Raw genomic sequence first — 56,951 nt, forward strand, 5'->3', positions numbered from 1 at the left:
CGACACGTATCGAGCGCATGGTGCTGACGGCACCCTTTATTGGTCTTTCAGGTCAGGCAGCATCGGAAGGTACGATCCGGGCGCTTGCCGGGATCGCCTGTTCGCTCGGTCTCGGCTCGTTCCCGCTGACGCGCAAGCTCAAGGAGAAGCCGTTCAGCGACAACCCTCTGACATCGGACGAGACCCGTTTCGAGCGCAATGTCGCTGTTGCCGCCGCACATCCGGAGCTGACGCTCGGCCCCCCGACAGCGCGCTGGCTGTACGACTCGCTGCTGACGATCGACCGCGTAACCGCTCCGAGCCATTTGTTCTCGATCACCATCCCGACGGTCGTCATCGCGCCGACGCGCGACGCCATCGTGCCCTATATCGCGCAGGAGCGGATCTCGCGCTATTTCCGCGCCGCCCAGTTCGTGCCGATCAATGGTGCGCGGCATGAGGTGCTGCAGGAACGCGACGTCTACCGCAAGGCGGCGCTTGCCGCCTTTCACGCCTTCATCCCCGGCAGTGACGCCGAGGCCGTCGAGGAAGTCGAAGGGTTTGGTACCTAGCCCGGTCTCTATCCAAGCGACCGCGACAAATGCCGGTGGATGCTATCGATTGAGAACCGCCATCGCCTGCTCGTAGACGGCGCGGCTGCCGGCCGCAATGATCGAGCCGCCATTTTCCGGACGCCCGCCATCCCAGGTCGTGATGATTCCGCCGGCATTCTCAATGACGGGGATGATGCCACCGACATCGTAGGGCTTCAGGCCGTTTTCGATCACAAGATCGACATGGCCGGCGGCCAGCAGCGCGTAGGCGTAGCAGTCCGTGCCATAGCGGAAGAGCCGCACCTGGCTCTCGATCTCACGGTATTTCTCCATCTCGACACCGGCAAACAGATGCGGCGAGGTGGTGAAGAGAATGGCGTTCGCCAGTGCGCCGCAATCGCGAACCTGCAGCCGCCGCTCCCCTTCCGGGCCGTTATAGATCGAACCGTTCGCATCTGCGAAATAGCTTTCGCCAGTAAAGGGCTGGTCGATCATGCCCATGACGGCCCGGCCGTTTCGCTGCAGACCGATCAGCGTTCCCCAGACCGGTACACCGGAGATGAACGCGCGCGTACCGTCGATCGGGTCGATCACCCAGACATATTCGCGGTCCAGGCCAACATTGCCGTGCTCTTCGCCGAGAATGCCGTGATCCGGGAAATGCTCCTCGATCAGCGCCCGAATGGCGACTTCCGCCGCCCTGTCGCCTTCGGTGACGGGGTCAAAGCCGCTCGATAGCTTGTTGGTCACGTCAAGTCCGGAACGGAACCGTGGCAGCGTTTCGGCCTTGGCGGCCTCCGCCAGGCGATTGAAGAACGAGCGATCAGGCAACATGGTGGAATCCATTGGTGGCGCGCGAGTGCCGCTTTTCATAGCCGAATTGCCGCCCGTTGCAAACGAGAGCGGCAGCTTTTAGCCGGCTGCACAATATTTTTGCACTGCAAAATTTTGATTGACAATTGTGCACCGCAATAGTAGCTTTTGCCCACAGTCTTTGACTGTAAATGCCCTCCTTGGGTGTTTCCTCCCTAGACTTAGACCGCCGCGAGGCGGTCTCTTTTTGATGTCTTGAAGGCCTATTCGGCAGCGAGGGCGGTGTCGGTCGCGAACTGCGCCACATAGACCGCCATCTGGCGCATGAAGGCGGTGATCGCTGCGGCAACCAAGGCGAAGTCGGAGCGCTTCTCCAGCGTAACTTCGTCGACATAGATCGAGCGGTTCACTTCAATCTGCAGCGCATGCAGTCCACGCGACGGGCGGCCATAATGCTCCGTGATAAACCCGCCGGCATATGGCTTGTTGCGGATTGCCGTGAAGCCCATCTCCTCCAAGATGGCGACAGCCGCACGCGACAGATCGGCCGAGGCACTGGTGCCGTAGCGATCGCCGATGATGAAATCCGGCCGCGCATTGGTGCCGGCGACGCGAACGTTGCCCGGCATGGAGTGGCAATCGATCAGCACGCCGAAGCCGAACTGGACATGCGTGCGGGCGATCAGCCGCCGCAACGCCGCGTGATATGGCTTATAGACGGCTTCGATTCGATCGAGCCCCTCCTGCACCGACAGCCGACGGGCATAGATCTCCATGTTCTCGGCAACGATGCGCGGAATGGTACCGAGCCCGCCTGCCACGCGCAGTGAATTGATGTTCGCGTAGGGCGGCAGCAGACCGTCGAACATGCGCGGATCGAGCTCGTAGGGCTCGCGGTTCACATCGAGATAGGCGCGCGGAAAGTTTGCAAGCAGGAGCGGCGCCCCAAGCGCGCTCGCATCGGCAAACAGCTCATCGACATAGTGATCCTCGGAGCGGCGGATGGAAATGCCCTCGAGCCTGGACTGAGCGATGAATTCGGGGGGATAGATGCGCCCGCTGTGCGGCGAGTTGTAGACGAATGGAATGGCGTGCGACGCAGGCTCCCGGACCTCGAAAAGTGCGTATTCAGGGATTTCGTGCACCCTTTTTTCCCTCTTTACCACATCAGGAGGCCATTGCTTCGACCATGTTGCCAGTTGCAGCACTCCAAGTCCATACTATCTCATGGGGATGACGGCCCGGATGGCCTCTTCACCGGTTGTTTACTGGGCGAACTCTAGTGTAAATGGCTGGAGCCCAACGCATAAATTATTGATTAGCGGTCTGGATAATGACTCAGAAGATACTTCTTGCAGAAGACGACAATGACATGCGCCGGTTCCTTGTGAAGGCGCTTGAAAAGGCAGGCTACAAGGTCCTCTCCTACGACAACGGCGCCAGCGCCTATGACAGGCTTCGTGAAGAACCCTTCTCGCTGCTCCTGACCGATATAGTCATGCCCGAAATGGACGGAATCGAACTGGCGCGCCGCGCCACCGAACTCGATCCGGACCTGAAAGTGATGTTCATCACCGGATTCGCAGCCGTCGCCCTCAACCCTGATTCGAAGGCACCGAAGGACGCGAAGGTTCTTTCCAAGCCTTTCCACCTGCGTGACCTCGTCGAGGAAGTGAATAAAATGCTTGCCGCATAAGGCTTCCGGCAAAGCATGTCACAAAACCGAAAAAAGCCTATTGACGGCAAAAAGGGTTTGTGGTCTATGCGCCGCCATCGGATGGGCGTGTAGCTCAGCGGGAGAGCACTACGTTGACATCGTAGGGGTCACAAGTTCGATCCTTGTCACGCCCACCATTCGAATTCAAAGGCTTAGCGGGAAACCGCTAAGCCTTTTTCGTTTCTGGGCCAGCCCAAACATTGATTGCACGCAGCCGACGCGCGGCAAGAGACGGATGGCCGTCTTCGCCTTTGCGTCGGCACCTACGGGTTATTGTAAAAGGACCCACTGTCGTAAGTGCAGGCGTAGTCGAGCGCGCATTGCTTGCCGGTCTTATCCCGGAAATTCGCGGTGGTGCGCGCGTAGCCCAAGCCGCATTTGGCGGGCGGATAGCGAAAGCTGCTGCCGCCGAAACCGGAACGGACGAAAACCTTCTTGTTCTGGCGGATGATCTGGGAAATCTGGCTGCACGTGTAAGCGCGGGCATCGACGTTCAGTGCTCCGGCAGACCATGCCGCGGACGGAAGCATCAACGCAGCGGCCAAGACCCCCGCACCGAAAGCCTTATTGAATGGCGTGCCCATCTCGCCCTGCCCGTAAGTGTGATCGAAGCTTGAATATACTCGTTTTCGGCGAAGCAACAAAACGGCGCTCCATTCCTTGCCAATGCGGAACGCCCGCCAAGGGGCGGGCGCTTCGTTCGGCTTTCGTGCACAACAGCAGCCCATGCTACATGCAGGCAGACGCGGACTTCATTGCCGCCTCGGCAAGCGCCCTCGTCTTGTGCGCGCCGCCGATAGCCATGGCGGTCTTGCCATCAGGACGCTTCGACACGACGCTGCATTTACTGTTGTTCGGAGAATGTTCTACGTAGTAGTGGCTGCTTGCGGCCAGCGCCGGTGCGACGCCGAAGGCCAGGATAGTTACGCTCAGAGCGATTTTCCTGATCATCGCATTCCTCCATCTTGAATCGGCCGGCAGTCTCGCTGCCAGACCAAAGCGTAGCTATCGCGCCCGATGAATTTGACGAAGCGGCATTTCATCGCATGCTCTCATGTCCGGACCAACGACCGCGCAGGAAGGCAGTCGATTGCCAAGTCCACAGGCCAAGCCTATCGACCAATTTCGAACACAGAAGAATGGCAAGCCGCTGCCGACATACTGCACCGCCGACATAAGCACTACGAGGTATAGAGATGAGACTGGCAACTTTGGCCGCCGCTTCGCTGCTCGCCGCAACACTGACAACCGCAGCGGACGCAGCCCCGCAGAACTTCCCCGGCGCTCCGGGGGCACTGACGCTCACCGGCAAATGCGCCAAGCTCGTCGTCGGCAAGGTCGACGCGACGAAGGGCTGCGAAGGCGAACTCGCGAGCGTGACGCTCGTAAATGGACAGGTCACCTTCATCTTCACCTCGGGCGGCAAGATGCTGGGCTTCCAGGGTGACGGCACGGCCATCAAGCCTGCTGCCAACGGCAATGCCCGAATGCCGCTCAACCTGGTGGTCACGGGCGTCGGCCAGAAGATGACAGGTCAGGTCAAAGTTGCCGGCACCTGCACGATGGGTAACCCCTACGGCGGCAAGCCGGTCGCCATCGAATGCTCGGCCGAGAGCAAGGACACCGCCTTTACCGGCAGCTTTCGCACCAACGGCAAGGCGCCGAAGCAGAAGTAGGCCGGCATACGCCGCGGGCTCGCCTCAGGCGCACCACGCGCCATTTGCGCCGGGTTTGCGGGCCAATCCCTCGTTGATCATCTGCGCGCCGATCGACCGACCATCGCGAGACACGACATGCGGGACGCCGCCCTTGCCAGGCTGCCCTGCCGGGTTCATCGCGAAGGATCCGGAGTTCAGGATATTCAGGAGCCGCAGCTTCGCGGCGAAGCCTAGCCGCTTCTCGTTGTCGCAACGGGCCGTCTCAATGCCGGGGCTCACGACGTCGGCAATGGCGATCTTCTCGCCCTTGTACCAGAACGTGCCTCCATCGGCGACGCAGTTGATGTGCTCGCCCTGGCCGCAATAGCCGAAGGCGGCCTTGCCGGTCTGCGCCTGCGCAGGGGAGGGGGAAACCGGCACCGCTTTTTCAAGGACGACAGGTGCCTTGGCCGGAATGGGCACGGCTGCAGGCGGCACCATGCGGGACACTGGCGCGATTGAAGCGGTCTGCCTCGGGCTCGGATCGCGTGCAGGTTCGCTTCGCGCGACCGGCGCTGCCCGAGAGACGATCGAGGCTGGCGCATGCGTGGCCAGCATCGGCTTCACGCTCTTCCAATTGTCGTAAGTCGCAATGCCCCCAACGGCGATGACGCCGATGATTGTCCAGGGGAGAGCGCTTCCGCCTCCCCTTGCCTTCGATCGTGCCGATGATTTGCGGCGGCGTGTCGCAGTCTTTGCCATCTATCCGATTCCCGTGAACACACGGATTATCGCCGGGCAATCCTTTCCGAAAGGTTGGCGACCACGTCATTTTAGTACAGACGTGATGATCCAACGCTCCTGCGAACGGGCGCGCAGTCGCAAAAGTACAAGATATCTAGAGCCGGGCGCCCGGGAACGTGGAGTCCGGCCTTGAGTGCGTCGGCGGGCTCCAACGAGACCTCAGTGAATTCGTGATCTCGATTCTTTCCAGATCGATCTGGATATCAGCGGCCGCGCGAAGCGCCTGCCATTCGATCTCGTGCTTCAGGCAAATGTCGTGCGGCACCAAAGTCGTCTTCATCTTTCCTCACCGGTTGTCGATAATACAGGGCAGCAGGCGTCGATAGGTCAGCGGATCGGCCTTGCGATCGTGGAATCCTCCTCGGCAGCAGGCTTCGGCCCGCCTTTCGAAAGATCGCCGCCGGTGCAGTGAGCGGGGATATGGACGTCATCGAAAACGCCATGCGGCAGCGTCAGGTCGACGTGATGCGGCGGCAGCACTTGTGCCTTTTGCATTCGGTTGGGGCGCGCACGCTTCATGCGGTCCGATTTTTCCGTGCGCGTGTCGGGAGTGTGGGTCGAGGGGTGCATCATCGGCCTCCTTTTTATTGCGCATGCCACTGGTGAACGAAGGACTAACGACCTCGGCGCCGAATAGTTCCGAGGAAAAGAACAAACCGCATCGCGCCGCCTTGACTGGCGTGGCAAGTTCACTACCTTCGACTTATCCCGAGGCCTCGGACATCGGCCGACGGGTCAACCTGGTGCCGGGCCCCTCTGGCGAGAGTTTTTACGGCGCTCTCGTGATGTCGGTACCGCCTGCAGCTTAAGCCGGCGGATTTTTCATTGATGAAAAAGCTCACCATGCCTCACGCGCATGCCCTTTGTGGTATGTCGCTTTTTTCCCGCACATCCTTGTTCGACAACCTTCGTGGCTGCGAGGTGCGGCCATGACCAACGGTTCCCCGCAAAAATCGACGCTCAGCTATTTCCGCTGGGCCTTCATCGTCACCTTCCTCGGCCTCGTCCTGGGCGCAGCCCTCGGCTGGCAGACGACGGGCACGATCGGCGGCATGGCGACCGTCTTCTTCATCTGCACGGTGCTCGCCGTGCTGGAGATTTCGCTCTCCTTCGACAACGCCATCGTCAATGCCAACAAGCTCAAGGAGATGACACCGGTCTGGCAGCATCGCTTCCTCACCTGGGGCATCGTCATCGCCGTCTTCGGCATGCGTATCGTCTTCCCGCTCGCAATCGTCGCGATCGCCGCCCAAATCGGCCCGTGGGAAGCTCTGGTGCTCGCTGCCCGCGACCCTGCGGAATACGCCCGCATCATGAACGACGCACACCTGCCGATCGCAGCCTTCGGCGGCACCTTCCTGATGATGGTTGGTCTCAACTACTTCTTCAATCATGAGAAGGACGTCCACTGGATATCAGGGCTTGAAAAGCTCATGGCCCGCTCGGCCACGATCAAGGGCATCGAGATTGCCTTCGTGCTGGCGCTGGTCCTGGTGTTCTCGTCGTTCCTCGGAGAAGAAGAGGCCACAACCTTCGTGCATTGCGCCATCTATGGTCTTCTGACCTTCCTGGCGGTCGAGGTGATCGGCGGCCTGCTCGATGCGTCGCAGCAGACGATGAGCGCCGCCGCCAAAGGCGGTCTCGGTGCCTTCATCTATCTCGAAGTGCTCGACGCCAGCTTCTCCTTCGACGGCGTCATCGGCGCCTTCGCGCTGACGCAGAACCTCTTCGTTATTGCGATTGGCCTCGGCATCGGCGCCATGTATGTGCGTTCGATGACAATCATGCTCGTCGAAAAGGGCACGCTCGCGGAGTACCGCTATCTCGAGCACGGCGCCTTCTACGCAATCCTGATCCTCTCGGTGATCATGTATGTGCAGACGATGTACCATATTCCCGAGGTCATTACCGGCCTTGGTGGTGCCGCCCTGATCGGCATCTCACTCTGGTCTTCCATCCGCCACAACAAGAAGGAACAGGCGGAAGAGCGCGCTGAGGCGCATAAGGAACTGCACGCCTGAGCTTGCAAGCCGCATTCACCGATGCGGCTTCATCAGAACAAAAATAAAGCCCGCGACCATCCGGTTGCGGGCTGTTTCGTATCCGGCGATCAGAGACCGCCAGCCGCGCCTAAGGCGCAGATAAGCTAGTGGTTGATTCTGCCGAACATGCTCGGGTCGATGCCGAGTTCGCGCAGATCGCGCGCCTTCGGGCGGCGGCCAGCTTCGATGGTGGCGCTCACAGCATTCGCAGCACCGATCATCGCAAAGGCGCGACCAAGGAAACCATCGCGAATGGACTTACGGAAGGACATTTTCTCTCTCGCTTTGCTTTATGATTGACCACTCATACATGTGAACGGAAGCGCGTCTTCACAAGCGACAGAAATTCAGCCCTGCCATGCAAGAACAAGCGATCGAGCGCAAAACGCGCCATGTGGTTGAGAACACGCGACAAAATGAATGGAGGCATCAAATTGACAGGCTCGTTCACAATCAGACGCGCGCGCCCATCGGACGCCGAAGCGCTTTGCGAATTTGCGGCCAGCAGTTTCGGGCGACCTACCGCAGCGACACGCCCGCATCGGATCTTGAGTCCTACATCCAGGCGAATTTCAGCGCCGAACAGCAGAATGCGGAGATTGGCGACCCCTCAGCCGCTGTTTTCCTCGCCATGCTTGATAATCGCGTCATCGGATATGCTCACCTCATGCTGGATACAGTCGACAGACGATCGGCCTTCCTCAATCGAATTTATGTCCACACCGATTGGAGGGGACGCGGATTGGCTATGGCCCTCCTCAAAACGGTGCTGCACGACGCGCATCAACGTGGCGCAACTCGCCTGGAGCTGACCGTCTACCAGCGAAACGCACGAGCCATTGCGTTTTATGAGAGGGCCGGCTTTGTCGTGACGGGCAATACGATCTTCGCGGTCGGTCAGGATTTGCAGAGCGACCTGGTGATGGAAATGAAGTTGGCCGAGCGGCCTAACAGCTGAACGGCGCGGCCAGCACACGTGACTGCCGAACAGCAGAAACTCCGCATTGGATGCGCCGCAGAAGCACCCGTGCCGTCCGCAGCAACCACCAATAACACCTTATCGTCACCAGACGAAAAGGCCGGCGATGTTTCCATCGCCGGCCGCAGTTGTGGGGTTCGGGCAGTCTTTTTCTTTAGTCCTCGTTCGCCGCAAGCTGCGACAGAACCTCGCCGCGTCCACGCAGGCGCAGGATCAGCGGGATGATGAAGGCGGCCGCAGCAACGATGAGCAGGCCGGCCGCAATCGGCGACATCACCAGAGTCGTCACGTCGCCCTGACTGATCGCAAGCGCGCGGCGCAACTGTTGCTCGGCCAGCGGGCCAAGGATGAGGCCGACAACAGCAGGCGCGATCGGATAGCCGAAGAGCCGCATGATGTAGCCGAGGATGCCGAAGGCGAGCAGCATGCCCAGTTCGAAGACCGACGGGTTGGCGCCGATCGTGCCGAGTGTCGCAAACAGCAGGATGCCGGCATAAAGCCACGGCTTCGGGATCGTCAGCAGGCGCACCCAGAGGCCGATCAGCGGGAGGTTGAGCACAAGCAGCATCGCGTTGGCGATCAGCAGGCTGGCGATCAGGCCCCAGACGATCTGCGGGTTGTTCGCAAACAGCAGCGGGCCGGGCTGCAGGCCGTATTGCTGGAAGCCGGCGAGCATGATCGCGGCCGTCGCCGTCGTCGGCAGGCCGAGCGTCAACAGCGGCACCAGGGTCCCTGCCGCCGACGCATTGTTCGCGGCCTCCGGACCAGCCACGCCTTCGATCGCGCCGTGACCGAACTCCTCGGGGTTCTTCGCCAAGCGCTTTTCCGTGGCATAGGAAAGGAAGGTCCCGATCTCGGCACCGCCGGCAGGCATCGCGCCGATCGGGAAGCCAATCAGCGTGCCGCGCAGCCACGCCTTCCAGGAGCGGCCCCAGTCCTGCGCCGTCATCCACAGCGAGCCTTTGACCGCCTCGACCTTCTCCTCGATGCTGTTGCCCTGGGCGGCGATATAGAGTGTCTCGCCGATCGCAAACATCGCGACCGCAAGCGTCGTCACCTCGACGCCATCGAGCAGATCGGGGACGCCGAAGGAAAGACGCGCCTGTCCCGTCTGCTGGTCGATGCCGACCATGGCAAGGGCAAAGCCGATGAACAGCGATGTAAGCCCGCGCAGCGCCGAATCCCCGAAGGCCGACGAGACGGTCACGAAGGCGAGTACCATCAGCGCAAAATATTCACGCGGCCCGAAAATCAGGGCCAGCTTGACGATGTAGGGAGCGATGAAGGCAAGGCCGAGCGTCGCGATCAGGCCGGCGACAAACGAACCAATCGCCGCTGTCGCGAGCGCCGGCCCGCCGCGGCCCGCGCGGGCCATCTTGTTGCCCTCAAGGGCCGTAACGATCGAGGCGCTTTCGCCAGGCGTATTGAGAAGAATCGACGTCGTCGAGCCGCCATACATGCCGCCATAATAGATGCCGGCAAACATGATCAGCGAGCCAGCCGGATCGAGCTTGTAGGTAACAGGAAGAAGAAGGGCGACGGTCAGGGCCGGGCCAATCCCCGGCAGCACGCCGACCGCGGTGCCGAGCGTCACGCCGACGAGCGCATAGAGCAGGTTCATCGGCTGCATGGCGACCAGGATGCCCTGGAAGAGGAATTCGAAGGTGCTCATCGCATCCAATCCTAGAAGAAGATGTGTTCGAACGGCCCGGCCGGCAGGGTCAACTGCAAGAGCTTTGCGAAGATCACCCAGACGACGAAGCTGAAAGCGATGCCCGCAGGGATCGAGATCCAGAGCTTGCGGCGTCCGAAGCCGGCAGCCGTAAAGGCAAAGAGAAGGCCGGTTGCGATCGAAAAGCCTGCCGTCTTGAGAAGCAGCATCTGCGCGGCAAGGCCGGCGACGACCCAAACTACAGGCGCGATTTCCTGATGCTCGCGCTCGGGAAACTCGCCACGCCAGGCTTCGAAGATGGTCCAGATGCCGAGGCCGATCAGGCCGAAGGCGACCACCTTGGGCGCAGTTGCCGGACCGATGCGGTCATACTGAGCGATGGCGCGCATATGCGAGGCATCCCAAAGCATGACGGCAGCGACGACGAAAAGACAGATGGCAATGACCAGCGCCGCCCAGTCAGGGCGGCGCTTCGTTGCCAAGGGTTCGTTACCCCTGCTCATTGAACAAGTCCGATCTCTTTAAGGATGCCTTCGGTAGCCGAAACGTCCTTGTCGAGCTGCGCCTTGAAGGCGTCGCCGGCGAGGTAGGTATCAGCCCAGCCCTTGCTCTTCAGGATTTCCTGCCAACCGGCGGACTTCGAGAGCTTATCGAAATCAGCGGTGATTGCAGCCGTCTGCTCGGCCGAAAGACCAGGGGCGGCGGCAACCATGCGCCAGTTCTCGACAGCGACATCGAGGCCCGATTCCTTCAGCGTCGGCGCGTCGACACCCTCGATGCGCTTGTCGCTGGAGACAGCCAGGAGCCGGAGCTGACCAGCCTTCACCTGCGATTCGAATTCGCCGTAGCCGGAAATGCCCGCGGTCACCTGTCCGCCGAGGATAGCGGCCAGCGCTTCACCGCCGCCGGAGAAGGCGACGTAGTTGATCTTCGTCGGATCGACGCCGGCAGCCTTGGCAATCAGTCCGACCGCGATGTGGTCGGTACCGCCTGCCGAGCCGCCACCCCAGGAAACCGAACCCGGATCCTGCTTCAGCTTGGCAACGAGATCGGCCATCGTCTTGATGTCGGACGCAGCCGGGACAACGATCGCCTCATACTCGCCGGTAAGGCGGGCAATCGGCGTGACGTCCTTCAGCGTGACCGGCGACTTGTTGGTCAGGATAGCGCCGACCATGACATAGCCGCCGACGATCAGTGCGTTCGGGTTGCCGTTGTTCTGGCCGGTGAACTGCGCGAGACCGATGGTGCCGCCGGCGCCCGGAACGTTTTGTACCTGAACGTTGCCTGAGATGCCTTCCTTCTGCATCACGGTCTGCAGCGAGCGGGCCGTCTGGTCCCAGCCACCGCCGGGAGCGGCCGGCGCCATGATGGTGTAGTCCGCCGCATAGGCCGGCAGGGCGACCGCAGCCGCGAAAATGGTTGCAAGAAGAGTATGCTTCACGAGTGTGTCCTCCGTGGGCGCGGCTGAGAAACCGCGCGTTGTTCTCGATGGAATCGGGAAGGACACCGCAGACGGACTCCAAGGTCCGATATGGCTGGCAAGCTCCTCCCGAAACTTCACCTCTCCGCCTCCACGGAGCTGAAGTTCTGCAAAGCGGACCACAACAAGCTGTCATTTAGCTGACATCGATCAACTATCCACCCCGCGATGACACTTTTTTGCCGCAATTACCCTGGGCGAAAACAGACGCAAAATGCCACCATCCGTGGAACCTGGAGGCGGTTTGTGCGTTATGGCGCTCAGGAGGATTGCCCCATGAGTTCTCACATCGATAACAAGCAGATCGAAAATGAGGGCTTACGCCAGGTGTGGAGTGTGCACGATTTTGCACGCCGGCACCGGTTGGACGAGCAGGAGGAGAAACGTCTTCGCTCGCTCTTTGGGTCATACGCGACGAAGCAGGAACTGCTGGCCAACGCCCAGCGGCCCTGCATCTTCCGCTAATCATCCACGGCGATTTTACTGCGTCCGCAGAACTTCGTTCCAGTGCGCGATCAATCGCGCGCGCTTCACCTGGTCCAGATAAACCATCAAGCCCGGGCTGACAGGCACCGGCCGCAACTGCGCGCCCAAGAGCTCCTGCATCGTGTTGGCGGTATTCTCGCCGGCGACCTCCGGGCTGACAGCGGGAATCTGCAACTCCCGCGCCATGATCGTCTGGCCCTCCTTCGACATGAAGAAGGATAGATAGCGCCGTCCGAGTTCCGGTTCGCCCGCCGCCTGCGGCACCAGGCCGATGCGCGACATCACGACCGTATAGTCTTTCGGCAGCACGATCCCGACATCGGGATGACGCTTGGCCCAATCGGCGGCGTAGGACCCGAGGATGTTGTAGCCGAGCACGAAGCGGCCGTCCGATACGCGCTCCAGGATGGCCGAACTGGTGGAGTATAATTTGACGCCGGCCGCCCCCATGGCGCCGATAACGGACCATATGTCACCGAACTGTTCCTGGTCGCGTGCCATGAACAGGAAGCCGACGCCGGAGCGCTCGATATCATAGGTGCCGATCCGCCCATGGATCGCGTCACCCTTGCGCTTGAGGTAATCGACGAATTCCGCCCGCGAACTCGGCGGCGGCTCCGTCGCGAAGCTCGGCTTGTGGTAGACGAACACCGCCGGCTCGAAGGTCAGCGCGTAGGCGGTATTGCGCCAGTTGGCCCATTTCGGCCAGCGCGCGCTCATCGGCAGGTTGCTCACCTGCGCATAGCCGTCGTTGGAGAGCTTGACCTGCAGATCCATGGCCGAGGAGAAGGCGAAGTCCGCAGTGCGTTGGCCGGCATCCGTCTCCCGCACGATGCGGTCATAAATTTCCCCGGTCAGCATATCCTCGTACCTGACCGCCACGTCCAGATTGGCTTCCTGGAACCCATGGATCATCGGCTGCGCCAGTGGCTCGTCGAGCGATGAATAGACAACCAGCGTCGGGGCCTCGGCATTGCCGGAACGCGCCGGGTAGAACACCTCGTCCGCAGTGGCTAAGCCGGGACAGAGCAACAGGCACGCAAGTAAAGAAAGTCTCCTCATGAGAGGACAATGCACCAGCAACCGGGATCCGGCAAGCGAGCCGCATCCACCCGCAGCGCCCCGAAGGCGGCTGGTACGACCGCAGCAGCAGCACACTCACCAGACACAAAAAATGGCTATGACATCTTCGCCGCCACCCTGTATCCTCTTCAAAAATCAAGGGAACATCCGTGCGCATTCTATTGGTGGAGGACAATATCGCGCTGGCCGACGGGCTTTCGGCCATCCTGCGAGGCACCGGCCATGCCGTCGACGTCGTGCATGATGGTGCCTCCGCCAACGCTGTCACGGCGGCCGAGAATTTCGATCTCGTCGTGCTCGACCTGAACCTGCCGGAAATGGATGGCCTCGAGGTGCTGCGCGCCATGCGCGCCAGACAGAACCAGTCGGCAGTGCTGATCCTGACGGCGCGCGGCACGCCGGAAGAGCGCGTCAAGGGTCTCGATCTTGGTGCCGACGACTACCTTATCAAGCCCTTTGATATCTCCGAATTCGAGGCCCGCGTCCGCGTGCTCCTGCGCCGCCAGGCGGGTCTGCATTCGGCGACTGTCAGTTTCGGCGGCCTTTCACTCGATCTAAATTCACGCGCCTTCTCCGCCGGCTCGACGCCGCTCGACATTCCCGCCCGCGAACTCGGCCTGCTGGAAATCCTCTTCATGCGCGCCGGCAAGGTTGTCGCCAAGGAAGCGATCATTCAGTCGCTGACCGCCTTCGACGACGACATCTCGGCCAATGCCATCGAGCAATATGTCAGCCGCCTCAGGAAGCGCCTGTCGCCCTATGGGCTGACGGTGAGGACTGCGCGCGGCATTGGCTACTATCTCGACAAACTGCCAGAGGCCTCATGACAACGGCCTATTCGCTCCGACGAAGGCTCCTGTTCTGGCTGCTGATCTCGACCGCCATCATCGGCATGGTCGCGCTCGCGGACACTTATCGCGAAGCGGTGCAGACCTCCAACATCGTTTCGGACCGCGTGCTGGCCGGCTCGGCACTCGCCATCGCCGAACGCGTGGTCGTGGCGGAAGACGGCACTCTCGAGGTCGACATCCCCTATGTGGCCCTTGAGATGCTGACATCGGCCGCGCAGGACCGTGTCTTCTATCGCGTCGACGGACCGCCCGGAAAATTCATCACCGGCTATCAGGCGCTTCCGGTCCTCGCCGAAACCGTAGGCGACACGGCAGGCTTTGCCGATGATACCTTCCGCGGCGAACCGATCCGTGTCGCAACCCTCAAGCGGTCAGCCTCAACAGGCATTCGCTCCGTCCCCTTCGCCGTGACCGTTGCCGAAACCACGATCGCCCGCCGTCAGCTCGCCCGCGCCATCCTCTTCCGCTCGGCGCTGCGTCTCTCCCTTATGATCGCCGGCGCCGCCGTCATCGTCTGGATCTCGGTCACGGTCGCGCTCCGTCCGCTGTACAAGCTGCGCGATGCGATCGGCGAACGCAGTCCCGACGACCTGCACCCGATCGAACAGGCAGTACCAAGCGAGGTCCAGCCGCTCGTCGATACCGTCAACGGCTTCATGGTCCGCTTGCAATCGGCGCTCGATGCACTTCGTAACTTCACCGGCAACGCCAGCCACCAGCTGCGCACGCCGCTTGCGATCATCCGCACGCAGCTCGCCCTCTCCGCTCGCGCGAGCACATTGGCCGAAGCGCAGGGCTCCGCCCTGAAAGGCGATCAGGCCGTCGCCCATGCCGAACGCATCCTCGCGCAATTACTGCTGATGGCGAAAATCGACGCTGCAACGGCGAAGGAGGCGCTGACCGCATCGTCGATCGACCTGACAGCCATTGCCCAGGACATCACCGGAGAACTTATCCCGACCGCCGCCGAGGCCGGCATCGACCTCGGCTTCGAAGGCGACCGCCCTGCCCTCGTCCGTGCCGAGCCGCTGCTGATCGGCGAACTCTTGCGCAACCTTGCCGGAAACGCCATCGCCTATGCCGGCAAGGGCGCTGAGGTGACCGTTCGGATATCCGAGACCGACGATGCCGTCCGCCTCGAAGTCGAGGACAACGGCCCCGGCATTCCCGCAGAGACGCTCGCGGCCGTCCGGCAGCGCTTCTCGCGCGGCAGCAACTCCGGCGCGCCGGGCGCCGGGCTTGGCCTGCCGATCGTCGAGGAAATCGCCGGCCTCTTCAACGCATCGCTGACGCTGGAGCCCGGCGCACATGGCAGGGGTCTCACGGCCTCCGTGACGTTTGCGAAGGCGACGTAAAGGCTTAGCCGGCTCGGCCTTACCGCCTTGCATTCTTTCGCTGCATTGCACACACTACCCTTCGGGAACAGCAAATGCCGTACAACGATACGGCAGCGGATAAGGCCGTCCATGTCGATCAAAGCCAGCATCTATCACCTGACGCATTACAAATACGACAAGCCGGTCCGCCTCGGACCTCAGATCATACGCCTCAAGCCAGCGTCGCATTCCAAGACGCGGGTGATCAGCCATTCGCTGAAGGTTTCGCCGTCGAACCATTTCGTGAACCTGCAGCAGGATCCCTACGGCAATTATCTGGCCCGCTACGTCTTCCCTGACCCGGTGACGGAGTTCAAGATCGAGGTCGACCTCGTCGCCGACATGACGGTCTATAACCCCTTCGATTTCTTCATCGAGGAGAGCGCCGAGATGTGGCCCTTCTCCTATCCCGAGGAGATCAGGGACGACCTGAAGATCTACATGCAACCGCAGCCGGTGGAGCCGGCGCTGGCTGCCTATCTCGCCGGCATCGACCGCACTCCCATGCGGACCACCGACTTCATCGTAGGGTTGAATGCGCGGCTGAAGAACGACGTCGAATACGTCATCCGCATGGAGCCCGGCGTCCAGACGCCGGAGGAAACGCTGAAGCTGGCGCTTGGCTCCTGCCGCGACTCGAGCTGGCTGCTGGTCGAGATCCTGCGCAATCTCGGCTTCGCCGCCCGCTTCGTCTCCGGCTATCTCATCCAGCTCACCCCCGACCTGAAGGCGCTCGACGGGCCCTCCGGCACCGAGGTCGATTTCACCGACCTGCACGCCTGGTGCGAGGTCTATCTCCCCGGCGCCGGCTGGGTCGGCCTCGACCCCACGTCTGGCCTGCTCACCGGCGAAAGCCACATACCGCTCGCCGCCACCCCGCACTACCGAAATGCCGCGCCGATATCAGGCGCGCTTTACGGCGAGGCCAACACCGAATTCGCCTTCGAGATGAAGGTCTCGCGGGTAGCGGAGCACCCGCGCATCACCAAGCCTTTCTCCGACGAAAGTTGGAAGGAGCTCAACGAGCTCGGTGCCAAGGTCGATAGCATCCTGCAGGCCGGGGATGTCCGCCTGACCATGGGCGGCGAGCCGACCTTCGTTTCCATCGACGACTTCGAATCCGAGGAGTGGAACACTGCCGCCGTCGGCCCGACCAAGCGCGAGAAGGCGGATGTCCTCATCCGCAAACTGCGCGAGCGCTTCGCTCCCGGCGGCTTCCTGCATTACGGTCAGGGCAAGTGGTATCCGGGCGAAAGCCTGCCGCGCTGGACCTTCTCACTCTACTGGCGCAAGGACGGCAAGCCGATCTGGCAGAACCCGGAGCTCATCGCCGGCGAGGGCAAGGACACCGGTGCAAAGGCAGATGACGCCGCCAACCTTTTGAATGCCATCGCCAGGGAACTGGCGATCGAGACCGACATGGTGCTGCCCGCCTACGAGGATCCAGCCGAATGGATCATGAAGGAAGGCAGCCTGCCCGAAAACGTCGACCCATCCAATTCCAAGCTGAAGGACCCGGAAGAGCGTAGCCGCATCGCCCGCGTCTTCGAACGCGGCCTGACCGTACCGACCGGCTACATCCTGCCGGTGCAGGCCTGGAACGCGCGCGCCTCTAGCACGCGCTGGGTCAGCGAAAAATGGAAGACCCGCCGCGGCAAGATCTTCCTCGTTCCCGGCGACAGCCCCGTCGGCTATCGCCTGCCCCTCGGCACCCTGCCCTATGTGCCGCCGGCGCGTTTCCCCTATATCCACCCCGCCGACCCGTCGATTCCGCGCAATCCGCTGCCCGAAGTCTTCGTGCCATCCGGCCGCGCCATGCCGGAAGCCTCCCGCCACAGCGACGACAGCAGCCAGAACCGCGTTGAGCAAACCGTCGGCGAGATCGGCGGCGTCGTGCGCACCGCAATCTCGGTCGAACCGCGCGACGGAAGGCTCTGCGTCTTCATGCCGCCGGTCGAGCGCATCGAGGACTATCTCGAACTGATCGCCGCCGCGGAGAATGCAGCGACCGAACTCGGCCTGCCCGTCCATATCGAAGGCTATTCGCCGCCGCAGGACGAGCGCATCAATGTCATCCGCGTCGCCCCCGATCCCGGCGTCATTGAGGTCAATATCCATCCCGCTTCCAACTGGCAGGATTGCGTCGACATTACGATGACGATCTACGAGGAAGCCCGCCAAAGCCGCCTCGGCACCGACAAGTTCATGATCGACGGGCGCCACACCGGTACCGGCGGGGGCAACCATGTGGTCGTTGGTGGCGCCAATCCGGGCGACAGCCCCTTCCTGCGCCGCCCTGACCTGTTGAAGAGCCTGGTACTGCACTGGCAGCGCCATCCCTCGCTCTCCTACATGTTCTCGGGCATGTTCATCGGCCCGACCAGCCAGGCGCCGCGCATCGACGAAGCCCGTCACGACAGCCTCTACGAACTGGAAATCGCGCTCGCCCAGGTCCCCGCGCCGGGTCGCGGCGCGCAACCCCTCCCTTGGCTGGTGGACAGGCTGTTCCGCAATCTGCTGACCGACGTCACTGGCAACACGCACCGCGCCGAGATCTGCATCGACAAGCTGTTTTCGCCGGATGGCCCAACCGGACGGCTCGGCCTCGTCGAATTCCGCGGTTTCGAAATGCCGCCGAACGCACGTATGTCGCTTGCCCAGCAACTGCTGGTCCGCGCGTTGATCGCCCGCTTCTGGCAGCACCCTGCGGACGGCAAGTTCGTGCGCTGGAGCACGTCGCTGCACGACCGCTTCATGCTGCCGCACTTCATCTGGGCCGATTTCCTCGACGTGCTCGGCGACCTCAAGCAGAATGGCTTCGACCTCAGCCCGGAATGGTTCAAGGCACAGCTTGAATTCCGCTTCCCCTTCTGTGGCGAGGTCGAATACGAAGGCTCTAAGCTCGAACTGCGGCAGGCGCTGGAACCCTGGCACGTCATGGGCGAGGAGGGCGCGATCGGCGGCACGGTCCGCTATGTCGACAGCTCCGTAGAGCGCCTGCAGGTCCGGCTGGAAACCAGCAATGCCTCCCGCTACACCGTGACCTGCAACGGCCGCACGGTTCCGTTGAGCTCGACCGGCACGGCGGGCGTCTCGGTCGCTGGCGTTCGCTTCAAGGCATGGCAGCCTGCGTCGGGATTGCACCCGGTTTTGCCGGTCAATACGCCGCTCACCTTCGACATTTATGATACATGGTCGAAGCGTTCGATCGGCGGCTGCATCTATCATGTTGCCCATCCGGGCGGGCGTAACTATGAGACCTTCCCGGTCAATGGTAACGAAGCGGAAGCGAGACGGCTGGCGCGATTCGAGCCGTGGGGGCATACGGCAGGCGCATTCATTCCGCGTGCCGAGACAGTTTCACCGGAATTCCCGCTGACGCTCGATCTTCGACGACCGGTGGGAATCTAAGCACTAGGGCGAAATGGGCAAGAAACCGACGGCAGAACTGAGGGAAGAGCCAGCGATCCGCACCGGAAACGATGCCGTGCTTGACTATACTCCTCTGCCCGGCGTCGCCGACGAGATGGTCGACACCAACGGCGCCATCCGCCCGGTCTGGCAGCGCTTCTTTTCGCATCTGAGCGGAATGCCCGAAAAGGAGCTGACCGAACGCTTCACCCGCGCCGACCGTTACCTGCGCGACGCCGGCGTTTTCTACCGAGCCTACGGCAGCACCGGAAGCGCCGAGCGCTCCTGGCCCCTCTCGCACGTTCCGGTCCTCATTGATGCGCGCGAATGGGAGGCGGTCTCGGCTGGGCTCGTCCAGCGCGCCGACCTGCTGGAAGCGATCGTTGCCGACGTCTACGGCCAAAATCGCCTTGTCGCGGAGGGCGTGCTGCCACCGGCCCTGATCGCTGCCAACCCCGAATACCAGCGTCCGCTTGTCGGCGTCACCCCGGCCGGCGGTCACTACCTGCATTTCTGCGCCTTCGAGATCGGCCGCGGTCCTGATGGAAACTGGTGGGTCCTCGCTGACCGTACGCAGGCGCCGTCTGGCGCCGGCTTTGCGCTTGAAAACCGCGTGGCGACGACCCGCGCCTTCTCCGATATATACGCTGAGACGCCGGTTCATCGCCTCGCCTCCTTCTTTGGCGCCTTCCGCGATGCGCTGCAGGGCATGAAGCACAGCGGCGACGACCGCATCGCCGTGCTGACGCCGGGCCCCGCCAACGAAACCTATTACGAGCACGCCTATATCGCCCGCTATCTCGGCTTCATGCTGCTCGAGGGCGAAGACCTGGCTGTCGTCAACGGCAAGGTGATGGTCCGCACCGTGTCGGGCCTGAAGCCGATCACCGTGCTTTGGCGCCGCCTCGATTCGGCCTATTCGGATCCACTGGAACTGAACCAGAATTCACATATCGGCACGCCCGGCCTCGTCGAGGCTCTGCGCGCCGAAAGCGTGACCATCGTCAATGCACTCGGCAGCGGCATCATTGAAACACGCGCGCTGCTCGCCTTCATGCCGACCATCTGTCGTCGTCTGTTTGGCGAAGAGTTGAAGCTCCCCTCGATCGCGACCTGGTGGTGCGGCCAGAAGGGCGAACGCGAACATGTGGCGGCCAACATCGAAAAGATGGTGATCGGTCCGGCCTATTCGCGCGCACCGTTCTTCGATGACAGGGGCGAATCCGTGCTCGGCTCGACCTTGCGCGCCACGACCAAGGATTCGATCGGCGATTGGTTGAACTCCGACGGCGCCAAACTTGCCGGGCAGGAAGTCGTAACGCTATCGACGACCCCGGCCTGGATCGACGGCAAGCTGACGCCGCGGCCGATGTCGCTACGCGTCTTCGCCGCCCGCACGGCCAATGGCTGGCAGATCATGCCGGGCGGCTTTGCCCGCATCGGCGGCAGCGACGACGTTTCGGCCATCGCCATGCAATCGGGTGGTGCCGCCGCCGACGTCTGGATCGTCAGCGACAAGCCGGTGGAGCAGCACACATTGCTGCCGGCGGAAGGCAGCTTCACCCGCAACATGCCGGGCAGCCTGCCGAGCCGCGCGGCCGACAATCTCTTCTGGCTCGGCCGCTACATCGAGCGCGCCGAAGGGGCGCTGCGCATCCTGCGCGCCTGGCACGCCCGCTTTGCGGAAGCCGCCGATCCGAACCAGCCCCTGTTGGCCGACGTGACAGCCTATCTGGCCGCCGTCGATATCGACACCGAGGAAGCAGTCCCGGATACGCTAATGCGCAACATCGACAGCGCCGTCTATTCCGCCAGCAACATTCGCGACCGTTTCTCGCCGGATGGCTGGCTGGCGCTCACTGATCTCGCCAAGACGGCGCGACGGTTCCACGAGACGATTTCTCCCGGCGACGATGCAAGCCACGCGATGACGATTCTGCTGCGCAAGCTCGCGGGCTTCGCCGGTCTGGTGCACGAAAACATGTATCGCTTCACCGGCTGGCGTTTCCTCTCGCTCGGCCGCCATATCGAGCGCGGGCTGCACATGACACGGCTGCTCGGGCACATGTCGGGGCCGGACGCCCCTGATGGCGCGCTCGACATGCTGCTGGAGATCGGCGACAGCGTCATGACCCATCGCCGCCGCTACAACGTCAACACCGCTCGCCTCACGGTCACCGATCTGCTCGCGCTCGATCCGCTCAATCCACGCTCAATTCTTTTCCAGATGAACGAGATCCACCGCGAGGTGGAGCAGCTCCCGAACGCACTCGTCAACGGCCAGATGTCGCCCTTCTATCGCGAAGCGATGCGGTTGCACTCCGGCCTTGCCGTGATGACGCCGGAGACGATGAGCGTCGATGTCTACCGCCGCCTCGAACGCGAGCTGGAGCATCTGTCCGACCTCCTTGCCCACACATATCTCGGATGACCCAGGTGCTTTACGATCTCTCGCTGCACATGGGATACATCTACGACACGCCGGCCTCTGGCGCCCGCCACATCATGCGGCTGATGCCGCTGTCGCTGCCGAACCGGCAACGGCTGGTGGCCGGCTCGATCAAGGTTTCGCCGACGCCGGATGAACAGGCGCACTTCGTCGATTTCTTCGAGCACCCCGCGACTTCCTTCATGCTGCGCGCGCCGCATGAAAAGCTGGATATCCGCATGCATGCCCGCGTGCACGTGGAGAGCCATTCCATCGCAGCGGATTTTTCCCCCGTGCTCGCAAAGCTTCCGAATGAGGTCGCAGGCGTCTGGTCGCTGAAGCCCGACGCCCCGCATCATTTCCTCGGCAATAGCCCCCGCCTTTCGGACACACGCGCGATCTCGGACTATGCGAAGGCCTGCGCCGAACCGTCATGGACCGTGCTGCAGATCGCCACTGCGCTATGCGCGAAAATCCATCTGGATTTCACCTATGATGCCGAAGCGACGACCGTCGATACGACGCCGCTTGAAGCCTTCCAAATAAAGCGCGGCGTCTGCCAGGACTTCGTCCATGTCATGATCCTTGCTCTGCGTAGCCTCGGCATTCCCGCCGGATATGTCTCCGGATTCCTGCGCACCATTCCGCCGCCCGGCAAGGAACGGCTGGAGGGGGCGGACGCCATGCATGCGTGGGTCAGGGTCTGGTGCGGCGAAACGATCGGCTGGGTCGAACTGGATCCGACGAACAACATCCCGGCCGGCACCGACCACATCGTCGTTGCCTATGGCCGCGACTACGCCGACGTCGCCCCGGTCATCGGCGTGCTGAAGAGCTACGGCGGCCAACGCGCTGTCCAGGCCGTGGATGTCATTCCGTTGGGATAATTGAATAGCCGATAGAATTCAGATCTTTACCGTGGCGTTCATGGTGCCGCAAAAGGTCAAGGACCTCCTTGCCTCCTGCGGGACCACCCCGAGCAACGCCTATCAGCCCAATAGCATGGCTCAGCTGGTTGCGGACTTGGGCCATGGCCGCCAAGGCGACGAGCTCGCGACCCGCCTGACGAACTGGTAACAGCAAAGACCCGCAAACAACAAAAGCCGCCCCGGAACAAACCGGAGCGGCTTTTCGTTTGCCTGCAAAAACGCGCATATCAAATTCGGAAAACCGATTGAAATCAAGCTCTTTCCGCAGCGGAGCGCCAAGCCTCGGCAATTTTTTCGTTTGGGTAATTCCTTTGTTGCAAGTGCGTTGTAACGATGCATAAACTGCGTGTTTAGTGCGCGGCAAACCGATTGAAATTGGCATAACGTACTGAAACCAAACAGAATTGGCGAGGACTGACGATGAACACCGTTTCGAAGCCGACAATCCCCTCCCCCGCGCCGCGCAGCTCCAAGCCAGAAATTCTCGCCGAAGAAATCATCGAACGCCTGACCTACCGCATCGGCAAGGATGCGAAGGTCGCCAAGCCGCATGACTGGCTGACGGCGACCATCCTCGTCATACGCGACCGCATCATCGACAAGTGGATGGAGTCGACCCGCAAGGTCTACGCAACAGGCGACAAGCGCGTTTACTACCTCTCCCTCGAATTCCTCATCGGCCGCCTGATGCGCGACGCCGTCTCGAACCTCGGCCTCATGGAACAGGTTCGCGACGCGCTCGCCTCGCTCGGCGTCGATGTCTCTGTCATCGCCGGCCTCGAGCCTGACGCCGCTCTTGGCAACGGCGGCCTTGGCCGTCTCGCCGCCTGCTTCATGGAAAGCATGGCGACCGTCGATGTCCCGGCCTATGGCTACGGTATCCGTTACGTCCACGGTCTTTTCCGGCAGCAGCTTGCCGATGGCTGGCAGGTGGAGTTGCCGGAAAGCTGGCTGGCGCACGGCAATCCTTGGGAATTCGAGCGTCGCGAGAGCGCTTACGAAATCGGCTTCGGCGGCACCGTCGACGTGGTCAATAGCCCCGAGGGCGAGCCGCGCTATGTGTGGAAACCCGCCGAGCGTGTCATCGCCGCCGCCTTCGACACTCCGGTGGTCGGCTGGCGCGGCAAGCGCGTCAACACGCTGCGCCTCTGGTCCGCGCAGCCGATCGACCCGATCCTGCTCGACGCCTTCAACGCCGGCGACCATATCGGCGCGCTGCGTGAGAGCAACAAGGCCGAAAGCCTGACGCGCGTTCTATATCCCGCCGACGCGACGCCGGCCGGCCAGGAACTGCGCCTGCGCCAGGAATTCTTCTTCTCCTCCGCTTCGCTGCAGGACATCCTGCGCCGTCACCTGCAGCAGTATGACGATTTCACCTCGCTGCCCGACAAGGTGGCGGTCCAACTGAACGACACGCATCCGGCGGTCTCGGTCGCGGAACTGATGCGCCTGTTGTGCGACGTGCATGGTCTCGACTTCGACCAGGCTTGGGACATCACCCGCGGCACGATCGCCTACACCAATCACACCCTCCTGCCGGAAGCGCTGGAAAGCTGGCCGATTCCACTGTTCGAGCGCCTGCTGCCGAGGCATATGCAGATCATCTACGCGATCAACGCCAAGGTGCTGCTGGAGGCGCGCAAGACCAAGACCTTCTCCGAAACGGAAATCCGCTCGATTTCCCTGATCGAGGAAAGCGGCGAGCGCCGTGTACGCATGGGCAATCTCGCCTTCGTCGGCGCTCATTCGATCAACGGCGTTTCGGCTCTGCACACCGACCTGATGAAGGTCACCGTCTTTGCCGACCTGCATAAGCTCTATCCCGACCGCATCAACAACAAGACCAACGGCATCACGCCGCGCCGCTGGCTGCAGCAGTGCAATCCCGGCCTGACCTCGCTGATCCGCGAAACGATCGGCGACGACTTCCTCGATGACGCCGAAAAGCTGAAGCCGCTCGACAAGTTCGCGAATGATGCAAGCTTCCAGGAGAAGTTCGCGGCGGTGAAGCGCGCCAACAAGGTGGCCTTGTCCAATCTCGTCGCCAGCCGCATGGGCATCAAACTCGATCCGTCGGCTATGTTCGATATCCAGATCAAGCGCATCCACGAGTACAAGCGGCAGCTGCTCAACATTATCGAAGCAGTCGCGCTCTACGACCAGATCCGCTCACATCCAGAATTGGACTGGGTGCCGCGCGTCAAGCTCTTCGCCGGCAAGGCGGCGCCGAGCTACCATAACGCCAAGCTGATCATCAAACTGATCAACGACGTCGCCCGCACGATCAACAACGACCCGGCCGTCCGCGGCCTGCTGAAGGTCGTGTTCGTGCCGAACTACAACGTTTCCCTTGCCGAGGTCATGGTGCCGGCCGCCGATCTGTCTGAGCAGATCTCGACTGCTGGGATGGAAGCATCGGGCACCGGCAACATGAAGTTCGCGCTGAACGGCGCGCTGACGATCGGGACACTCGACGGCGCCAATGTCGAGATGCGCGACCATGTCGGCGAGGACAACATCATCATTTTCGGCCTGCGTGCCGACGAAGTCGCCGCCGCCCGTGCAGATGGCCACAATCCCCGCGCCATCATCGAAGCGTCGCGTGAACTGTCTCAGGCACTCCAGGCCATCAGTTCCGGCGTCTTCTCGCACGACGATCGAAGCCGATACGCGGCGCTGATCGAAGGCATTTACGCGCATGACTGGTTCATGGTGGCGGCCGATTTCGATGCCTATGCGCAGGCGCAGCGCGATATCGACCAGCTCTGGACCGATCCGTCGGCGTGGAACAAGAAAGCGATCTGCAACACGGCTCGGATGGGCTGGTTCTCATCCGACCGCACGATACGGCAATATGCCAAGGAAATCTGGAGAGCCGGATGAAAGCGCCGAAAGCCACCCCTGAAGTCAGACTTCCCTGGGAGATTTCGGCAGACGAGATAGCGGCAATCCTCGCAGGGTCGCATTCCAATCCCTTCGCCGTTCTCGGCGTTCACAAATCGGGAAACGCCTACGTCACCCGCTGCTTCATTCCGGGCGCCGAAGAGGTGACCGCGATGGCGCTCGATGGCAGCGTCATCGGCGAATTGAAGCAGCAGCATTCTGACGGCTTTTTCGCCGGCGAGGTTTCGGTGACGAAGCAGCAGCCGGTGCGCTATCGCGCGCGACGCGGCGATGCCGAATGGGCGGTGACCGACCCTTACAGCTTCGGACCCGTCCTCGGCCCGATGGATGACTATTACGTGCGGGAAGGTTCCCATCTGCGCCTCTTCGACAAGATGGGCGCACACTGGATCAAGCACGAGGGCGCGCAGGGGATCCATTTCGCCGTCTGGGCGCCGAATGCTCAGCGTGTCTCGGTTGTCGGTGACTTCAATGGCTGGGATGGTCGCCGCCATGTAATGCGCTTCCGCTCCAGCGCCGGTATCTGGGAGATCTTCGCTCCTGACGTTCCGACCGGTGTCGCCTACAAATTCGAAATCCGCGGCCACGACGGTGTGCTGTTGCCGCTAAAGGCCGACCCTTTCGCCCGACGCAGCGAACTACGCCCACAGACGGCCTCGGTCGCGGCATCCGAGCTGCTGCAGGAATGGGACGACGCAGCGCATCTGAAGCACTGGAGCGAAACCGACAAGCGTCGTCAGCCGATCTCGATCTACGAGGTTCATGCCGGCTCCTGGCAGCGGCGCGACGATGGCTCGTTCCTCTCCTGGGACGAGCTTGCCGCCCGTCTAATCCCCTACTGCGTCGACATGGGCTTCACCCATATCGAGTTCCTGCCGATTACCGAGCATCCCTATGATCCCTCCTGGGGCTACCAGACGACCGGGCTCTATGCGCCGACCGCCCGCTTCGGCGAGCCGGAGGGTTTCGCCCGCTTCGTCAACGGCTGCCACAAGGTCGGCATCGGCGTCATCCTCGATTGGGTGCCAGCCCATTTCCCGACCGACGAACACGGTCTCGGCTGGTTCGACGGCACGGCGCTCTACGAGCATGCCGACCCGCGCCAGGGCTTCCACCCCGACTGGAATACGGCAATCTACAATTTCGGCCGCACCGAAGTCGTTTCCTATCTGGTCAACAACGCGCTTTACTGGGCCGAGAAGTTCCATCTCGATGGTCTGCGCGTCGATGCCGTGGCCTCGATGCTCTACCTCGACTATTCCCGCAAGCACGGCGAATGGATCCCGAACGAGTACGGCGGTAATGAGAACCTGGAGGCTGTGCGCTTCCTGCAGAACATGAACACCCGTATCTACGCCGAGCATCCAGGCGTCATGACCATCGCCGAAGAATCGACCTCCTGGCCGAAGGTGTCGCAGGCGGTGCATGAAGGCGGCCTCGGCTTCGGCTTCAAGTGGAACATGGGCTTCATGCACGACACACTGAGCTACATGAGCCGTGAGCCGATCCACAGAAAGCATCATCACAACGAGCTGACCTTCGGCCTGCTCTACGCCTATTCGGAAAACTTCGTGCTGCCGCTCTCCCATGACGAGGTGGTGCACGGAAAGGGCTCGCTGATCGCCAAGATGCCCGGCGACGACTGGCAGAAATTTGCGAATCTGCGGGCCTATTACGCCTTCATGTGGGGCTATCCGGGCAAGAAGCTGCTCTTCATGGGTCAGGAATTCGCGCAGTGGAGCGAGTGGAACGAGGCAACCTCGCTCGACTGGAACCTGCTGCAGTACCGCATGCACGAGGGCATGCGCCGGCTGGTGCGCGACCTCAACTTCACCTACCGCAGCAAGCCGGCCCTGCACGCCCGCGACTGCGAGGGCGATGGCTTCGAATGGCTGATCGCCGACGACCACGAGAACTCCGTTTTTTCCTGGCTGCGCAAGGCGCCAGGAGAGAAGCCGGTCGCCGTCATCTGTAATCTGACGCCTGTCTATCGCGAGAACTATTCCGTGCGCCTGCCGACCGAGGGGCGCTGGCGCGAGATACTGAATACCGATGCCGATATCTATGGTGGCAGCGGCAAGGGCAATGGTGGCCGCGTGCAGGCCGTCAACGCCGGCGGCAGCATTGCTGCATCCATCACCTTGCCGCCTCTGGCGACGATCATGCTTGAACCCGAGAACTGACGACTGGTGGGAGGATAAAAATGGTAGAAAGACGTGTTCAGCCACTTGCCCGCGACGCAATGGCCTATGTTCTCGCTGGCGGCCGGGGAAGCCGCTTGAAAGAGCTCACCGATCGCCGCGCCAAGCCGGCGGTCTATTTCGGCGGCAAGACCCGTATCATCGACTTTGCGCTGTCGAACGCGCTGAACTCGGGCATCCGCCGCATCGGCGTCGCCACCCAGTACAAGGCGCACTCGCTGATCCGCCATATGCAGCGCGGCTGGAACTTCTTCCGCCCCGAGCGGAACGAAAGCTTCGACATTTTGCCGGCCTCCCAGCGCGTCTCGGAGACGCAGTGGTATGAAGGCACCGCCGATGCGGTCTACCAGAACATCGACATCATCGAGGACTATGGCGTCGAATACATGGTCATCCTCGCCGGCGACCATGTCTACAAGATGGACTACGAATACATGCTGCAGCAGCATGTCGATTCCGGCGCCGACGTCACGATCGGCTGCCTGGAAGTCCCGCGCATGGAAGCCGTCGGCTTCGGCGTCATGCACGTCGACACGACCGACCGGATCATCGACTTCGTCGAGAAGCCCGCCGATCCGCCGGGCATTCCCGACAAGCCGGAATTCGCGCTTGCCTCGATGGGCATCTACGTGTTCCACACGAAATTCCTGATCGACGCACTGCGCCGCGACGCCGCTGACCCGAACTCCAGCAAGGATTTCGGCAAGGACATCATCCCTTACATCGTCAAGAACGGTAAGGCCGTCGCCCATCGTTTCGCCAACTCTTGCGTCCGGTCGGATTTCGAGCACGAGCCCTACTGGCGCGATGTTGGAACGATCGACGCCTATTGGCAGGCCAACATCGACCTGACCGCGATCGTTCCGGAACTGGATATCTACGACAAGTCCTGGCCGATCTGGACCTATGCAGAAATCTCGCCCCCGGCGAAGTTCGTCCATGACGACGAAGACCGCCGCGGCTCTGCCACATCCTCCGTCGTCGCGGGCGACTGCATCATTTCCGGCGCAACGCTGAACAAGAGCCTCCTCTTCACCGGCGTTCGCGCCAATTCCTACTCCAAGCTCGAAGGTGCCGTCGTTCTCCCGAGCGTCAAGATCGGAAGGCACGCCCAACTCAGAAACGTCGTGATCGACCACGGAGTCGTCATTCCTGAAGGCCTCATCGTCGGCGAGGATCCGGTTCTAGATGCCAAGCGTTTCCGCCGCAGCGAGGGCGGCATTTGCCTCATTACCCAACCGATGATCGACAAGCTGGGCCTGTAAGCCATGAAAGTTCTTTCGGTTTCGTCCGAAGTCTTCCCGCTCGTCAAGACAGGGGGCCTCGCCGATGTGGCGGGTGCCCTGCCGATCGCCCTTGAGCGTTTCGGCATCGAAACCAAGACCCTCATGCCGGGCTATCCGGCCGTCATGAGGGCTATCCGCAATCCTGTAGTCCGACTCCAATTCGACGATCTGCTCGGCGAACCGGCAACCGTGCTCGAAGTCAAGCACGACGGGCTCGATATCCTCGTGCTCGACGCCCCCGCCTATTACGACCGGTCGGGCGGCCCCTATCTCGACGCCACCGGCAAGGATTACCCCGACAATTGGCGCCGTTTCGCGGCTCTGTCCCTGGCCGGCGCCGAGATTGCCGCGGGGTTGATGCTGGACTGGCGGCCGGACCTCGTGCATACGCATGACTGGCAGTCGGCAATGACCTCGGTCTACATGCGCTACAATCCGACGCCGGAATTGCCGAGCGTCCTGACCATCCACAACATTGCTTTCCAGGGGCAGTTCGGCGCCGATATCTTTCCGGGTCTTCGTCTGCCGCCGCACGCCTTCGCAACGGAAAGCATCGAATATTACGGCAATATCGGCTTCCTGAAGGGCGGCCTGCAGACTGCACACGCCATCACCACTGTCAGCCCCTCTTATGCCGGCGAGATCCTGACCACCGAGTTCGGCATGGGCCTCCAGGGTGTCATCGCAAGCCGAATCGATTCACTGCACGGCATCGTCAACGGCATTGATACCGAAGTCTGGAACCCCTCGACCGACCCGGTTGTCCACACGCATTACAACAGCAGCATGCTGAAGAGCCGCGTCGAAAACCGCAGCTCGATCGCTGAGTTCTTCGGACTTCACCACGACAACGCGCCGATCTTCTGCATCATCAGCCGCCTGACCTGGCAGAAGGGCATGGATGTCATCGCCGCCACCGCCGACCAGATCGTCGACATGGGCGGCAAGCTGGCCATTCTGGGTTCCGGAGACGCGGCGCTCGAAGGGGCACTGCTTGCCGCCGCCGCCCGTCACCCCGGGCGGATCGGCGTTTCCATCGGCTACAACGAGCCGATGTCCCATCTCATGCAGGCCGGTTGCGACGCCATCATCATCCCGTCCAGATTCGAGCCCTGCGGCCTGACGCAGCTTTACGGATTGCGCTATGGATGCGTGCCGATCGTTGCCCGCACCGGCGGGTTGAACGACACCGTTATTGACGCCAACCATGCCGCGCTTGCGGCGAAAGCGGCAACCGGGATACAATTCTCGCCTGTAACTCCATCCGGTCTGTTGCAGGCGGTCCGCCGCGCGCTACATCTCTACGCCGATCAAAAAGTCTGGACCCAATTGCAAAAGCAGGGCATGAAATCGGATGTTTCGTGGGAGAAGAGCGCCGAGCGCTATGCCGCCCTCTATTCAAGCCTCGCCCCTAAAGGCAAGTGAGAGAAAATGATAAAATCCGTACCCACTACGCCCTACCAGGATCAGAAGCCCGGTACCTCCGGCCTGCGAAAGAAGGTTCCGGTATTCCAGCAGCCGAACTATGCCGAGAACTTCATCCAGTCGATCTTCGATTCGCTGGAAGGCTTTCATGGCAAGTGCCTCGTCATCGGCGGCGACGGACGCTACTACAACCGGGAAGTCATTCAGAAGGCGATCAAGATGGCCGCCGCCAATGGCTTCGGCAAGGTGATCGTCGGCAAGGGCGGCATCCTGTCGACCCCGGCAGCCTCCCACATCATTCGCAAATACAAAGCCTTCGGCGGCATCATCCTTTCGGCCAGCCACAATCCCGGCGGTCCAACCGAAGATTTCGGCATCAAGTACAATATCAACAATGGCGGCCCCGCGCCGGAGAAGATCACCGACGCGATCTATGCGCGCACGAAGGTGATCGACACCTACAAGATCGCCGATTTCGCGGACGTCAACCTCGACCGCATCGGCAAGGACGAACTGCCGGGCGGCATGATCCTCTCGGTGCTCGATTCGGTGGAAGACTACACGGCTCTGATGGAAGAGCTGTTCGACTTCCCCGCGATCCGCAACCTCATCAGCCTCGGATTCCGCATCGCTTTTGACGCAATGAGCGCCGTCACCGGCCCATATGCCAAGGAAATCTTCGAAAACCGTCTCGGCGCGCCGTCCGGTTCGGTCCGCAATTTCATGCCGCTGCCCGACTTCGGCGGCCACCATCCGGACCCGAACCCGGTTCACTGCAAGGAACTCTACGACGAGATGATGAGTGATGATGCGCCCGACTTCGGCGCGGCATCCGACGGCGACGGCGACCGCAACCTCATCATCGGCCGCGGCATCTTCGTCACACCCTCCGATAGCCTCGCGATCCTTGCCGCCAACGCCCACCTCGCGCCCGGCTATTCCGGTGGTCTCGCCGGCATCGCCCGCTCCATGCCGACCTCAGGTGCGGCCGATCGCGTCGCCGAGCGCCGCGGTATCGGCATGTACGAGACGCCGACCGGCTGGAAGTTCTTCGGCAACCTGCTCGACGCCGGCATGGCGACGATCTGCGGCGAGGAAAGCGCCGGCACCGGCTCCAACCACGTGCGCGAGAAGGACGGCCTCTGGGCGGTTCTGCTGTGGCTGAACATCCTTGCCGTTCGCGGCGAAAGCGTTCAGGACATCGTCACCCAGCACTGGCAGACCTACGGCCGCAACTACTATTCGCGCCACGACTATGAAGGCGTCGATACTGACGCGGCGAACGGCCTGATCGCAAACCTGCGCAGCCAGCTTGCGTCGCTGCCGGGCCAGAGCTTCGGCCCGCTGAAGGTCGAGAAGGCCGACGACTTTGCCTATCACGACCCAGTCGACAAGTCGGTCAGCGAGCATCAGGGCATTCGCGTCCTGTTCGAAGGCGGTTCGCGCGTGGTCTTCCGTCTCTCCGGTACCGGCACATCCGGCGCCACGCTGCGTGTCTATCTCGAGCGGTACGAGGCGGATTCGACCCGCCACAACATCGAGACGCAGGAAGCGCTCGCCGATCTTATTGCTGTCGCCGAGACCATCGCGGGCATTCGCAGCCGCACGGGCCGCGACGCTCCTTCCGTGATCACCTGACCGAACGGCATGGCGGCGGGTAGACCCGGGCAAGGCGGAGCAACCATCCTCGAGACCGGCGTTGATTTCGCCGTCTGGTCGCGCAAGTCAGGACAGATCGAGCTGTGTCTGTTCGGCGACGACGACAAGGAACTGGCCCGCCTGCCGATGAAACGAGGCGATGACGATGTTCATCGCCTTTTCGTCGACGGCTTGAAGGAAGGTGCGCGCTACGGCTACCGCGCCGGCGGCGTCTATGCGCCCGACGACGGCCTCTGGTTCGACCCGTCGAAGCTGCTGGTCGATCCCTACGCCAAGGAACTCGATCGCCCCTTCCACTACGATCCCCTGCTCGGCACCTCCGGCGCCGAGACGCAGCACCTCGTGCCGAAGGCGATCGTCACCCGCGATGTCCCCGTGAAGCCGGGAAAGCCGCTCTTCAAGCCGGGTGGCTTCATCTACGAGGTTGCCGTCCGACCGTTCACCATGCTGCATCCGGATGTTCCCCAAGCGCAGCGCGGCACCGTCGCGGCTTTGGCGCATCCTTCAGTGATCGCGCATCTGAAGCGCATCGGCGTGGATGCGGTCGAGTTGATGCCGATCACCGCCTGGATCGACGAGCGCCACCTGCCGCCGCTCGGCCTCAGAAACGGCTGGGGCTATAACCCCGTCGCCTTCATGGCGCTCGACCCGCGGCTCGTGCCCGGCGGCATGGCGGAGCTCCGCGACACCGTGGCGAAGCTCCACGCCGAAGGCATTGGTGTCGTCCTCGACCTCGTCTTCAACCACACCGGCGAAAGCGACCGCTTTGGCACGACGCTGTCGCTGCGCGGCCTCGACAACCTCTCCTTCTATCGGCATCTGACCGACCGGCCAGGCGAATTGGTCAACGATACCGGAACGGGCAACACCGTCGCCTGTGATAACCCCTATGTCAGGCAACTGATCATCGACAGCCTCCGCCACTTCGTGCTCGGCGCGGGCGTTGACGGTTTCCGCTTCGACCTTGCCCCCGTTCTTGGCCGAACCGCTGGTGGCTTCGAGGCCAACAGCGAAACGTTGATGGCAATGCTCGCCGATGACGTCTTGTCGGACCGCGTAATGATCGCCGAGCCTTGGGACATCGGTCCTGGCGGCTACCAGCTCGGTAACTTCCCAGCCCCCTTCCTCGAGTGGAACGACCGCGTACGTGATGACGTCAGGTGCTATTGGCGCGGCGACGATCACAAGACCGGACCGCTCGCAACTGCGCTGGCCGGCTCCTCGGACATATTTTCCCGCAACGGTGCGACCGGGACGCGCAGCGTCAACTTTCTTGCCGCCCATGACGGCTTCACGCTCCGCGATCTCGTCTCCTATAGCGGCAAGCACAACGAGGCGAACGGCGAGCAGAACCGCGACGGCCACAACGAGAACCACTCCTGGAACAATGGTGCCGAGGGCGAAACGCACTACCCCGATATCATTCGCAGACGCCGCGATGACCTGAAGGCGCTGCTCTCCACGCTCTTTGCTACGCGCGGCAGCATCATGCTGACGGCAGGCGACGAAGCAGGCCGCACCCAGCGCGGCAACAACAATGCCTACTGCCAGGACAATGAGATCACCTGGATGGACTGGGCGGCGCTCGACGATGAGCTCATCGCCCATACCGCTTTGATCTCAAGCCTGCGCAAGCGCTTCTCCGTGTTCTCGGAAACGGGTTTCTTCGATGGCCATGGCGACGTCGAATGGATATCGCCTTCGGGCCAGCCGATGAGCGTGCAGGAGTGGGAGACCCCGAACTTTTCCACGCTTGGAATGGTGCTGTCGACGCGCGATGGGCAGGGCGGAAAGCCCGCACGGCTGGCCGTGCTTTTCAATCGCTCGGGCGGCGAGGAAATTTTTGCATTGCCCGGGCCGTCCTCATGGCGGCTGCTCGCCCCCAATGGTCAGGAAAAATCCGCGACATCGGCCATCGTGCCGCGCCGCTCGGTCGCTTTCTATCTCGGATAGTTAACCGGCCAGGCCCCTGCCTGCAATTCCTTGTCGCAATTGTCACAATCCCATTGTAAGGCTTGCGCAGCCGCTTTCTCATGAGGAATCAATGGTCAAGGAAATTTCGCTCGCGGATGTGCGCGGGCTCATCGGCACTGAAACCGGCCTCTCGGACTGGATTGTCGTCGATCAGGCAATGATCGATGCCTTTGCGCATGCAACCGACGATCATCAGTTCATCCACGTCGACCCAGAGCGCGCCGCCACGAGCCCATTCGGCGGCACCATCGCCCACGGATTCCTCACCCTCTCGCTGCTTTCAGCGATGAACTACAACAGCCTGCCCAAAGTCCGTGAGCAGACGATGGGCATCAACTACGGCTTCGAGAACGTCCGCTTCCTCTCGCCTGTCAAATCGGGGGCACGCATCCGCGGCCACTTTATCCTTGCCGAAGCCCGCTTTCGCGGCGCCGGCATGTTGATGACGACCTACGACGTCTCGATCGAGATCGAGAACGAGAAGAAGCCGGCGCTCACCGCGCGGTGGATCACCATCATCCAATTCGACCCAAAAGACCGGCCCGAAGAAGCCTAGTGCGCTTCGAAATCGATGACGTGCCGGATCACCTCCCCGGCATGCAGCCGGTCGAAGGCTTCGTTGATCCCCTCCAGCGGACCTGTTGAAGACAACAAGCGATCCACCGGCAGCTTTCCACGCCTGAAGAGCCCGACAAAGCGCGGAATATCCCGGCTTGGCACGCAGCTGCCGAGATAGCTCCCGAGCACGCGCCGCTCCTCGGCGACCAGGCTGACTGCGGGGATTGCGAACTGACTGGATGGACTAGCCAACCCTGCGGTAACCGTCGTTCCGCCGCGCCGCGTGATGCGGTACGCGAGATCAAAGGCCTTGACGGCTCCGGCCATCTCGAGCGCGTGGTCGACGCCGCCCTTTGTCGCCTCGCGGATTTGCTCCACAACGTCAGGGTCACTGGCGCGAAAGACGTCTGTCGCCCCAAGCGAACGCGCGATCTCGAGCTTGTCAGGAGCAAGGTCTACCGCGACAACGCGTTCGGCCCCGGCCGCCACGGCGCCAAGCACCGCGGCCAAGCCGACACCACCCAAACCGACAACAGCGACTGTCTGCCCCGGCTGCACATGACAGGTATTCACCACGGCGCCAACGCCCGTCAGCACGGCGCAGCCAAACAACGCGGCGTGAGCGAACGGGATATCGCGGTCAATGCGAATCGCCGAATGGCGCGAGACCACGGCATGGGTGGCAAAGCCCGAGACGCCGAGATGATGATGGATCGGCACCTCATCGCAGCTCAGTCGCCACTCGCCCGACAGCAGCGTGCCCTTTCCGTTGGCATCGGCGCCGGGAATGCACAGCGCCGGGCGTCCCTCGGCGCAGGGCAGACAATGGCCGCAGCTCGGCATGAAACTCATCACCACATGATCGCCGGGCGTCAGGTCATGGACATCGGGCCCGACCGCTTCCACGGTGCCGGCCGCCTCATGTCCAATCGCCATCGGCACCGGACGCGGCCTGTCGCCGTTGATGACGGAGAGATCGGAATGGCAGAGCCCGGCCGCGCCAATTCGAACAAGGATCTCGTCCCGCCCCGGCGGCGCGAGCTCGAGTTCTTCGATCGTGAGCGGCCGGCTCACCGCAAATGGCGGCGCGACCGGCGATCGGCGCAAAACCGCGGCACGTATTTTCATGAACTCCTCCCGCGAACGGTTCCGGCAGACTAACCGCTCGCAAAAGCCAACCGCAACAGGACTTTAGGCTGCGGCGATTGCGCTATGGTGCACCGTTGATTTCAACGATGTTGCGATCAGGATCGAGCAGGTAGGCCTGCGGAAAACCGGCCGGCCCGGTACGCCTCACACGCAGCCGCCGGGGATCTCCCTCGGGCGCATCCTCGCGAAAACCCTTTGCGATCAGTCCCCGGATACATCCCTCGAAGTCATCGGTATGGAAGGCGAAATGTCCGTCGGCGGTATCGATGGTCGCCACCCGCCGGAACGTCCCAACCGGATTGACGATGATGTGGACCTGCAGCGCTCCGCAGGCAAACCAGGCTCCGTCGGTACTGAAAGGAGGCCTCTCGATCCGCTCGAGACCGAAGATATCGCGATAGAAGGCAACCGATCGGTCGAGATCCGTCGTGACGATGGAAACGTGATGCAGCATCATTGAGGACACCCCGCAACGTTGCGGCTACGCTCCGACAAAGCCGCACGCGATGGCGAATGATGGCATGAATGACACCGGTCTTGCAACTTGAAGCCGAATGGGGACGGCACAAGAGCACCGTCCCCCAATCGGGAATTCCAGTTCCGTGGCGCTTAATGCGCGGCGTCTTCGGCACCCTCGGCCAGCAGGCCGAATACGAAATCGGCGAACGAACGCCAGCACTCGACACGGAACGTATCGTCCTCGGTGCGGAAGAGCACGATCTCGGCCTTGCCGAAAATCGTGCGCGAGCAGGCGCCGACCGGGAAGGCATCAAGCGACAGATCCTGCGGGCAACCCGCGGAGATCGTCGCCTCGGCCCCGGGACCGGAGACGATGATCGCGACGTTGCGGTGCGAGACATCAGTTGCCGAATGCAGCACGTCCGCCTTCGTGAGCGCGCCCATCAGGTCTGCACCGGACTCATCGATAACGAGCCATTCATCCGGCCCGAGCCAGAGGGCGGCACGGCCACCCTTGCGGCCGGAGGTCTTCGGCGAAGACGGAACCGTGACCCCAAGAGCGGAGGACAGAGCCTTGAGGGATCCGGCGGGCGCACGGAGCGCGATGCGGGTGGCGGCCGGCGCTGCCGTCAGCCGTACCGTCGCCGAGCCGCCATGACGACCTGAGAGCACCGACTTGCGAACTGCCGTATCAGCCATTGATGCGGCCTCCTTCCTTGTCAAAGAACACCATGTCAGTCACCTCGACGGCGATCGTCTTGTCGGGCATAGGCACATAAAGTGTCTCGCCCATCCGCTTGCGGCCATCGGCGACCAGCGCGAAGGCGATCGACCTGCCGAGATTTTCCGACCAGTAGGACGAGGTCACATGGCCAAGCATCGTCATCGGCTTCGGCTCGTTCGGATTGGCGACGATCTGCGCGCCTTCTTCCAGCACCAGCTTCGGATCCTTGGTGACGAGGCCGACCAACTGCTTGCGGCCTGCCTTCACCAGATCCGGGCGCTTCAGCCCACGAATGCCGACGAAGTCAGTCTTCTTCTTCGAGACCGCCCAGGAAAGACCAGCATCGTCAGGCGTGACGGTGCCATCCGTGTCCTGGCCGACGATGATGTAACCCTTCTCGGCGCGAAGAACGTGCATCGTCTCGGTGCCGTAGACGCAGGCGCCGAGCGGCTCTGCATTGGCCCACACGGCTTCCAGAACGGACTGGCCATAGTCGGCCGGCACGTTGATTTCGAAGCCGGTTTCACCGGTGAACGACACGCGGAACAGCCGCGCCGGCACGCCCATGACCGTGCACTCGGCAACGCTCATATGCGGGAAGGCCTCGTTGGAGATATCGATGCCTTCGACCAGCGGGGCGATGATCTCGCGCGCCTTCGGACCCTGTACAGCGATGACGGCCCACTGTTCCGTCACCGAGGTCAGCCACACCTTCAGATGCGGGAACTCTGTCTGCAGATAGTCTTCCATGTGGTGGAGAACGCGCGGCGCGCCGCCCGTCGTCGTCGTCACGTGGAAGCGATCGTCGGCCAGACGCCCGACAACGCCGTCGTCATAAACGAACCCGTCCTCGCGCGTCATGATGCCGTAGCGGCACTTGCCTGGCTTCAGCGTGTCCCAGGCGTTGGTGTACATGAGGTTCATGAAATCGGCGGCATCGGGGCCGACGATCTCGATCTTGCCGAGCGTCGAGGCATCGAACACACCGGCGACATCGCGCGCCGTCTTGCATTCGCGGGCGACCGCCTGGTGCATCGTCTCGCCGGCGCGCGGATAGAACCACGCACGCTTCCAGTTGCCGACATCCTCGAACACCGCGCCATGGGCCTCTTCCCACTGGTGCAGCGGCGTCTTGCGCGCCGGATCGAACAGATCGCCGCGCGAATGCGCGATCAGCGTGCCGTAGGTGACAGGCGTGTACGGCGCGCGGAAGGTGGTGAGACCGACCTGCGGGATTTCCTTGCCCAGCATCTCGGCGGCGATCGCCAGGCCGTGCATGTTGGAGAGCTTGCCCTGGTCGGAGGCCATGCCGTTCGTCGTGAAGCGCTTGATATGCTCGATCGAGTGCATCCCCTCGCGCACGGCAAGGCGAATGTCCTTGGCGCAGACGTCGTGCTGGAAATCGATGAACGCCTTGGCGCTGGTCTCGGGACCTGCGCCTTCAGCAGCGCCAATCATGCCGCCCGTCCACTGATGGGCTTGCTCAGCCGTGATGCTGATCTTGCCGCCGGAGGGCTTCCCAACTGCCTGCGCCATCAGCTCGCCGGCCGCCAGCGATTCCTCGATCGTCTGCTGCAGATCGTCCGTGCCGTTGCAGGCGCCGACAGAAAGGCAATCCTGCGCGTACGTGCCGGGCAGGAAGCGCTGCGTCTCGGGCTCGAACGCCACCTTGCCGCGCGACTGCGAGAACAGGTGCACCGAAGGCGTCCAACCGGCCGAGACCAGCAGCGCGTCGACCGCGATCTTGCGCGGCGAGCCGCCGCCATTGCGGGCAACGGTCATCGACGAGATGCGGAGCTTGCCTGACGTATTGACCACGGACTGACCGGTGAGAACATCGATGCCGAGCGAACGGGCTTCCGCCAGAACGGCCGCACCCGGCGTCTGCCTGCAATCGACGATCGCGGCGATCTCGACGCCTGATCGTTTCAGGTCGAAGGCGGCCTCATAGGCCGAGTCGTGCGCCGTATAAACGCCGACCTTCTGGCCGACGGCGACGCCATACTGGTTGAGATACATGCGCGCAGCCGATGCCAGCATGATGCCCGGACGATCGTTGTTCGGGAACACCATGTGGCGCTCGATCGCGCCGTTGGCGAGGATGACGCGCTTGGCGCGCAGCTGCCACAGACGCTCGCGCGGCAGGTGGCGGCCAGGGTTCGCGACATGGTCGGTCACGCGCTCGGCGAGACCGACGAAATTGTGGTTGTAGTAACCGAAAGCAGTGGTGCGGGTCAGAACCTGCACATTGTCCATTGCCTTCAGCGTGGCGACCGTCTTCTGCGCCCACTCATAACCGGAAAGGCCGTCGATCTTGACGCCGCTGTCGTAGCGCAGCGCGCCGCCGACATCCGCCTGCTCGTCGCAGAGGATCACCTTGGCACCGGATTGCGCCGCCGCCAGTGCCGCCGAAAGACCGGCGATCCCGGCACCGACGACGAGCACGTCGCAATGCGCATAACGGCCGGCATAGTGATCGGGATCGGCTTCCTTCGGCGCAACGCCGAGGCCCGCCGCACGACGGATCATCGGCTCGTAGAGGTGCTTCCAGGCCGCCTTCGGCCACATGAATGTCTTGTAGTAGAAGCCCGCCGCGAAAAACGGGGACATCAGATTGTTGATGCCACCGATATCGAAGGAGAGCGATGGGAAACGGTTCTGCGATTCGACGATCATACCGTCGAAGACTTCCTGCACGGTGGCACGCACGTTCGGCTGTTTGCGGGCGCTGTCGCGCGCAACGTCGATCAGCGCATTCGGCTCCTCGGCGCCGGCCGAAAGGATGCCCCGCGGACGGTGATACTTGAACGAGCGGCCGACCAGATGGATGTTGTTGGCGATCAGCGCCGAGGCGACGGTATCGCCTTCGAGCGCCGTGTAGCTCTTGCCATCGAAGGTGAAGCGCGCGGTTCTGGCCGGCGTCAGGCGACCCTTGCCTGCAATACGGTTCGTGCCGCTCATTGTGCCTCTCCTTCGAGCTGTTCGTAGGTCTCGACGGGAGCATGCGGAACGGCTGCTTCGCCGATCGTGGGCTTCGGCTCGCCTGCCTTGTAGGTCTTGATGAACTTGTCGCTGATGGTATCGCGCGCCGCATTGAAGAAACGGCCGCATCCGTGCTGGTGGCGCCAGCGCTCGAAGATCAGCCCCTTCGGGTTGTCGCGCAGGAAGAAATATTCCTCGAACGCCTCGTCGGAGATGTCGGCGATATTGGTGGGACGGGCGATATGGGCATCGCCGGCACCGCGGAATTCGAGCTCGGAACGCTCTTCCTGACAGTATGGGCAGTAGATAAGAAGCATGATGTCCTCGTGTCAGTGCGCGACGGCGGCGGCGGCGGCTTCGTCGATCAGACGGCCGGTGCGGAAGCGGTCCAGCGTCAGGCCGGCATTGAACTTGTGTTCCTCATCGCGGGCGATGAGGTGCGCGAAGAGATTGGCCGAGCCCGGCGTCGCCTTGAAGCCGCCGGTGCCCCAGCCGCAGTTGACGTAGAGACCCGGAACCGGCGTCTTCGACTGAATCGCCGAACGGTCCGGCGTGTTGTCGACGATGCCGCCCCACTGGCGCATCATCTTGACGCGGCGGAACATCGGGAAGAGCTCGCAGATGGCATCGAGCGTGTGCGTGATGATCTGCAGGCCGCCGGTCTGGCTGTAGGAATTGTACTGGTCGGTGCCGGCGCCGATGACGAGCTCACCCTTGTCGGACTGCGAGATATAGGCGTGCACGGTGTTGGACATGACCACGCAGGGGAAGATCGGCTTCAGCGGTTCGGACACCAGCGCCTGCAGCGGGCTCGATTGCAGCGGCACGCGCACATCGGCCATCTTCATGACCGTGGTCGTGTGACCTGCGGCCGAAACGCCGACCTTCTTGGCGCCGATGAAGCCACGTGATGTCTCGACACCGGTAACGCGACCATCAGGGCCGCGTCGGATGCCGGTGACTTCGCAGTTCTGGATGATGTGGACGCCGCGATCGGACGCCGCACGCGCGTAGCCCCAGGCCACAGCATCGTGACGCGCCGTGCCGCCGCGACGTTGGAGGGCGGCACCGTTGATCGGGTAGCGGGCGCTGGCTGAGATATCGAGCGGCGGACAATAAGCCTTCGCCTGCTCCGGCGTCAGCCATTCATTGTCGATGCCGTAGAGGCGGTTGGCATGAATGTGGCGCTTGAAAGACTGCTGGTCGTGCACATTGTGCGATAGCATCATCACGCCGCGCGGCGAGTACATAACATTGTAGTTGAGATCCTGCGAGAGGTTCTCCCAGAGCTTCATCGAATGCTCGTAGATGTGCATGCTCTCTTCATAGAGATAGTTCGAGCGGATGATGGTCGTATTGCGACCCGTGTTCCCGCCGCCGAGCCAGCCCTTTTCGAGCACCGCAACATTTGTGATGCCATGCTCCTTGGCGAGATAATAGGCCGCACCCAGACCATGCCCGCCGCCACCGATGATGATGACGTCGTATTCGGCGCGCGGTTCCGGTGAAGTCCACTGCTTCTCCCAGCCCTTGTGACCCCTCAGGGCCTCCCTCGCCACGGCAAAAACCGAGTATCTGCGCATCCGCCTTCATCTCCTTCAGGGGAAAGGTCCCTTCTCGTCGGCCATACAAATCGCAAATCCAAAAGCGGCACAACGTTTCTTTTGCGACGCGGACCGGCTTTTGTTTTGACACGACGGGAGAATGCAGCAGGAGACGTCGGGTCGTTCTCACCCCGACTTGAAAAACGTTGAGTCACTTTCCGACCCGCGCAAACCGACCCGTGCAAACAGTGGTCAACCCTCAATGCATTTTAGAACACTTGAATTTACAATTCCTGAGCGCATATTTTCAGTCAGCGCGAGACCGCCCTCGCGCACCAGAAAATCACGTCTTTCGCATGAGTCGAACCGGTGCAGCCTCGGGAATAATCTACAACACGCGCCACCACCCCAGGTTTGCATCAATTGGAACGGACCGCCTCAACAAGGAGGATTGTTGCGCCGGTCGTTGGGAGGGTTGCAATGACATTGCGTGCTATCAATTTCGCTGCCGGTCTATTTTTAACCGGAGCGTGCATTGCCGGGCCTGGTATGGCCGCCGACCCCATAACCGAGGCGGAAGCCGCGGCCATMGGGGTTGATGCCTACGTCTATCTTTATCCGCTAGTCACCATGGATGTGACCCGTGCGCAGGCGACAAATATCGAAGCGGGCAAGAAGATGGGCCGTGGACCGGCCAATGCGTTCACCAATGTACCGGAATTCCCAACTGCTGAATTTCGAGATGTCGTCCGACCGAACTTTGACACGCTCTATTCCGTTGCGTGGCTCGACATGACCAAGGAACCAGTCATCGTGTCGGCGCCTGATACCGACGGTCGCTACTTCCTGCTGCCGATGCTCGACATGTGGAGTGACGTATTCGCCTCGCCCGGATGGCGGACGACCGGAACCGCGAAGGCGGATTTCGCGATTGTGCCGCCTGGATGGAGCGGCAAGGACCTGCCGGCCGGCGTACAGCGCATTGACGCACCGACGCCCTTCGTCTGGGTCATTGGGCGCACGAAAACGGATGGGCCGGCCGACTATGACACGGTCCACAAGATCCAGGCAGGCTACAAGGTCACGCCGCTGTCGCAATGGGGGAAGGCGGCAGAACCGGTGAAGGTCACGATCGATCCCAAGATCGATATGACGACGCCTCCCAAGAAGACTGTCGACGGCATGACCGCGGCGGATTTCTTCGCCTATGCGTCCGAGGTCATGAAACATAATCCGCCTCACATCACCGACCAACCGATCATCGCGCTAATGAAACGGATCGGCATAGAGCCGGGAAAAAGCTTCGATAAGACCAAGATCGATCCAACCGTCGCCAAGGCATTGGAAGCGGTTCCCGCCAAAGCCCAGAAGCTGATGGACTGGAAAGTTCCGACGCTTGCCCGCGTCGCCAACAATTGGTCGATGAACACCGACACCATGGGCGTCTACGGCAATTACTACTTGAAGCGGGCGATCGTCGCGCAGCTCGGGCTGGGCGCAAACCTGCCAGAGGACGCGATCTATCCGCTCAACCTCGGCGACGAGAAGGGAAACCCGCTAAACGGAGCGAACAGCTACAAAATCCACTTCGACAAGGCGAACCTGCCACCGGTCAAAGCGTTCTGGTCCGTCACGCTCTACGATCCCGAGGGATTTCAAGTCGCCAACAGCCTGAACCGATTTGCCGTCAGCAGCTGGATGCCCTTCGCCTACAATGCGGACGGTTCTCTTGATCTCTACTTCCAGAACAAGAGCCCGGGCGAGGACAAGGAAGCGAACTGGCTACCGGCACCTGCCGGGCCGTTCAACCTGACAATGCGCCTCTACGGACCGGAGAGCGAAGCCTTGACAGGAAAGTGGAACCCGCCGGTCGTCGAACTGGTGCCCGCGCTCCAACAGGTGACAGCACAGTAGCGATTTCGCGCGTGCCTCGAGCGATCCACATGGGTATCCCCATTGGGTTGAGAGGGCCCTCGCGCGCTGGCGCGAGGCTGCTGGGAGGATCAAACCGACTTGGGCGCAGTCCGCCGCTTCTTGGCAGGGGCGGCGGCTGTTGGTGCTTCGGCTTCTTGCTGCAAGCGTAGCGCCCTGAGCTTCTCGGTCTTCTTTTCGCGAGCCGCGGCTTCTGCCGTGATGATTGCTTTCGCTGTCGTATCAGTGGCAGCCGCCTTGTCGCGCGGGGAGAGCTTGGCCGGATTGAAGAGTTCGTCTTTTGAAGTCATCTGGTCTCTCTATCTAGACGGAGCTCGCCTCATGGCAGCTCAGCGAGCCGGACGGACTGCCTTCTTCGGAGCCGGAAGGAGACCTTCGCGCTGCAGCTTCTTGCGCGCCAGCTTGCGCTGACGGCGAACCGCTTCCGCCTTTTCGCGAACACGCTTCTCGGACGGCTTTTCATAAGCGCTACGCGCCTTGAACTCGCGGAACAGACCTTCGCGCTGCATCTTCTTCTTCAGGACGCGGAGTGCCTGGTCGACATTGTTATCTCGAACGAGAACCTGCAAATTCTTTCCTTTCGTGCGGCAAATCTGTTTGCCGGTTGGTCAGAGTGGAAGCTACTTCCGTACCCTGATGCTTGAAGTTTTCAACCAGGATCCGCCCTGGATATCCGCGTCGGCGTCAACTCTCGGCGTAGGGGATACCGACTGGTTCATGTCGATATCGCTCTCAAGAATCCGCCGATCGAAGTTTTCCGTCTCGAACCGGACCCGATACTGCGGGCGACTCCCGTCTGACGGTAGAACTACCGCGATCTTGCAGGTCCTGCGCGCCTCTTCGGTGCGAACGAGACCGTCTTTCAGAACGATAGTGTCGCCGACAGCGTATCTTGGCATTCGTGCCATTTGGTTCCACCGAACTGTCTTGAGCGTCAAAAACATAAAAGGCCGGGTTTGACCCCGACCTCCGCCATCAGGCTCTCAGCTGCCAGTACATCCGTGGTCAGCCGGGCCGAATGAGAATTAGGCTGCGCGCAGGTTGTCGGCAGAATTCTTGCCAGACTTCTTGTCGCGAACGAGATCATAGGTGATCTTCTGTCCATCGGACAGGCTTCCCAAGCCAGCGCGCTCAACAGCGGAAATGTGGACGAAAACGTCCGTGCTGCCGTCATCCGGCTGAATGAAGCCGAAGCCCTTGGTGCTGTTGAACCACTTAACGGTACCTGAATTCATAACGATCTCCTTTCATAGTCGTTACTGCCATGCGTTCATTCACAAGGCTAAGATCGATTTTGAGAGGAAATCTGACGGAGCTTGACGCTCTTTCACAAAGGTCACAACCAATAGTCGATTAGCTACATATAGCGCAAACTACGAAATAAACAAGGCAAGGAAGCGTGCTATCGGGGTTTTGGGCAGTTCGCGCAACGCGGATCGACAGCACTCCGAAACACCCAGCTACGCTGAATGGCCCCATTGCGCTCCCATAAAAGCGCCTTCCCTGGGATAAGAAACCGTTTTTTGCGGCAAGAACCGCCGGAACATATGGACTTCGCCCCACCGTTCTGCTATCCGCATCCTCAATCGCAAGGCTGCTGCCGCGCGAACTGTATATTTTTTGCCTCTGGCGCCGTGCTGACGCCGGCATCAACCAAACCAAAGGAACGTGATTCTCGTGCAGGTACTTGTCCGCGATAACAATGTCGATCAGGCTCTCCGCGCTCTCAAGAAGAAGATGCAGCGCGAAGGTATTTTCCGCGAAATGAAGATGCGCGACTACTACGAAAAGCCGTCGCAGAAGCGCGCTCGCGAAAAGGCCGAAGCCGTTCGCCGTGTTCGCAAGCTGGCTCGCAAGCGGGCACAGCGCGAAGGTCTCGTCGCACGCTAAGCGTAGCTGTCGTTATTTCGACGTTTTCAGATGCATGTTGGCGGGGGCGAACTATTCGCCACCGCCTTTTTATTGCTGCTGAAGCTTGCCCGTCCTTGAAGCGGACCGGCTGCACTGGGGGAAAACGAGCCCGCATGGCTGACATCACCAAGACCCGCTCTCTGCGTTCGCCGAAAATCGCCGTTCTACCGGTTTTCGCAATCGTCACCGCGCTAGGCCTTGCCGGCTGCACGACAGGCAGCACCTCGGATGCCGTCATCCGCATCGACAAGGCGCAGGGTTCGCAGGAAAACATCGCCTCGCTGACCTCAGTCATCAATGCCAATCCTCAGGATCCGGAAGGCTACAACGTCCGGGGCTCGGCCTACGGTCGCGGCGGCGACTTCCGCGCGGCGCTGAACGACTTCAACAAGGCCCTGCAGATCAACCCACGCTTCTATCAGGCCTACGCCAACCGCGCGCTGGTCTACCGCAACATGGGTCAGCAGCAGCAGGCGATCCAGGACTACAACAGCGCCCTGCAGATCAACCCGAACTACGACGTGGCGCTGATCGGCCGTGGCAATGTCTACCGCTCCGCCGGCCAGGACGATGCCGCCTACAACGACTTCAACAAGGCGATCCAGAACGGCACGACCGACGGCCGCGCCTATCACAATCGCGGTCTGATCTATCAGAAGCGCAATCAGCAGGATAAGGCGATCGACGACTTCTCGAAGGCGATCTCGCTCTCGCCGAATGCGCCTGAACCCTATAACGGCCGCGGCATTTCCTACATCGCGCTGAACGACGACGACAACGCATTTGCCGACTTCAATCACGCGATTGAGCTCAACGGCAACGTCGCCGAATCCTGGGCCAACCAGGCGCTGGTCTACGAGCGTCGTGGCGAAAAGGACAAGGCCGCCCGCTCCTACCGCCATGCAATCGGGCTCGACCCGAAGTACCAGCCGGCGAAGGACGGTCTTGCCCGCGTCGGCGCGGCCACCGGCTAAGGCACTACAGGCGACCTGCCAAACGGGCCGACGGTAACATCATCGCCGCTCAGCGGCACCTGGTGCCGGCAGCACGCGGCTCGGCGTGGATCTTTCGCCGCCCCGGCCCTTTCCTCCCCCCTCATCGCGATCGGGCCCGAACGGCCTTGCGGTGCCTGGCGCGCTCCCGAGTGAGCTTGGCGCCGTTTGTCAACCACTCGCCTCTTACGAGATTTTTATGAGCGATGCGGCCTCCGTTTTTCGTTCCCTTCCGCCTCGGAAGCTTCGATTGACGCCACGGTTGAACAAAAATTTGCGAATTGCCGGACGACATGTTTTAGTGTGTTGCAAGCACCATTACCTGTCCCTAACATTGCCGTGGGTTTCGATAGCAGGCTATCAGGAGAGCCGGGGGCGCGTTGAAGGCAATTGCGGTGGTCCAGATTTTTGCTTTCATGCCTGTAAACGGTTGGCGAACCGGTGATTTCGGCTGCATAAGTCAGCGGGGTACCGGCTCATGAAAGGCCGTTTCCGCTTCTTTCCGAAGGCATCGATCGGGACCTACCTGATCGCGATGGCACTTGCGACGGCCTTGCCGATTTTCGCACTGGTGGCACTTCTGCTCGCGCAGCTGGAAGACAACCAGCGCTCAACTCTGAGGCGTGAAACGGCCCAGGATGCGACCGCTCTCGCCCGCTCCATCGATCGCCAGCTTCAGGACATGGCCACAACTTTAAGGTTGCTATCGAACTCGCCGGAACTGGAGAATAACGACTTCGCCTCCTTCCACGCTCGCACCGAGACGTCCCTGCGTACAGACAATCTCTACGTCATCGCAGTTGATGAAACAGGGCAACAGCTCTTGAACACCCGTCGGGACTATGGCGAACCGCTGGGCAAGGCCGGCAATCTCCCGTCCGTCGAGGCCGCGATCAAATCCGGCCGAATCGAAGCGTCCGATGTGTTCATGGGACGAACTAGCGGCGAGTTCGTCTACAACGTCACCATGCCGATGCAGGCCGGCAAGGTCAGGGCGCTGATCATAACACAGAACGCCGGGGACCTTGCGAAGCTGGTCACCACCGAAGGCCTGCCGAACGATTGGTCTGCGGCGGTCATTGATCAGAGTGGGCATGTGGTGGCTTCCGCCGGCGCCACGAATATTGGCTTCGGCCAACCTTTCAATCCAGACATCCTGCCTTCCCTGGTCAATTTCAGCGGCGTCTACGAGAACAAGCAGGTATTGCCGAACGCGATGCTCGGCTATGCGCAGATTCCGGGTTGGTCCTGGAAGACCGTGATATGGGGCCCCGTCGCCACGGCGCAGTCTTCTATCCTGACGACATGGCGCTTTCTGATCATCGGCGGCCTGGCGCTGATGCTTGTCGCGATCCTGGCCGCCTATATCGTTGCGCGTCAGGTGCGCACGACGATCCGCTCAATCGCCGACATGGCCATTCGGATGGGCGAAGGCCACATCGTGGCCCCCATCGAGACCAGCGTCATCGAAGCGAACCAAGTTGCGGTCGCGCTCTCCAACGCTTCTTTCGACCGGAGTCAGACGGAAGACCGCCTGCACTTCGTGATGAACGAACTCGTGCACCGCACCAAGAACCTGCTGACCCTGGTGCAGGCGATGATGCGCCAAGTCGCCAAGCGCGCGGACAGCGTGGAGGCATACCAGGCAGCGGTTGTCGATCGCCTCGAAGGCCTGTCCCGGTCGATCGACCTGCTCACCAGCGAGCAATGGGCCGGCGCATCGCTGCGCCGCGTGATCGACATCCACTTCAAGGGCTTTCCGCAGGCTGCCGAGCAGACCGAGATATCTGGCAAGGATTTTGTCCTCAAACCCGACGTGGTGCAAAATCTCGGTCTCGTCCTGCATGAACTTGCCACGAACTCGGTAAAGTACGGTGCCCTTTCCGTGCCGCATGGCCGCGTTCGGCTGAGCTGGCGGGATGCCCAGAACGAAGAGCGCAACGAACCTCTTGTTGTCTTCACGTGGGAGGAGCGTGACGGTCCGGTAGCGCGCGCTCCCGAGAATTCCGGCTTTGGGACGACCATCATCAAGAATCACGCCGCCGCCGCTTTTGGTGGGACCGTGGAAATCGACTTCCCGCCAGAAGGCTTTTACTGGGCGTTGACGGCTCCTCGTCGCAACCTCGAGCGTGCATAACGCACGGAACAATTAACACTGGACCTTCGTTTCCGACAGGCTACTCGAAAGGAGAAGTCCATGTTCAGGGAAACGATGATTGCCGCGGCGGCTGCCGCAGTAGCCGCCATCGCAAACCCGGCAAGTGCCGCAAACTACATCACCCTCGGCCAGCTCGTCTGCGGATCGCAGGGTGGTCAGGGACTGATCGTCACCTCGCAGAAGAACCTGCTCTGCACCTTTACGCCGGCGGAGGGTGGCCCGAAGGTCGTCTATGCCGGAACGATCCAGAAATTCGGATTGGATGTCGGCCAGACCGGCAAGACTGTGATGATCTGGCAGGTTCTGGCCAAGACCGGAACCGACATTCCCGATTACGCGCTGGCCGGTGAGTATTACGGCGTAGGGGTCGATGCAAGCTTCGGCGCCGGCGCTGGTGCCAAGGTCATTGCCGGCGGCACCAACCAATCCTTCATGCTCCAGCCGTTGAACGTTCAGGCTCAGGAAGGCCTGAATCTCGCGCTCGGCGTGGAGAAACTGACGCTGGCGCCGGCCGCCACCTGATCTCAGGTCGCGCCGAAGAGGAGAGAGGCACCCGCCTCTCTCCTTTCCGTGTCAAGCGGAACGATGCGTCAGCGCAAGAGCGCCGCCGAACAACATCATCATCGAGCCGCTGATCCGATTGACAAGGCGAACCGCCCAGGCATTGCGCATGACGCCACGCAGTCGCGAGCCGACGAAGGCATAAATGCTGATCGCCCCGACCTCCAAGACCAGGAAGATTGCTCCGAGCGTGAAGAAACTCTGCCAGTAGGCATTGCGTTCGACGAACTGCGGCAAGAAAGCCGTGAAGATCAGGATCGCCTTGGGGTTGCTCGACGCAACAAGAAACTCCTGCCGCACATACGCCCTGAACGTTGAAGGGTGATGGGCAGCCGCCAGTTCCGACACATCCACCTTCGCGCGGAACAGCTTGAAACCAATCCAGAGCAGATAAGCGACACCCAGCCACTTCACGATCGAGAAGGCCACGCCTGAAGCCATCAGGAGGGCGCCGAGACCGAAGGCCGTGATGGCGATCATGATCGCAAAGGCGACGATGCGCCCGGCGGAGGCTGCAATTGCCATGCCCATTCCTGCGCGCGCACCGATCGTCACCGAGAGCAGGTTGTTCGGACCAAACGCCATGTTCAGCGCAAAACAGGCGGGAACGTAGAGGAGCAGCGTTTCGAGGGACATGACATCACCGTGCAAAACAATGGGCGCGGTCCAAGTCCGCGCCCTTGTAGTTTAATCGAGATCAAGCATGCTGGCGACGCTTCAGTGGCCGATCGCCTTGTTGATTTCTTCGGTGACCTTCTTGGCATCTCCGAGCAGCATCATCGTACCGTCCTTGTAAAACAGCGTATTGTCGATACCGGCGTAACCGGAGCCGAGCGAGCGCTTGACGAAGAGGCAGGTCTTGGCCTTGTCGACATCGAGGATCGGCATCCCGTAGATCGGCGAGGTCTTGTCATCGCGCGCCGCCGGATTGGTGACGTCGTTGGCGCCGATGACATAGGCGACGTCAGCCTGCGCGAACTCCGAGTTGATGTCCTCAAGCTCGAAGACCTCGTCATAGGGCACGTTCGCTTCAGCAAGCAGCACGTTCATGTGACCCGGCATACGGCCCGCGACCGGATGGATCGCGTATTTCACCTCGACGCCGTTCTTCTTGAGATTGTCGGCCATTTCGCGCAGCGCATGCTGCGCCTGCGCCACCGCCATGCCGTAACCCGGCACGATGATGACCTTCGAGGCATTTGCCATCAGGTAGGCGGCATCCTCGGCCGAACCGAGCTTGACCGTCTTGTCGGAATTATCCGCGCCGCCCGCGACCGTCTCGCCGCCGAAGCCGCCGAGGATGACGGAAACGAAGGAGCGGTTCATGCCCTTGCACATGATGTAGGAGAGGATCGCACCGGACGAACCGACCAGCGCGCCGGTGATGATCAGCGCCAGATTGCCAAGCGTGAAGCCGATGCCGGCGGCCGCCCATCCCGAATAGGAATTGAGCATCGACACGACGACAGGCATGTCGGCGCCGCCGATGGGCACGATCAGCAGTACGCCGAGTGCCAGTGACAGCGCGACGACCGCCCAGAAATCGAAATGGCTTTCCGTTGCGGCGAGGCCGATGATGAAGAGCACGATCAACACCAGCAGGGCGATGTTGATCAGGTGACGGAAGGGCAGCAGGATCGGCTTGCCGGACATGCGCCCGTCGAGCTTCAGGAAAGCGATGATCGAGCCGGTGAAGGTCAGCGCGCCGATCGCAACGCCGAGCGCCATTTCGATCCGCGCCTCGGTGTGAATGCCGCCGATATTGCCGATGCCGAAGGATGACGGCGTATAGAGCGCCGAGGCCGCCACAAGCACGGCGGCAAGGCCGACCAGCGAGTGGAACCCTGCAACCAGCTGCGGCATCGAGGTCATCGGGATCACGCGGGCGATATAGGCGCCCGCGCCGCCACCGATGGCGAGACCTAAGACGATCAGCACCAGCCCGCCGAACGAGGGTGTCGCCAGCGTCAACGTGGTGAGGATCGCGATCCCCATGCCGGTCATGCCGTAAAGATTGCCCTTGCGGCTGGTGGCCGGATGGGAAAGACCGCGCAATGCCAAGATGAAAAGCACGCCGGAAACAAGATAGAGAAAGGCTGCGATACTGTTCATGCGGTCCTCACTTGTCCTTCTTCTTGTACATCGCCAGCATGCGCTGGGTGACAAGGAAGCCGCCAAAGATGTTCACGGAGACGAGGACCAGGGCGATGAAGCCAAAGCCGGTCGCAAGCCCGCTGGTCGAAATGCCGACCGCCAAAAGCGCACCGACAACGATTACTGACGAGATCGCATTGGTCACCGCCATCAGCGGCGTATGCAGCGCCGGCGTCACCGACCAGACGACGTAATAGCCGACGAAGATCGCCAGCACAAAGATCGCGAACTGAAACACGAAGGGATCGATCGCACCGCCGGTTGCAGCACTTGCCGCCTCTGGAGCATGGGCGGCCGCGGCCGCCACGGCATTCACGGCCTGGTTCAACTGCTCCAGCGCCTTGTCCATTGCTTCACTGGCCATCAGTTATCCCCCTTCTTTGCGCCGAACGCCGGGTGCACGACATTGCCTGCATGTGTCAGCATCGTCGCCTTGATCAGTTCGTCCTCGAGATTGAGCGTGACCGACTTCGTTTCCTTGTTGACCATGGTCTCAAGGAAGGTGACGAGGTTCTTGGCGTAGAGCTGGGAGGCGCTGGCAGCGATCCTGCCGGCCATATTCGAAAAGCCGATGACGCGCACGCCGTCGACGTCGGCGACCTTGTTCGGCTTGACGCCTTCGATATTGCCGCCGCGCTCGACGGCAAGGTCGACCGCAACCGCACCCGGCTTCATCGATTTCAGCATCTCACGCGAGACCAGCTTCGGAGCCGGACGCCCCGGGATCAGGGCCGTGGTGATGACGATGTCCTGCTTGGCGATATGATCGGCCACAAGGGCGGCCTGCTTCGCCTGGTATTCCTTGGACATTTCCTTGGCATAGCCGCCGGCCGTTTCGGCCGCCTTGAACTCTTCGTCTTCGACGGCGATGAACTTGGCGCCCAGAGAGGCAACCTGCTCCTTGGCCGCGGGGCGAACGTCGGTCGCCGACACCGCGGCGCCGAGACGGCGCGCCGTGGCGATAGCCTGCAAGCCGGCAACACCAGCGCCCATGACAAAGACCTTGGCCGCGGGAACGGTGCCGGCCGCCGTCATCATCATCGGCATGGCACGGTCATAAACCGCAGCCGCTTCGATGACCGCCTGATAGCCTGCGAGGTTTGCCTGCGAGGAAAGAACGTCCATGGACTGCGCTCGGGTGATGCGCGGCATCAACTCCATAGCGAAACTGGAGAGCCCGGCCTTGGCCATGGCGGCGATCGCTTCGTCATTGCCGTAGGGATCCATGACCGCGATGACGACCGCGCCCCCCTTGTAGCCGCCGATCTCCTCGTCCGTCGGACGACGGACCTTCAATACCACATCCGCGGTCGCCGCCGCACCGATCGAGCCAATCCGCGCGCCGACCGCTTCGAATTCCGCATCCGGAACTTTCGACTTGGTGCCCGCTCCGGACTCGACGACGACGTCGAGACCGAGCCCAATCATCTTCTTTACGGTCTCGACGGACGCAGCGACGCGCGTCTCATCCCCCGTGGTTTCCTTCGCCACAAAAACAATATTGCCCAACCGCCCCTCCTCCGGGTCAGCCAGCCTGCCGCAGGTCCCCCTGCTCAGCCCGAACATTCAGTCAAAGCTTGGAAAAGCGCCCTCCCCGCGCCGCGCTTAACGCAGCAGAACGAGGCCGGCGATGAAGACGATTAGCAGGACAACGAGGCCGCCGAGGAAGCCAGCACCGGTGAAGAAGCCAGCCGTCATGCCAAGCAGGAGAGCGACGAGAAACAGCGTGCCGTACTTAGCAGCGGCAAGGAACATGAGGTAGGTCTGCTCGTGTTCCTTATAGTCCATCGGCGCGCCGACTTCTGCAGGTCCGGTGTGATGCTCAGCCATGAATATCGTCTCCCTCAAAATGCCTGGCCGGTTTGAGACGCGGCCACGAATGCCATTATTTCCCAAGGCTTGCGCCTGGAAATTCCCTTGTCAGGCATTACACAAAGCCTGGGAAAAGCGCAATGCAGGAGAATGCCGCAGTTGGTGCGACACTCTCCATTTCGCGATGCATCGCAGATCAGAGGGGGAGATCCGTCCCAAGCTGACCGTTCGGCACGAAGCGAGCTGTGGGGATGATCGTGAGGGGCGGCAGCGTGTCCTCCGGAATGCGCGAGAACATCATGCGCTGTTCGCTGGCGCTGGAGATAAAGAACGGATAGCGCGTCAGCAGCTTGCGCCCCACTTCAATCACGTTCGTTGCCATCAACGTCATGTCGATTCCGTAGTTCTTTGCCAGCTGACCGGGCACGATCGTATCGGCATAGAAGACCCGCTTGTAGAATGCGGCATGCGGAGGCCGGCAGAACTGAAGGACGCGGTCCGCGCGGAAGTATGCGGCCGCGACGATACTGGGTCTCAACGTCAGATAGGGAATCCAAGGCAGATCGGCCGTCAGATCAGGATCGGCGGCAAACCGCGCCGGATCGATCAGTGTCAGCCCGGCATCGAGCAGCGCGTCCATCGCCCACGGAAAGGCACCCGCGGACTGGCTGACGCGATGCTCAGGTGTAACATAATGGAGCCGTATCGTGCTGACCAACTCGCCGTAATAATAAATACCGAAGACATGCGCGTGACTGTCGAAATCGGTCGCGTCCAACAGTCCCTTCGGAGCCAGTGCCAGCACGTCATGGGCCTTGTAAGCCTTGTAGCGCAGGCGCTCCACCTCGATCATGTCCTCGCTGCTTTCCATGCGGCGGTATTCAATATGATCTAGAATTCCAAGAAGCTTATTACTGAAATCGCTCGTTGTTACAGGAGTATCCACCATGGTTCCTCGGCTGATCGGTTAATAATTCATTAATCATCCGAAAAAACAGCCGACGGCAAGGAACCAACGATAATTTGCGTTATATTTGAATTGTTAAGGTTAACGGCGTTCGCCAGGGAACGGAGCGGCATGGGCCGCTTCCACAAGCTGAAAATTTGAGATTCAGGCTACCTTAGGGCGGCGGCGCGGGGTGGGGCCGCCCGCAAGGCTCTGCGAAAGGATCGCGATATTTTGCGCCGGAACGGCCGGCGAGAAAACATAGCCCTGCACGAGATCGGTCGCACGATACTTGTTGAGAAGGGCCAACTGCTCGGTCGTCTCTACACCTTCGGTGACGATCTTGAGGCCAAGTTCACGCGCCAGATTGACGGTACCGCGCAGCAGTTTGAGGCGGCGGTCGTCCTCGACGATGTTTCGCAGGAAGGACCGGTCGATCTTGACGATATCAAGCGGAAGCGTGTCGAGGTAACTGAGGCTCGAGAAACCCGTGCCGAAATCATCGATGGCGATCGTGATGCCGCGCGCCCGCAGGTCCGCCAGGATGGCGCGCACAGCGGCCGGCTCGTCGATCAAGCAACTCTCGGTGATTTCGAGATGCAGTCGCTCGGGCCCCAGACCCGAGGCGCTCAGTGCTTCGGAAACCGCGGAAAGAATGTCTGCATCCCGCAGATCTCTGGCGGAAAGGTTCACCGAGACCGCGATATGCTCGGGCCAAGTCATACAATCTGCGCAGGCCTTCATCAGGATGAAGCGTGTGATGTCCGAGATGATGCCCATCTCTTCCGCCAGGCGGATGAACACGTCGGGCGGAATGGCACCCTTTTCCGGATGCACCCAGCGAGCAAGCGCTTCGGCGCATTCAATACGCGAGCCGTCGGCCTTGAACATCGGCTGGTAGGCAATGCTGAGCCCCTGCATCCCGACCGCTTCGCGCAGATCGGCCTTGAGCTTCTGCTGCTCGATGTAGCGGCCATCCATCTCGCGCTCGAAGCTTGCAATACCGCCGCGCTGTTTCGACTTGCTTTCGAACAATGCCAGGTCGGCTTTGATGCTCCACTCTTCCATCGCGAAGGCATCGCTTTCAAGAAGCGCAAAGCCACCGCTCAGCGAAACCAAGAAGGTCACGTCATCGGCTTCGTAGTTGCCTTGGATGGCAGCATGCAAACGACGAACTTCTGCGTCCAGCGCTTCCATATCCTTCGCATGCGGGAAGAACAGGATGAACTGGTCACCCATCAGACGGCCGACGATGGCCTTGCGCGCCTGCTCCTCGATGCGGTTGGCGATAGCGCAGAGAAGATGGTCGCCGGTGATATGGCCGCGCATGTCGTTGACGTGTTTGAACTCGTCGATATCAAGCACCATGAACGCAACAGGCCCGCGTTTTTTCGGGTGCTTGTTCAGATAGTCCTGCACGAGATGGCTGAAATACTCGCGGTTCGGCAACCCGGTCAGAGCATCGAATCGAACCATGTGCAAGATCTTCTGCTCTGCCTTCACGCGGCTGGACACGTCTTCGAAGATCAGCACCGCGCCGCCATCAGGCCGGCGGCTTGCGGAGAATTCAAGCGACAGATCCTCGGGAAAATGGATGAGCATGCGTGACAGCTTGCCATCGGCGACCTGGGTCATCTGGCGGAGGATGAGCTCCGGCTGCGTGGAATCCATAAAGCTGTAGCGGGCGCCGTAACGCAGGACCGCGCTGAGGTCGCGCTCCTTCAAGCGCTCGGGGTCGCCGATCTTCAGAAGTTCGCAGGCCTTGCGGTTGATTACCTGGATACGGTTTTCGGGATCGACCATGACGAGGCCATGCGGCATGTTATTAAGCGCTGTATCGAAACGGTCGGCGATCACGGTGATTTCCCGGCGCGCAATGACATTCTCGTAGAGAAACTCGCGCACCCCGTTGGCCATGGCCCGTGTCGTCAGCCAGAATGGGATGAGAAAAATCGACAGGATTCCACGATAGAAGTCCAGCGCCATCAGGCTGCAGATGATCATCGGCAGGCAACAAGAGAAGGTCTGCAGGTCGATCGCCATGCGCGAACCGTAGTTGCGGCCGACGACGGAAACCATGGTGGCCATGGTCACGGCAATGCAGGCGAGCTCCGCAAAACCATCGCCCAAGAAAAATATGGCATAACCGCTGGCAATGCCCAGGAGTGTCGTGGTGCCGGCAGCGCCGGCCACGAGAATTCGCTCCCAATGCTGGATTCCGGCGTACGAGAGTCTTTCTTTGTCGACGCGATCGAACTGCCAGAAGATCGCCATGCGTCCGCCGAACACAAGGACGAAGGCAGCGGCGAGGATGAGATACAGGAAAGACTGCGTCTTGGCGGCGATTGCGAGGCAAGTCGCCGCGTGAACGATAACACCGACGAGCAACGTCATGCGGTTCCCAGAAAGGGAACTCACAAACGACAGATACACATCCGTTGGAACCCTGCCCGGGTTATGTGGCTTCATCCATGCTTTTCCTGTGCGGCGAGACCTTACTGCGAACCCTTTAAAAATTGATTTCGTCCAAACCATAGATTTGGTTGAATTTTTTGAAACCATAACGCGAAAATCCTGGTTTCATAAAGGTTTACGCAGCTACAAGGAGATCTTTGATTCCGGGCCCGCCATGCTCGATTGTCGGCAGTGCCAGGGAGTCGTCGGCAGTGCCTGCGGCGTGCGCTTCGCATAAGACTATATTCCAACACGCCCCCTTTAATCTTCCAATTTGAAACACCCTAGTCTACCAATCCAGAGAGGAGAACGTGTCGAAACAGGCACGATAAAAAGGGGGAAAGGCATGCCGGCTTTGCTGACGGTCAGCCGGCTGATCGATGCGGTCAGCCAATTCATGGGCAAACTGTCCGAATACATGGTGCTGCTCTGCTGCCTGATCAGCGCCGCCAATGCACTCATCCGTTACTCGTTCAACTATAGCTCCAACGGCTGGCTCGAGATCCAATGGTATCTCTTCGCCTTCATCGTTGTGCTCGGTGCAGCACACACGCTGCGTATGAACGAACATGTACGCGTCGACCTCATCTACGGCTCCGTTTCCGACAAAGCGAGGATCTGGATCGATATCATCGGCCTCATCGTCTTCCTGATCCCGGCCTGCATCTTCCTGACCTGGCTCTGCTGGCCCTTTTTCCTGTCCTCTTACCAACAGCATGAGATCTCTGCCAATGCCGGCGGCCTGATCCGCTGGCCGGTCAAGTTCATCCTCGTTCTCGGCTTCGGGCTGCTGTCGCTTCAGGGGATCTCCGAGTTGATCAAGCGGATCGCCGCCCTGACCGGCTACATCCTGATCGATACGAAATACGAAAAACCGCTGCAGTAAGCCGGACCGGAGGAACACCATTGTTTGATTTCGGCA

54 protein-coding genes and 1 tRNA gene (2 of these 55 cut by a window edge) are annotated in these 56,951 nt (G+C 61.4%); 26 read left to right on the forward strand and 29 right to left on the reverse strand.

All coding sequences use genetic code 11. The annotated features are described in order from the left end of the window. On the forward strand, positions 1-551 hold the 3' portion of the coding sequence (locus AC1DE4_RS16270) for an alpha/beta fold hydrolase (protein ID WP_018859903.1). The gene continues 424 nt to the left of window position 1, outside the view; 551 of the gene's 975 nt are visible here — the last part of the coding sequence; the start codon falls outside the window, past its left edge; its stop codon occupies positions 549-551. 42 nt (positions 552-593) lie between these two features. Here the strand turns inward: AC1DE4_RS16270 and hisN are convergent, their stop codons facing one another. Beyond that, positions 594-1,367 (reverse strand): histidinol-phosphatase, encoded by a 774-nt coding sequence (gene hisN, locus AC1DE4_RS16275; protein ID WP_026372158.1) that lies wholly within the window; start codon positions 1,365-1,367, stop codon positions 594-596. A gap of 242 nt (positions 1,368-1,609) precedes the next feature. Then, positions 1,610-2,491, reverse strand: a complete 882-nt coding sequence (locus AC1DE4_RS16280; RefSeq protein ID WP_018859901.1) for an N-formylglutamate amidohydrolase — start codon at positions 2,489-2,491, stop codon at positions 1,610-1,612. A gap of 188 nt (positions 2,492-2,679) precedes the next feature. Here AC1DE4_RS16280 and cpdR1 point away from each other — a divergent pair, with 188 nt between their 5' ends. Both cpdR1 and AC1DE4_RS16290 read left to right on the forward strand, forming a co-directional pair. Then, complete coding sequence (gene cpdR1 / locus AC1DE4_RS16285) at positions 2,680-3,042, forward strand: response regulator CpdR1 (RefSeq protein WP_007527565.1); 363 nt, start codon at positions 2,680-2,682, stop codon at positions 3,040-3,042. Positions 3,043-3,125: 83 nt separating this feature from the next. Next, positions 3,126-3,200 (forward strand) — tRNA-Val (locus AC1DE4_RS16290). Between the two features lie 126 nt (positions 3,201-3,326). Here AC1DE4_RS16290 and AC1DE4_RS16295 read toward each other — a convergent pair. Together AC1DE4_RS16295 and AC1DE4_RS16300 are read right to left on the reverse strand one after the other, a co-directional pair. Further along, complete coding sequence (locus tag AC1DE4_RS16295; RefSeq protein ID WP_018856621.1) at positions 3,327-3,647, reverse strand: hypothetical protein; 321 nt, start codon at positions 3,645-3,647, stop codon at positions 3,327-3,329. A gap of 145 nt (positions 3,648-3,792) precedes the next feature. Continuing rightward, a complete protein-coding gene (locus tag AC1DE4_RS16300; RefSeq protein ID WP_018856620.1) occupies positions 3,793-4,014 on the reverse strand; it encodes a hypothetical protein in 222 nt (73 codons plus the stop codon). A gap of 245 nt (positions 4,015-4,259) precedes the next feature. Between AC1DE4_RS16300 and AC1DE4_RS16305 the strand changes: the two genes are divergently transcribed. Further along, positions 4,260-4,739, forward strand: coding sequence for a hypothetical protein (locus AC1DE4_RS16305; RefSeq protein ID WP_018856619.1), 480 nt, complete (start codon positions 4,260-4,262; stop codon positions 4,737-4,739). Positions 4,740-4,763: 24 nt separating this feature from the next. Here AC1DE4_RS16305 and AC1DE4_RS16310 read toward each other — a convergent pair whose 3' ends face one another. The 3 genes from AC1DE4_RS16310 to AC1DE4_RS16320 form a co-directional block, all read right to left on the reverse strand. After that, entirely contained in the window at positions 4,764-5,462 is a 699-nt protein-coding gene (locus tag AC1DE4_RS16310; protein WP_477882040.1) for a hypothetical protein, read from the reverse strand. Between the two features lie 136 nt (positions 5,463-5,598). After that, positions 5,599-5,784, reverse strand: coding sequence for a hypothetical protein (locus AC1DE4_RS16315; protein WP_018856617.1), 186 nt, complete (start codon positions 5,782-5,784; stop codon positions 5,599-5,601). 47 nt (positions 5,785-5,831) lie between these two features. Beyond that, positions 5,832-6,077, reverse strand: coding sequence for a hypothetical protein (locus AC1DE4_RS16320; RefSeq protein ID WP_018856616.1), 246 nt, complete (start codon positions 6,075-6,077; stop codon positions 5,832-5,834). 356 nt (positions 6,078-6,433) lie between these two features. Between AC1DE4_RS16320 and AC1DE4_RS16325 the strand changes: the two genes are divergently transcribed. Continuing rightward, positions 6,434-7,525, forward strand: coding sequence for a DUF475 domain-containing protein (locus AC1DE4_RS16325; protein ID WP_018856615.1), 1,092 nt, complete (start codon positions 6,434-6,436; stop codon positions 7,523-7,525). A 125-nt stretch (positions 7,526-7,650) separates the two neighbouring features. On the opposite strand, the gene AC1DE4_RS16330 is transcribed toward AC1DE4_RS16325, so the two are convergent. Then, positions 7,651-7,818: a hypothetical protein gene (locus AC1DE4_RS16330; RefSeq protein WP_018856614.1), complete on the reverse strand. Its 168-nt coding sequence runs from the start codon at positions 7,816-7,818 to the stop codon at positions 7,651-7,653. A gap of 86 nt (positions 7,819-7,904) precedes the next feature. Here AC1DE4_RS16330 and AC1DE4_RS16335 point away from each other — a divergent pair, with 86 nt between their 5' ends. Then, positions 7,905-8,504: a GNAT family N-acetyltransferase gene (locus AC1DE4_RS16335; protein WP_245267938.1), complete on the forward strand. Its 600-nt coding sequence runs from the start codon at positions 7,905-7,907 to the stop codon at positions 8,502-8,504. A 175-nt stretch (positions 8,505-8,679) separates the two neighbouring features. On the opposite strand, the gene AC1DE4_RS16340 is transcribed toward AC1DE4_RS16335, so the two are convergent. Genes AC1DE4_RS16340 through AC1DE4_RS16350 form a run of 3 tightly spaced genes read right to left on the reverse strand, consistent with a single transcriptional unit; the run spans position 8,680 to position 11,641 of the window. Then, complete coding sequence (locus tag AC1DE4_RS16340; RefSeq protein ID WP_018856613.1) at positions 8,680-10,197, reverse strand: tripartite tricarboxylate transporter permease; 1,518 nt, start codon at positions 10,195-10,197, stop codon at positions 8,680-8,682. Positions 10,198-10,208: 11 nt separating this feature from the next. Beyond that, entirely contained in the window at positions 10,209-10,700 is a 492-nt protein-coding gene (locus tag AC1DE4_RS16345) for a tripartite tricarboxylate transporter TctB family protein (protein WP_018856612.1), read from the reverse strand. Further along, positions 10,697-11,641: a Bug family tripartite tricarboxylate transporter substrate binding protein gene (locus AC1DE4_RS16350; RefSeq protein ID WP_025658942.1), complete on the reverse strand. Its 945-nt coding sequence runs from the start codon at positions 11,639-11,641 to the stop codon at positions 10,697-10,699. Before AC1DE4_RS16350 ends, AC1DE4_RS16345 begins: the two co-directional genes overlap by 4 nt. Positions 11,642-11,956: 315 nt before the next feature. On the opposite strand from AC1DE4_RS16350, the gene AC1DE4_RS16355 reads away from it, so the two are divergent. Beyond that, positions 11,957-12,145, forward strand: coding sequence for a hypothetical protein (locus AC1DE4_RS16355; protein ID WP_018856610.1), 189 nt, complete (start codon positions 11,957-11,959; stop codon positions 12,143-12,145). Positions 12,146-12,160: 15 nt separating this feature from the next. On the opposite strand, the gene AC1DE4_RS16360 is transcribed toward AC1DE4_RS16355, so the two are convergent. Continuing rightward, complete coding sequence (locus AC1DE4_RS16360) at positions 12,161-13,228, reverse strand: ABC transporter substrate-binding protein (protein ID WP_192241587.1); 1,068 nt, start codon at positions 13,226-13,228, stop codon at positions 12,161-12,163. Between the two features lie 170 nt (positions 13,229-13,398). Between AC1DE4_RS16360 and AC1DE4_RS16365 the strand changes: the two genes are divergently transcribed. From AC1DE4_RS16365 to AC1DE4_RS16385, 5 genes are all read left to right on the forward strand, one after another. Next, positions 13,399-14,076, forward strand: a complete 678-nt coding sequence (locus tag AC1DE4_RS16365) for a response regulator (protein WP_018856608.1) — start codon at positions 13,399-13,401, stop codon at positions 14,074-14,076. Next, complete coding sequence (locus tag AC1DE4_RS16370; RefSeq protein ID WP_018856607.1) at positions 14,073-15,455, forward strand: sensor histidine kinase; 1,383 nt, start codon at positions 14,073-14,075, stop codon at positions 15,453-15,455. The genes AC1DE4_RS16365 and AC1DE4_RS16370 overlap by 4 nt, the downstream gene beginning before the upstream one ends. A gap of 111 nt (positions 15,456-15,566) precedes the next feature. Further along, the gene (locus tag AC1DE4_RS16375) at positions 15,567-18,887 is read left to right on the forward strand and encodes a transglutaminase family protein (protein WP_192241586.1); all 3,321 of its coding nucleotides are present in this window, start codon (positions 15,567-15,569) and stop codon (positions 18,885-18,887) included. A 13-nt stretch (positions 18,888-18,900) separates the two neighbouring features. Continuing rightward, positions 18,901-21,318 carry a circularly permuted type 2 ATP-grasp protein gene (locus tag AC1DE4_RS16380; protein ID WP_169682337.1) on the forward strand — a complete coding sequence of 806 codons (2,418 nt, stop codon included), beginning with the start codon at positions 18,901-18,903 and terminating at the stop codon, positions 21,316-21,318. Then, a complete protein-coding gene (locus AC1DE4_RS16385) occupies positions 21,315-22,202 on the forward strand; it encodes a transglutaminase family protein (protein ID WP_018856604.1) in 888 nt (295 codons plus the stop codon). Before AC1DE4_RS16380 ends, AC1DE4_RS16385 begins: the two co-directional genes overlap by 4 nt. Here AC1DE4_RS16385 and AC1DE4_RS16390 read toward each other — a convergent pair. Next, complete coding sequence (locus AC1DE4_RS16390; RefSeq protein WP_162763411.1) at positions 22,186-22,626, reverse strand: hypothetical protein; 441 nt, start codon at positions 22,624-22,626, stop codon at positions 22,186-22,188. The genes AC1DE4_RS16385 and AC1DE4_RS16390 overlap by 17 nt on opposite strands. A gap of 38 nt (positions 22,627-22,664) precedes the next feature. On the opposite strand from AC1DE4_RS16390, the gene AC1DE4_RS16395 reads away from it, so the two are divergent. The 7 genes from AC1DE4_RS16395 (at position 22,665) to AC1DE4_RS16425 (ending at position 34,249) form a co-directional block, all read left to right on the forward strand. Beyond that, positions 22,665-25,127, forward strand: a complete 2,463-nt coding sequence (locus AC1DE4_RS16395; protein ID WP_018856602.1) for a glycogen/starch/alpha-glucan phosphorylase — start codon at positions 22,665-22,667, stop codon at positions 25,125-25,127. Then, on the forward strand, positions 25,124-27,331 hold the full coding sequence (gene glgB, locus AC1DE4_RS16400) for a 1,4-alpha-glucan branching protein GlgB (RefSeq protein ID WP_113470639.1): 2,208 nt from the start codon (positions 25,124-25,126) through the stop codon (positions 27,329-27,331). Before AC1DE4_RS16395 ends, glgB begins: the two co-directional genes overlap by 4 nt. Positions 27,332-27,351: 20 nt before the next feature. Further along, entirely contained in the window at positions 27,352-28,614 is a 1,263-nt protein-coding gene (gene glgC / locus AC1DE4_RS16405; RefSeq protein ID WP_113470638.1) for a glucose-1-phosphate adenylyltransferase, read from the forward strand. Positions 28,615-28,617: 3 nt separating this feature from the next. Then, complete coding sequence (gene glgA, locus AC1DE4_RS16410) at positions 28,618-30,060, forward strand: glycogen synthase GlgA (protein WP_113470637.1); 1,443 nt, start codon at positions 28,618-28,620, stop codon at positions 30,058-30,060. A gap of 6 nt (positions 30,061-30,066) precedes the next feature. Further along, entirely contained in the window at positions 30,067-31,698 is a 1,632-nt protein-coding gene (locus AC1DE4_RS16415) for an alpha-D-glucose phosphate-specific phosphoglucomutase (RefSeq protein ID WP_477882043.1), read from the forward strand. 9 nt (positions 31,699-31,707) lie between these two features. Further along, positions 31,708-33,672, forward strand: coding sequence for a glycogen debranching protein GlgX (glgX, locus tag AC1DE4_RS16420; RefSeq protein WP_113470636.1), 1,965 nt, complete (start codon positions 31,708-31,710; stop codon positions 33,670-33,672). A gap of 91 nt (positions 33,673-33,763) precedes the next feature. After that, positions 33,764-34,249, forward strand: a complete 486-nt coding sequence (locus tag AC1DE4_RS16425; protein WP_062374398.1) for a MaoC family dehydratase — start codon at positions 33,764-33,766, stop codon at positions 34,247-34,249. On the opposite strand, the gene AC1DE4_RS16430 is transcribed toward AC1DE4_RS16425, so the two are convergent. The 6 genes from AC1DE4_RS16430 to AC1DE4_RS16455 form a co-directional block, all read right to left on the reverse strand. Then, the gene (locus AC1DE4_RS16430; protein ID WP_113470635.1) at positions 34,246-35,379 is read right to left on the reverse strand and encodes a zinc-dependent alcohol dehydrogenase family protein; all 1,134 of its coding nucleotides are present in this window, start codon (positions 35,377-35,379) and stop codon (positions 34,246-34,248) included. The genes AC1DE4_RS16425 and AC1DE4_RS16430 overlap by 4 nt on opposite strands. 82 nt (positions 35,380-35,461) lie before the next feature. Further along, entirely contained in the window at positions 35,462-35,857 is a 396-nt protein-coding gene (locus tag AC1DE4_RS16435) for a VOC family protein (RefSeq protein WP_018856594.1), read from the reverse strand. Between the two features lie 152 nt (positions 35,858-36,009). Then, the gene (locus tag AC1DE4_RS16440; RefSeq protein WP_018856593.1) at positions 36,010-36,558 is read right to left on the reverse strand and encodes a sarcosine oxidase subunit gamma; all 549 of its coding nucleotides are present in this window, start codon (positions 36,556-36,558) and stop codon (positions 36,010-36,012) included. Then, positions 36,551-39,544: a sarcosine oxidase subunit alpha gene (locus tag AC1DE4_RS16445; protein ID WP_018856592.1), complete on the reverse strand. Its 2,994-nt coding sequence runs from the start codon at positions 39,542-39,544 to the stop codon at positions 36,551-36,553. Before AC1DE4_RS16445 ends, AC1DE4_RS16440 begins: the two co-directional genes overlap by 8 nt. Continuing rightward, a complete protein-coding gene (locus AC1DE4_RS16450) occupies positions 39,541-39,882 on the reverse strand; it encodes a sarcosine oxidase subunit delta (RefSeq protein WP_018856591.1) in 342 nt (113 codons plus the stop codon). Before AC1DE4_RS16450 ends, AC1DE4_RS16445 begins: the two co-directional genes overlap by 4 nt. Before the next feature lie 12 nt (positions 39,883-39,894). Further along, entirely contained in the window at positions 39,895-41,148 is a 1,254-nt protein-coding gene (locus tag AC1DE4_RS16455) for a sarcosine oxidase subunit beta family protein (RefSeq protein ID WP_018856590.1), read from the reverse strand. Between the two features lie 441 nt (positions 41,149-41,589). Between AC1DE4_RS16455 and AC1DE4_RS16460 the strand changes: the two genes are divergently transcribed. Continuing rightward, positions 41,590-43,023, forward strand: coding sequence for a DUF1254 domain-containing protein (locus AC1DE4_RS16460; protein ID WP_409564060.1), 1,434 nt, complete (start codon positions 41,590-41,592; stop codon positions 43,021-43,023). An 89-nt stretch (positions 43,024-43,112) separates the two neighbouring features. Here the strand turns inward: AC1DE4_RS16460 and AC1DE4_RS16465 are convergent, their stop codons facing one another. The 3 genes from AC1DE4_RS16465 to AC1DE4_RS16475 all read right to left on the reverse strand — a co-directional run bounded on the left by AC1DE4_RS16465 (position 43,113) and on the right by AC1DE4_RS16475 (position 44,276). Continuing rightward, complete coding sequence (locus tag AC1DE4_RS16465; protein ID WP_018856588.1) at positions 43,113-43,331, reverse strand: hypothetical protein; 219 nt, start codon at positions 43,329-43,331, stop codon at positions 43,113-43,115. A gap of 39 nt (positions 43,332-43,370) precedes the next feature. Then, positions 43,371-43,610, reverse strand: a complete 240-nt coding sequence (gene rpsU / locus AC1DE4_RS16470) for a 30S ribosomal protein S21 (protein ID WP_007527643.1) — start codon at positions 43,608-43,610, stop codon at positions 43,371-43,373. A 456-nt stretch (positions 43,611-44,066) separates the two neighbouring features. Further along, positions 44,067-44,276, reverse strand: a complete 210-nt coding sequence (locus tag AC1DE4_RS16475; RefSeq protein WP_018856586.1) for a cold-shock protein — start codon at positions 44,274-44,276, stop codon at positions 44,067-44,069. Positions 44,277-44,718: 442 nt separating this feature from the next. On the opposite strand from AC1DE4_RS16475, the gene rpsU (AC1DE4_RS16480) reads away from it, so the two are divergent. The 4 genes from rpsU (AC1DE4_RS16480) (at position 44,719) to AC1DE4_RS16495 (ending at position 48,624) form a co-directional block, all read left to right on the forward strand. Continuing rightward, positions 44,719-44,931, forward strand: coding sequence for a 30S ribosomal protein S21 (gene rpsU / locus AC1DE4_RS16480; protein WP_003585885.1), 213 nt, complete (start codon positions 44,719-44,721; stop codon positions 44,929-44,931). A gap of 134 nt (positions 44,932-45,065) precedes the next feature. Then, on the forward strand, positions 45,066-45,926 hold the full coding sequence (locus AC1DE4_RS16485) for a tetratricopeptide repeat protein (RefSeq protein ID WP_018856585.1): 861 nt from the start codon (positions 45,066-45,068) through the stop codon (positions 45,924-45,926). 496 nt (positions 45,927-46,422) lie between these two features. Beyond that, entirely contained in the window at positions 46,423-48,081 is a 1,659-nt protein-coding gene (locus tag AC1DE4_RS16490; RefSeq protein WP_018856584.1) for a sensor histidine kinase, read from the forward strand. A gap of 60 nt (positions 48,082-48,141) precedes the next feature. Continuing rightward, a complete protein-coding gene (locus tag AC1DE4_RS16495) occupies positions 48,142-48,624 on the forward strand; it encodes a DUF992 domain-containing protein (protein WP_018856583.1) in 483 nt (160 codons plus the stop codon). Positions 48,625-48,675: 51 nt separating this feature from the next. Here the strand turns inward: AC1DE4_RS16495 and AC1DE4_RS16500 are convergent, their stop codons facing one another. The 7 genes from AC1DE4_RS16500 to AC1DE4_RS16530 all read right to left on the reverse strand — a co-directional run bounded on the left by AC1DE4_RS16500 (position 48,676) and on the right by AC1DE4_RS16530 (position 56,044). After that, positions 48,676-49,299, reverse strand: a complete 624-nt coding sequence (locus AC1DE4_RS16500; protein WP_018856582.1) for a LysE family translocator — start codon at positions 49,297-49,299, stop codon at positions 48,676-48,678. Between the two features lie 81 nt (positions 49,300-49,380). After that, positions 49,381-50,775, reverse strand: coding sequence for an NAD(P)(+) transhydrogenase (Re/Si-specific) subunit beta (locus AC1DE4_RS16505; RefSeq protein WP_018856581.1), 1,395 nt, complete (start codon positions 50,773-50,775; stop codon positions 49,381-49,383). A 7-nt stretch (positions 50,776-50,782) separates the two neighbouring features. Beyond that, positions 50,783-51,181: a proton-translocating transhydrogenase family protein gene (locus AC1DE4_RS16510; protein WP_018856580.1), complete on the reverse strand. Its 399-nt coding sequence runs from the start codon at positions 51,179-51,181 to the stop codon at positions 50,783-50,785. Beyond that, on the reverse strand, positions 51,181-52,326 hold the full coding sequence (locus tag AC1DE4_RS16515; protein ID WP_018856579.1) for a Re/Si-specific NAD(P)(+) transhydrogenase subunit alpha: 1,146 nt from the start codon (positions 52,324-52,326) through the stop codon (positions 51,181-51,183). The genes AC1DE4_RS16510 and AC1DE4_RS16515 overlap by 1 nt, the downstream gene beginning before the upstream one ends. Before the next feature lie 96 nt (positions 52,327-52,422). Further along, positions 52,423-52,647, reverse strand: coding sequence for an aa3-type cytochrome c oxidase subunit IV (locus tag AC1DE4_RS16520; RefSeq protein ID WP_018856578.1), 225 nt, complete (start codon positions 52,645-52,647; stop codon positions 52,423-52,425). 178 nt (positions 52,648-52,825) lie between these two features. Continuing rightward, positions 52,826-53,578 carry an N-acyl amino acid synthase FeeM domain-containing protein gene (locus AC1DE4_RS16525; RefSeq protein ID WP_025658921.1) on the reverse strand — a complete coding sequence of 251 codons (753 nt, stop codon included), beginning with the start codon at positions 53,576-53,578 and terminating at the stop codon, positions 52,826-52,828. A gap of 162 nt (positions 53,579-53,740) precedes the next feature. Beyond that, positions 53,741-56,044: a putative bifunctional diguanylate cyclase/phosphodiesterase gene (locus AC1DE4_RS16530; protein WP_026371718.1), complete on the reverse strand. Its 2,304-nt coding sequence runs from the start codon at positions 56,042-56,044 to the stop codon at positions 53,741-53,743. Between the two features lie 331 nt (positions 56,045-56,375). Between AC1DE4_RS16530 and AC1DE4_RS16535 the strand changes: the two genes are divergently transcribed. Then, on the forward strand, positions 56,376-56,915 hold the full coding sequence (locus tag AC1DE4_RS16535; protein WP_018856575.1) for a TRAP transporter small permease subunit: 540 nt from the start codon (positions 56,376-56,378) through the stop codon (positions 56,913-56,915). 20 nt (positions 56,916-56,935) lie between these two features. Further along, positions 56,936-56,951 carry the beginning of a TRAP transporter large permease gene (locus AC1DE4_RS16540; protein WP_018856574.1) on the forward strand. The gene runs 1,532 nt beyond the window's last position, so only the first 16 of its 1,548 coding nucleotides appear in the window; the start codon lies at positions 56,936-56,938; its stop codon lies beyond the right edge, outside the window.

The organism is Rhizobium sp. 10N414 (assembly GCF_056394785.1).

Bases quoted from the DNA above. Each gene is read 5' to 3' on its own strand.
- hisN (WP_026372158.1), bottom strand. From the start codon at position 1,367: ATGTTGCCTGATCGCTCGTTCTTCAATCGCCTGGCGGAGGCCGCCAAG.
- cpdR1 (WP_007527565.1), top strand. From the start codon at position 2,680: ATGACTCAGAAGATACTTCTTGCAGAAGACGACAATGACATGCGCCGG.
- AC1DE4_RS16295 (WP_018856621.1), bottom strand. From the start codon at position 3,647: ATGGGCACGCCATTCAATAAGGCTTTCGGTGCGGGGGTCTTGGCCGCT.
- AC1DE4_RS16300 (WP_018856620.1), bottom strand. From the start codon at position 4,014: ATGATCAGGAAAATCGCTCTGAGCGTAACTATCCTGGCCTTCGGCGTC.
- AC1DE4_RS16305 (WP_018856619.1), top strand. From the start codon at position 4,260: ATGAGACTGGCAACTTTGGCCGCCGCTTCGCTGCTCGCCGCAACACTG.
- AC1DE4_RS16310 (WP_477882040.1), bottom strand. From the start codon at position 5,462: ATGGCAAAGACTGCGACACGCCGCCGCAAATCATCGGCACGATCGAAG.
- AC1DE4_RS16315 (WP_018856617.1), bottom strand. From the start codon at position 5,784: ATGAAGACGACTTTGGTGCCGCACGACATTTGCCTGAAGCACGAGATC.
- AC1DE4_RS16320 (WP_018856616.1), bottom strand. From the start codon at position 6,077: ATGATGCACCCCTCGACCCACACTCCCGACACGCGCACGGAAAAATCG.
- AC1DE4_RS16325 (WP_018856615.1), top strand. From the start codon at position 6,434: ATGACCAACGGTTCCCCGCAAAAATCGACGCTCAGCTATTTCCGCTGG.
- AC1DE4_RS16330 (WP_018856614.1), bottom strand. From the start codon at position 7,818: ATGTCCTTCCGTAAGTCCATTCGCGATGGTTTCCTTGGTCGCGCCTTT.
- AC1DE4_RS16335 (WP_245267938.1), top strand. From the start codon at position 7,905: ATGCAAGAACAAGCGATCGAGCGCAAAACGCGCCATGTGGTTGAGAAC.
- AC1DE4_RS16340 (WP_018856613.1), bottom strand. From the start codon at position 10,197: ATGAGCACCTTCGAATTCCTCTTCCAGGGCATCCTGGTCGCCATGCAG.
- AC1DE4_RS16345 (WP_018856612.1), bottom strand. From the start codon at position 10,700: ATGAGCAGGGGTAACGAACCCTTGGCAACGAAGCGCCGCCCTGACTGG.
- AC1DE4_RS16355 (WP_018856610.1), top strand. From the start codon at position 11,957: ATGAGTTCTCACATCGATAACAAGCAGATCGAAAATGAGGGCTTACGC.
- AC1DE4_RS16360 (WP_192241587.1), bottom strand. From the start codon at position 13,228: ATGAGGAGACTTTCTTTACTTGCGTGCCTGTTGCTCTGTCCCGGCTTA.
- AC1DE4_RS16370 (WP_018856607.1), top strand. From the start codon at position 14,073: ATGACAACGGCCTATTCGCTCCGACGAAGGCTCCTGTTCTGGCTGCTG.
- AC1DE4_RS16375 (WP_192241586.1), top strand. From the start codon at position 15,567: ATGTCGATCAAAGCCAGCATCTATCACCTGACGCATTACAAATACGAC.
- AC1DE4_RS16380 (WP_169682337.1), top strand. From the start codon at position 18,901: ATGGGCAAGAAACCGACGGCAGAACTGAGGGAAGAGCCAGCGATCCGC.
- AC1DE4_RS16385 (WP_018856604.1), top strand. From the start codon at position 21,315: ATGACCCAGGTGCTTTACGATCTCTCGCTGCACATGGGATACATCTAC.
- AC1DE4_RS16390 (WP_162763411.1), bottom strand. From the start codon at position 22,626: ATGCCAATTTCAATCGGTTTGCCGCGCACTAAACACGCAGTTTATGCA.
- AC1DE4_RS16395 (WP_018856602.1), top strand. From the start codon at position 22,665: ATGAACACCGTTTCGAAGCCGACAATCCCCTCCCCCGCGCCGCGCAGC.
- glgB (WP_113470639.1), top strand. From the start codon at position 25,124: ATGAAAGCGCCGAAAGCCACCCCTGAAGTCAGACTTCCCTGGGAGATT.
- glgC (WP_113470638.1), top strand. From the start codon at position 27,352: ATGGTAGAAAGACGTGTTCAGCCACTTGCCCGCGACGCAATGGCCTAT.
- glgA (WP_113470637.1), top strand. From the start codon at position 28,618: ATGAAAGTTCTTTCGGTTTCGTCCGAAGTCTTCCCGCTCGTCAAGACA.
- AC1DE4_RS16415 (WP_477882043.1), top strand. From the start codon at position 30,067: ATGATAAAATCCGTACCCACTACGCCCTACCAGGATCAGAAGCCCGGT.
- glgX (WP_113470636.1), top strand. From the start codon at position 31,708: ATGGCGGCGGGTAGACCCGGGCAAGGCGGAGCAACCATCCTCGAGACC.
- AC1DE4_RS16425 (WP_062374398.1), top strand. From the start codon at position 33,764: ATGGTCAAGGAAATTTCGCTCGCGGATGTGCGCGGGCTCATCGGCACT.
- AC1DE4_RS16430 (WP_113470635.1), bottom strand. From the start codon at position 35,379: ATGAAAATACGTGCCGCGGTTTTGCGCCGATCGCCGGTCGCGCCGCCA.
- AC1DE4_RS16435 (WP_018856594.1), bottom strand. From the start codon at position 35,857: ATGATGCTGCATCACGTTTCCATCGTCACGACGGATCTCGACCGATCG.
- AC1DE4_RS16440 (WP_018856593.1), bottom strand. From the start codon at position 36,558: ATGGCTGATACGGCAGTTCGCAAGTCGGTGCTCTCAGGTCGTCATGGC.
- AC1DE4_RS16445 (WP_018856592.1), bottom strand. From the start codon at position 39,544: ATGAGCGGCACGAACCGTATTGCAGGCAAGGGTCGCCTGACGCCGGCC.
- AC1DE4_RS16450 (WP_018856591.1), bottom strand. From the start codon at position 39,882: ATGCTTCTTATCTACTGCCCATACTGTCAGGAAGAGCGTTCCGAGCTC.
- AC1DE4_RS16455 (WP_018856590.1), bottom strand. From the start codon at position 41,148: ATGCGCAGATACTCGGTTTTTGCCGTGGCGAGGGAGGCCCTGAGGGGT.
- AC1DE4_RS16465 (WP_018856588.1), bottom strand. From the start codon at position 43,331: ATGACTTCAAAAGACGAACTCTTCAATCCGGCCAAGCTCTCCCCGCGC.
- AC1DE4_RS16475 (WP_018856586.1), bottom strand. From the start codon at position 44,276: ATGAATTCAGGTACCGTTAAGTGGTTCAACAGCACCAAGGGCTTCGGC.
- AC1DE4_RS16485 (WP_018856585.1), top strand. From the start codon at position 45,066: ATGGCTGACATCACCAAGACCCGCTCTCTGCGTTCGCCGAAAATCGCC.
- AC1DE4_RS16490 (WP_018856584.1), top strand. From the start codon at position 46,423: ATGAAAGGCCGTTTCCGCTTCTTTCCGAAGGCATCGATCGGGACCTAC.
- AC1DE4_RS16495 (WP_018856583.1), top strand. From the start codon at position 48,142: ATGTTCAGGGAAACGATGATTGCCGCGGCGGCTGCCGCAGTAGCCGCC.
- AC1DE4_RS16500 (WP_018856582.1), bottom strand. From the start codon at position 49,299: ATGTCCCTCGAAACGCTGCTCCTCTACGTTCCCGCCTGTTTTGCGCTG.
- AC1DE4_RS16505 (WP_018856581.1), bottom strand. From the start codon at position 50,775: ATGAACAGTATCGCAGCCTTTCTCTATCTTGTTTCCGGCGTGCTTTTC.
- AC1DE4_RS16510 (WP_018856580.1), bottom strand. From the start codon at position 51,181: ATGGCCAGTGAAGCAATGGACAAGGCGCTGGAGCAGTTGAACCAGGCC.
- AC1DE4_RS16520 (WP_018856578.1), bottom strand. From the start codon at position 52,647: ATGGCTGAGCATCACACCGGACCTGCAGAAGTCGGCGCGCCGATGGAC.
- AC1DE4_RS16525 (WP_025658921.1), bottom strand. From the start codon at position 53,578: ATGGTGGATACTCCTGTAACAACGAGCGATTTCAGTAATAAGCTTCTT.
- AC1DE4_RS16530 (WP_026371718.1), bottom strand. From the start codon at position 56,044: ATGAAGCCACATAACCCGGGCAGGGTTCCAACGGATGTGTATCTGTCG.
- AC1DE4_RS16535 (WP_018856575.1), top strand. From the start codon at position 56,376: ATGCCGGCTTTGCTGACGGTCAGCCGGCTGATCGATGCGGTCAGCCAA.